Below are 56599 nucleotides of genomic sequence, written 5' to 3'. Positions count from 1 at the left end.
GCCAGCAGCTTGGGCCACATGTCGCCCACGAATCCCTTGTGGTAGCACTGCCGGAACGCGGCAAAGATGAGCGAGAGCGCTTCCGGTGTATGGGCCAGAAGCTCCACCCGGCTTTCGACAGCGGGCATGTCCGCCTCCTAGAATATGTTCAGGTGCTTGTAGGCGCGCGCCGTGGCCACCCGGCCGCGCGGCGTGCGCTTGATGAATCCGCGCTGGATGAGGAACGGCTCGTAGATTTCCTCGATGGTCCGCACTTCCTCGGAGCAGGCCACGGCAATGGTCTTCACGCCCACGGGGCCGCCACCGTAGTGGTGGATGATGACCTCCAGGATCTTGCGATCCATCTGGTCCAGGCCGTGCTCGTCCACGTCCATGCGTCCCAGGGCCTGGGATGCCGCCTCGGCGTCCACCAGGCCGTTGCCGTGCACGCTGGCGAAGTCCCGCACCCGGCGCAGCAGCCGGTTGGCGATGCGCGGCGTTCCCCGCGCCCGGCGGCCGATCTCCAGCGCGCCGTCGTCCGTGATGTTGATGCCCAGAATGGCGGCCGCGCGCTTGACGATGCGCGCCAGATCGTCCGGCGCGTAGAACTCCAGCCGCAGGATAACGCCGAAGCGGTCGCGCAGCGGCGAGGTGAGCAGGCCGAGCCGAGTGGTTGCGCCCACCAGGGTGAAGGGCTCCAGATCTATCTTCACGGTGCGTGCGGCCGGCCCCTGCCCGATGACCAGGTCGAGCTTGAAGTCCTCCATGGCCGGGTAGAGAATCTCTTCGACAGCCGCCGGCATGCGGTGGATCTCATCCACGAACAGGATGTCCCGCGCGCCCAGGTTGGAGAGGATGGCCGCAAGATCGCCGCCGCGCTCCAGCACCGGGCCGGAGGTGGGCACGATATTCACGCCCAGCTCCGAGGCCATGATCTGCGCCAGGGTGGTCTTGCCCAGGCCCGGGTTGCCATAGAACAGCGCATGGTCCATGGCCTGGCAGCGATCCCTGGCCGCCTGCAGATAGACGGAGAGGTTCGAGCGCAGGTCATCCTGGCCGATGAAATCGTCCAATCGTTGCGGCCGGATGGTCTCGTCGCCCGGCGCCTTGCCGGGCATTTGTTCTGGAGGCATGCGCTCTGTCATGAAAAAATCCGGTGCGTCATCGCTGAGCGTTGAAAAAGACCTTGTATCATAGGCTGTTCAGAAATCATGCTGCCAAGGCGCACAAAACGTTCAAGGCCGATGCGTACATAGCAATACGTGAGGGTTTGAATTTTTTGAAGCAACACAACCGGCATAGAGGTGTGGGCAGCCTGTTATCGCTTGGCGGCCAGCCGCTTGAGCGCCGCACGCAATGCCTCGGCCACGTCCAGGTCGGCGTCATCCGCCAGAGCCTGCTCCACGGCCGGGCGCGCTTCCTCTTCGGAATACCCCAGGTTCACCAGTCCTGTCACCGCATCGCGCAGCACGCTTCCGGCCGGACCGGCCGCCGGCAGGCCGCCCACCGTGTCCTTGAGCTTATACTTGAGCTCCAGAAAGATGTGCTGGCCGGTCTTTTTGCCGATGCCCGGCACCTTGGTGAGCGCGGCCACATCCTCGTCCGCCACGACGCGCCGCAGGTCGTCCGGCGAGTACATGGAGAGGATGGCCAGGCCGGTCTTGGGGCCCAGCTTGGAGATGGAGATGAGCATGGCGAAGAGCTTGCGCGACTCCCAGTCCTCGAAGCCGTACAGCTCGATGGCGTCCTCGCGCACGATTGTCTGTACATACACTGTGAGCTGCTCGCCACGCACGGGCAGGCGCGCAAGCAGCGGCACGGGTGCGTAAAGCTCATACCCCACCCCGCCCTCGGTAACGAGGACCAGGGAGCTCTCGCCGACTTCCAGGAGACGTCCTTCCAGATACGCTATCATGGCTATGGGGTCCGGGCGGCCTGTTGCGGCCCGCTGTTTGGAAAATCGTGATCGTCCGCGGCCGCGCCTGGGGCTCACCGCATGCCGCCTGCCGCTTCGGTAAGTCTGGCCAGCCGCCGGGAGTTGAGATGGCACACGGCCATGGCCAGGGCGTCGGTCACGTCCGCTGGCCAGCTCTCGCACTCCTGCCGGGCTTTGGTGCCCAGCACCTGCGCAACCATGTAGGCCACCTGGTTTTTGTCCGCGCGGCCCGTGCCCACAATGCTCTTCTTGACGGCCATGGGGTTGTAGCCGCGCACCTCCAGACCGTGCACGGCGCAGGCCGCCATGGCCGCGCCGCGCGCCTGGCCAAGCTTGAGCGCCGAGGTGACGTTCTTGTAGGTGAAGACCTCCTCCATGGCCACCTCGTGGGGTCCGTACTGCTCGATGACCTTGGCGATACCCTTGTAGATCTCGCCCAGCCGCTTGGCCATGGTAGCCTTGGCCGGAGGACGGATAGCCCCGGCCGCCACCAGCACGGCCTGGCCGGAAACCTCGCGCACCACGCCGTAGCCGGTGCAGCGGGTTCCGGGATCTATGCCCAGGACAATGACTTCAGCCATGGTGTGTTACCCCAGCACGCTGCTGTAAAGAACCGTATCCGGCACGCTGTTCAAAAACCGCGCTGGCGCGACGCGCGGAAAGCTCACGACCGACGCATCCATAGAAGCACGCGAGGGGTTGGACCTTTCGAAGCAACGCAGCCGGCGTAGGATTCCGGGCAGCCTGCTAGCCCTCCAGCTCGGCCATCACTTCGTCAGGGATGTCGAAGTTGCCGTGCACGTTCTGCACGTCATCCAGCTCGTCCAGAACCTCGATGAGCTTCATCAGCTTGCGGCCGTTGTCCGCGTCCACCTCGATGGTGTTCTGCGGCACCATGGAGGTTTCGGCCTCCTCGGCCGTGAGCCCGGCTGCCTCGAAAGCCTCGCGCAGGGTCTCGAAGTCCTCGGGCGCGCTGTGCACGGTCCAGGCGTCGCCGTCATCCACCACATCCTCGGCCCCGGCCTCCAGCCCGATCTCCATGAGCTGCTCTTCCTCGGCCTGGTCCTTGGGGAAGGTGAACACGCCCTTGCGATCGAACATCCAGCTCACGCTGCCGTTCTCGCCCAGGTTCCCGCCGTGCTTGGTAAAGGCGTGGCGCACCTCGGAGACCGTGCGGTTGCGGTTGTCCGTAGCGCACTCCACGAGCAGAGCCACGCCGCCCGGACCATAGCCCTCGTACGTGACCTCTTCGTAGTTCTCGCCCTCTATCTCGCCGGTGCCCTTCTTGATCGCGTTCTCGATCTTGTCCTTGGGCAGGTTCACCTGCTTGGCCGCGGCAATAGCCGCGCGCAGCCGGGGGTTCATGTCAGCATCGCCGCCGCCGGCGCGCGCCGCAATGATGATCTCCTTGGCCGCCTTGGTGAACTGCTTGCCCTTCTTGGCGTCCTGGCGCCCCTTGCGGTGCATGATGTTGTGCCATTTACTGTGTCCAGCCATACGTATCCTCCTGATGCGGTCTCAAATTCCGGACCGGACGCGGCCTATGCGTCCTGGCCACCTTTGAAGCCGAGACCCACGTAGAAAATCTCTTTGCTTTCGCTGCGAGAACTTTTTGGTTTGAATGTTTTCACGGACCGGAAATGCTGCATGAGCTCGTGGCGGTAGGCGTCCGCATCCGGCCCCATGAAAATCTTGACCACGAAATTGCCGCCATTTATCAGGCAATTGTGGGCGAGCGCAAGGGCCTCTTCCACCAGATTCATGGAGCGCGCCTGGTCCGTGAACTTGTTGCCCGTGGTCTTGGGCGCCATGTCGCTCAGCACGATGTCAAAGGGCGCATACTCCTTGAGAGCGCCCAGGAACCCGGCCCTGGGCTCGAACACGTCGTCCACGAAGAAGCGCACCTGCTCCGGAAACTTCGTCTCGGTCTCCTGCAAGTCCACGCCCACGACGACGCCCTTGCTCCCCACGCGCTCGGCGGCGTACAGTGTCCACGAGCCAGGGGCCGCGCCGAGGTCCAGCGCCTTCATGCCCGGCTTGAGCAGGGAGAAGCGCTTGTCCATCTCCTTGAGCTTGTACACGGAGCGCGCCGGATAGCTTTCCTGCTTGGCGCGCTTGAAGTAATGGTCGCGATATTTTTTCATAAAGCGGCCAACCGTACCCCAAAGCCGTGCAAGAGCCAAGATGGCGGGGCGCACGACGCCGCGCGCAGACACTTCCAGGAATCGCAAGCACATAGACCATGCCCCAACGACCAGCACGGTTCACCATCCGCGACGAATCCGGTCGCACGCGCACCCTCTCCGGCCATCCGGGGCAGTTCGTCTTCATCCCGCCGCCGTCCGCCGGACCGGGCGGAGCCACGCCGGGCGTCATCCTGGGCCTGGGCCCGTCCCCGGCCACGGCCATCGGCATCCTCAAGCACAATCTGCACGGCGCCGCCCCCATCCGCTACGTGGAGGCCCCGGCTTTCCAGGAGCAGATGGACGCGCGCTGGTCGCGCGGGATTCCGCTGGGCACTTCCGCCCTGCCTTGGCCGCGGGACACGCCGGACGCGCCAATTCCGGACGAGGTAAAGGAGCTGCTGCGCAGCGCCGCACTCCTTATATATAAGAGCGGGCTCAGGCTGTTCCCTTCGTTCTGGGCCCCGGTGCTCGCCGCGGTGCGGCTGGCGCGGGCCGGGCTGCCCATGGATGCGGCCGCAGCCTCCAATGCGCCGTCATCCGCACGGTCTACGAACACTGCCTGCCGCGTACTCATTCCCGGCACGCCGCACGACCTGCTGCGCCAGGAGCTAACCCACGGCTTCACGGCCGCCGGTTGCGAGGTCGCGCAGCACGACATCCCCGCCGGCAGCGAGCCCTCGACCACCGCCGCCCTGCTTTCATCTCGTCGGCCCGACCTCTTTTTCAGCGTCAACTTCCGCGGTCTCGATCCCCTGGGCGAGACGTTCCACCTGCTGCGCCGCGCCGGAACGCGCACCGCCGTGTGGTTCGTGGACAACCCCTTCCACCAGCTCTCGGGCATGGACGCGCCTTTCTGGCAGGAGATCCCGCTGTTCGTGACCGACGCCTCCTTCATCGAGCCCTTGCGCCGACATGGCGCGCGCGAGGTGCACCACCTGCCCCTGGCCGCAAGCCCCGGCATGTGCAACGCCGCTGACTTCAAACCATCCGCCCTGCCCATACCAACGGCCACGCTGGCCCAGGAGACGGTCTTTGTGGGCCGCTCCTCCTTCCCGGAGAAACGCAACTTTTTTGCTGGAATACAGATTCCACCAGACATTGCGACCAAAGCCCGCGCCATGCTCGCCAGTGGCGAACGGCCGGACTTCTTCTGGTGGGCCGAGCGGTTGGGGATAGACACCTTCTGGCCGGGCAAGGCGGTTCGCGCCGCCGGTCTGGGCGCCGAGGAATCGTCCCTGGCCCTGCGCATCGCAGCCGTGACCGCCGCGGCAGAGCACGGGCCCACGCGCGTGTTCGGCGACGAGGCCTGGCGCGGGCTCCTGCCCGAATCTTCGCAGCTCTCGCTCTCCCAACCGGTGGATTACTACGGTCCGCTGGCCGGCATCTACGCCGCCGCGCGCTGCGTGCTCGGTGCCACCAGCCTGCTCCTGCCGGCCGGGCTGACCCAACGCCACTTCGATGTCTGGGCCGCCGGCGGCCTGCTGCTCACCGACGCCACCCCCGGCCTCGACATCTTCCCGCGCGAGCTTACCACACCCGTCACTTACGCCTCGCCCGCCGACATCCCGACGGCGCTAGCCCGGCTGGAACGCGAGCCCGCCACCACACGCGCACTCCGCGACGCCTGGCGCGCGCTTATTCTGGAATCACACACGTATGCGCATCGCGCGCGGAGCGTGCTGGAACTAATTGGATTAACATATTAATATAGCTCCAGCAGCCCGGTGGATTGGTACAGAGGGGCGCTGCCCCTCAGACACTCCGCAAGGAGCCAGTGGCCCCTTGACCCATCTCTGGGTCCAGGGAGCAATGCTCCCTGGTGGGAGCCCGAGGGTGAAACCCTCGGACCAAACAGAAGTAAAACTCTCTTGCCCTTTGTCACGAGACTCGCTAAGGTTCTTGCTTCCCGTGGGGACGTAGCTCAGCTGGGAGAGCGCTGCCTTCGCAAGGCAGAAGTCGGGAGTTCAAGTCTCCTCGTCTCCACCATATGGAATTTCAAGCCCTTACGAGCATGACTCGTGAGGGCTTTTTTTCATTGAGTACCGAGGTAGCTTCGAGAAATAATGCTCTTCTCGCTCGGCTGCCCTAGCATCTTCATAATCTGTACACAAAAACTGCCCACCTATTGACGTTCGATCGCCCTGTGTGTATTTTATACACATGGATAGCAGGGAAGTCATACAACGGCTGAGAGATGCAGGCTTTGAGCATGTATCCACCAAAGGCAGCCATAAAAAGTTCCGCCGGGGCGATAAAATGGTGATCGTCCCTGATCCGAAAAAGGATATTCCGGCCGGCACCCTGCGCAGTATTTACCGTCAGGCCGACCTACCCTGGCCCCCTTGATAAGGGTTCGGCACGGGCCGTCTAGACATAAGTCCTCGGCAAATACTTAACGAGGGCAGAACAGACAAGGGACCCGTATGCATTATCCGATCATTGTTGTTCCGGAGCCGGAGCAGCAGGCGTACACCGCCGTTGCTCCCGACATCGGCGAAGTCGCGTCGTTCGGAGATTCCATCGAAGAAGCCTTGGCAAACCTGCAAGAGGCTGTGGAACTCTACCTGGAAGACGCAGAAGAAGCACCCCAGCCATCCAAACTGGAGGCCGTGCTGGAGCACGAAGAAGTGCGAGAACACGGCGGCGTGGTGGCATTCGCAGATCTTGATCTCTCATTCCTGGACCGCAAACCGGTTAGGCTCAACGTGAGTCTCCCCAGCGGATTGGTTAAGAAGATCGACGAGGCAGCCCGCAAACGCGGCATGACTCGTTCCGGCTATCTGGCTTGGGCCGCAGATCAAGCGATGGCGAGGAGACAGGCAGAATGCTGATTAATTTTCTCTGACCAGGGACCTTGTCCCGAAGTCACATTTCCTGTTCCCAGACATAATAAAGGCGCCTTCGCATCATGCGAAGGCGCCTTTATTATGTCTGGCGAGCCGCCGTTAAAAACAGGCGGCCAGTATCGATAGCCTTTATTTTCCCAGCAGCTTGTTCCAATCCTTGGTAAACTTCTCCATGCCCTGCGTGGTCAGGGGATGGGTCAAGTCGAAGCTCGTCCAGTCCGCCTCCAGGTCCAGGTCCTCGTACGGCAGCGGCTTCAGGCCGTGGGGATCGTAGGCGTATGCCTCGCCAGGCAGAGGCGAGCCCTTCTTGGCCCACTCGTCCAGGGTCTCCAGCTTGGCCGTGATAATGTCCGAGCCCAGGTGCAGCGCCTCCATGAGGTGGGCGTCGTGGCGCACGCTGGCCGTGAGCACCATCACGTGGCCGTCGCCCTTCTTGTACAGCTTCAGGAGGTTGGCGATAAAGCTCATGCCGTCTTCGCCGCGGTCATCCAGCCGCCCCACAAAGGGCGAGATGAAGACCTGACCGCGCTTAGCCCCGCGCGTGGCGCTATACACCGCCGCGGCCTGCTTCAGGCTGAAGCACAGGGTCATGTTGACGCGCATGCCTTCCTTCACGGCCTGCTCGGCGGCGCGGATGCCTTCTTTCGAGGAGGGCAGCTTGATGTGCGCGTTGGGAATCCAGCTATTCATCGTCCGGCCCTGCTCCAGCATCTCCTCGGCCGTGGTGTTCTCGTCCGCGTAGACCTCAATGGACACGGAACCGTCCGGAATCAAGCTGGAAATCTCCTGCACGATGCCTTTGTAGAACTCCAGCAGCTCAGGCTCGGTAAAGGTCTCGCCGCGGTCCATTTTCTCCTGGGCGCGGGGGTTCTTGGAGACAAAGCTGGGGTTGGTGGTCTGTCCGTCCAGAAACCCCAGGGACTTGATGATGGCGCGGGTCTCGTCCGGGTCGCCGCCGTCGATGAATATCTTGGTATTCAGTTCCTTGCGTGGCATGTCCTCTCTCCTTTCATTGAGTGAACGCGCAATGCGCTGCTCAGCCGGCTATGCGCATGACAACTTCGATGATGGCTTCCTTGTCGATGCCCTCGAAGGCCATGAGCTCGGCTGGCTTCCCGCTTCTCGGCTTCTTATGTACGGCCAAAACATGAACCGGGCAAGGATCGGCAGCGATTGCAGCCATTACTGCCTCGCCGATGCCGCCGGACGCGGAGTGGTCCTCCACGGTGATGATGCTGCCGGTTTCCCGCGCAGCGATGGTTAATGTCCCGGCATCTATGGGCTTTACGGAGTAGAGGTCGATGACGCGCACGCTGACGCCGCGCTCGGCCAGTACATCCGCCGCGGCCAGGGCCTCGTGCAGGGTAATGCCGGCCGCCACGATGGTCGTCTTGTCGTCATTGCTCTGCCGCAGCACCTTGCTGCCGCCCAGGGGGAACTGCTCGTCGTTGGCGTAGAGCACCGGCGTTTTGGCGCGGGTGGTGCGCAGATAGCTGATGCCCTCGTACTTGAGGGCCTCTTCCACCAGCCGCTCGGCCGATACGGCGTCCGAGGGATAGAGTACGGCGGAGTCCAGGATGGTGCGGAAGTAGGCAATGTCCTCCAGCGCCATCTGGGAGGGGCCGTCCTGGCCGATGGATACGCCGGCGTGGGAGCCGGCAAAAAGCAGCTTGGCGTCGGAGTAGCGCGACATGCGCACCTGGTCGTAGGCGCGCTCCATGAACGCGGCGAACGTGGAGACGCACGGCGTGCGGCCACGCAGCTGGAGCCCCAGCGCCGCGCCCACCATGTTCTGCTCGGCGATGTACATCTCGAAGAAGCGGTCCTCCGCCACCTTCTTGATGTATTCGGCTCTGGTGGAGTTGGAGACCTCGGCGTCCAGGGCCACGAGGTTGGGCATTGCCGGGGCCAGACGCTGCAGCGCGTTGCCGTAGCCCGAACGCGTGGCCACCTCCTCGCCCTTTTCGTAGTGGAGAGGCTTGGCCTCGCCGTCTTCGCGTTTGGGTGGATGAAGCGCCTCGGGCTCGGCCAGCTCCAGGGTGAAGGGGTCGGGCACGCCGCCCATCTCGGCCACGGCCTTTTCGAACTCATCCCAGGGCAGCGGCTTGCCGTGCCAACCGTTCTTGTTCGCCACGTCCGAGACGCCGGCGCCCTTGGTGGTGTGGGCCACGATCATCAGCGGACGGTCCCGGATGGCGAGAATGGTCTCGTACGCCGCAGCGACCTGCTCCACGTCCTGGCCGTCCTCCACAGGCACGGCCTGCCAGCCAAAGGACTCCACGCGATCCACATAGGCGTCGATGTCCCAGCCGTACATGGTCTCCCCGCGCTGGCCCAGCCGGTTCACATCGATGATGCCCACGAGGTTGTGCAGCCCGTAGTGCGCGGCAAGCTGGATGGCCTCCCACTGGGAGCCCTCGGCCATCTCGCTGTCGCCCAGCAGCACAAAAGTGCGATACGGCAGCGCATCCAGGTACTTGCCGTTTATGGCCATGCCCACGCCGATGGAAAGCCCCTGCCCCAGGGAGCCAGTGGCGGCCTCGGTGTAGCGGAAGCGCCGGGTAGGATGGCCCTCCAGCGGGCTGTCGAACTGGCGGTAGGTCTGCATCTCCTTCCAGTCCAGGCCGCCGGCCGCCGCCCACGTGGCGTAAAAGAGCGGCGAGGCGTGGCCCTTGGAGAAGATGAGCCGGTCGTTATTGGGGAAGGACGGGTCCTGCAGGCGGTAGCGGAAGAACGGCTCGCCGGTTCCGCTGCGGCCGAAGAGCAGCGCGACCATGAGCTCCACGCCCGAAAGCGAGGACGTGGGATGGCCCGAGCCGGCCTTGGTTGTCGAGGACAGGATATGATAACGCATCAACGTTGCGAGTTTTTTCTGTGTGGCGATGTCTGCCATGTCTGACTACTCCTCGAAAATCTATGATGTTGACGTGGTAACGTCTGCAAAGAAGCCTGGATGCAGCTCGCACGCCTCGTTTGGCCCCCAGCTTCCGGCCTTGTAGCGGTGCAGGTGGCGTTCCATGGTGCCGCAATCATCGCACATCTCCAGGATGGGAGTGAGGAAGCCCCAGGTGAGCTCCACGCCGTCCTGCCGCCAGAAGAGCATCTGGTCGCCCATGATGCAATCGAGCAGGACCTTCTCGTACGCCTCCAGCTCCGGCCCGACGCCGGACTCCTTGAAGCCGTAGTGCATGTACACCGGCGAGAGGCACAGCAGCGGCGCGGGCTGCTTGGCCATGAAGTACATGTGGATGACCTCGTCCGGGTAGATGCCCAGGAACAGCTTGTTCTGCTCGATGCTCTGCTCCACCACGCCGCGCAGCATGGAGTGGGGGATCTCCTTGAACTGCACAACGATACGCGAGACCTTATCCGCCAGGCGCTTGCCCGAGGTGATGTAGAAGGGCACGCCCTGCCAGCGCCAGTTGTCCAGATAGGCGCGCAGCATGGCGAACGTGGGCGTGTTGGAATCTTCCGGAACGTTCTTCTCCTTGCGGTATGCGGGCACCTTCTCGCCGTGCACCGTGCCGGACATGTACTGGCCCAGCACTAGGTCCTTGAACTCCCGCTCCACGTCAAAAGGCCGCAGGCTGCGGTACACCCGGGTCTTCTCGTCGCGTACGCGGTCGGCATGGAAGCTCGACGGCGGGCTCATGGCCGAGAGCGCCAGGAGCTGCATCATGTGGTTCTGGAACATGTCGCGCAGCACGCCGGCTGTGTCGTAGTACCCGGCGCGGTGGCCCACGCCCAGGCTCTCCGCCGCAATGATGGAGACGTAGTCGATGTAGTTGCGGTTCCAAAGCGGCTCGAAGATCGCGTTGGCGAAACGCAACATCAGGATGTTCTGCACGGTCTCCTTGGCCAGATAGTGGTCGATGCGGAAGATCTGGCTCTCGGAGAAGCTGCGGTGCAGGGCTGCGTCCAGCTCCCGAGCGCTGGGCAGGTCGTGGCCGAACGGTTTTTCCACGACAATGCGCGGCCAGCCGCTCTCCTGGCCTGGAGCGGCCAGACCGGCGTCGCCCAGGTGGTTGGCGATGGTGGTGTAGAGCTCAGGCGGCACGGCCAGGTAGAAGAGCCGATTGCCCTGCGTCTCACCATTTGCCTTTTCGTTCTTGTCGATCTCCTGCAACCGTTTTTCCAGCGACTTGTAGCCGTCGAGCTCGTCGTACTCCAGCGTGTGGTAGTACAGACGCGAGGCGAGCTTGTGCCAGAGGCCATGGTCGAAGTTGGGCGCGAACTCCTCCAGGGCCTCGCGCATCTTGTCGCGGAACGCGTCGTCACCGTACTCGGTACGGCCAACGCCCATGATCACGAAGCCGTCCGGCATGTCCTCGCTGGCGTACAGCTTGTACAGCGCCGGAAAAAGCTTGCGCGAAGTCAGGTCGCCCGTGGCGCCGAAGATGACGATGGCGCACGGCTCCAGCTTCGGCATCGTACTGCACTCGAAGGTCCCGGAACGATCCGCGGCCAGCAGCTCCTTCGGATCTTTTGAATCACCCATGCTGTCCGCTCCTCAATCTTTATGTTTCATGGCGTGGCCGCCAAACTGGTTGCGCTGCGCCGCGAGGATGCGGTCGGCAAAGCTGGACTCGTCGCGGGAGCGGAAGCGCTCCATGAGCGCCAGCGCAATGACCGGCGCCGGCGTGGCTGTATCCACGGCCTGCTGCACGGTCCAGCGTCCCTCACCGGAGTCGTCCACCCACGCCGCGATGTCCTTGAGGCCCGGGTCTTCTTTGAACGCCCTGCCCGTCAGCTCCAGCAGCCAGGAGCGGATGACGCTGCCGTGGTTCCACATCTCGCAGATCTCGGCGTAGTCCAGCTCCTCGCGGAAGTCCGATTTTTCCAGGATGTTGAACCCTTCGGCATAGGCCTGCATGATCGCGTACTCGATGCCGTTGTGGACCATCTTCACGAAGTGGCCGGAGCCCGGCTTGGCCCCGCAGTAATAGTAGCCCTTGTCCGGAGCCATCGTCTTGATGGCCGGCTCCACGTGCTCGAACGCCTTGCGCGGGCCGCCGAGCATCATGCAGAACCCTTCCTCCAGACCCCACACCCCGCCGGAAACGCCCGCGTCCAGGTAGTGCACGCCTTTTTCCGCGGCCTTGTCGTGTCTGGGCTTGTCGTCGTGGAAGTTGGAGTTGCCGCCGTCGACGAGGATGTCGCCTTCCTGGAGCAGGCCGAGGAACTGGTCCACATGCTGATCCACTACCCCGCCTGCCGGTAGCATGAGCCACACGGTGCGCGGCGGTTTCAGATGCTCCACCACCTCCTCCAGACTGCGGGCGGCGAATCCGCCCTCCTCTATTGCCAGAGCCTCGGTCTTCTCGAATGTGCGGTTATACGCCACCACGTCGTGGCCATTGCGCAGCAGCCGGGCGGCCATGTTGCGTCCCATTCTGCCGAGGCCGATCATCGCTATCTGCATGGTGCATCCATCCTTAGTATAGGTGATACGGACATTACTTCTCAATTCTTCATCCATACCATATTTATCTCCGAATTCCACCTGTTGCACCCAGAATCGCCGCATTCTGCCCGGAAACGGAGCGGCAATGTGCCGTTGCAGCGGCGGAAACGCCGTAAGGACGCCATCCGACCCCATTTTCGCTTAATGGCTCCATAAAATTTGACGATTTTGCTCTGGAATAGAATCGCGAGGCGCATTCCGGAGCGACACCGCGCCGAATGCAGCTGGAACGCCTGCACATGCTTTATGATTTGAGTATGTTGTGGTACAGACATTGTACTGTGTGTGGATTCACCCCTGTCGCGGCCGGCCATGGCCGCTTCCACCCCACGTATCGGAGGTTCCGCCATGCCTGCTTCAAAAACAATGACGATCGTGTTCCTGGCAGCCTGTCTGGCCGTGTTCATCGCCCTTCCGATCTTGGCTGCGGATAACGAACTGCCGCAGGTTGCCTCCACCTCCCCTGCCAACGGCGCGCAGAATGTGGCGCCCGGCAAAACCGAGCTCCGCGTGACCTTCAGCAAGCCCATGCGCGACCAGAGCTGGTCGTGGGCGTACGAGGACCAGGCCACATTCCCGCAGATAACCGCGCAACCCCACTACGAAGACGGCGGCGTCACCTGCGTTCTCCCCGTACTGCTGGAGCCGGGCAAAAGCTATGTGATCTGGCTGAACACGGCGAATCTCCACAACTTTACGGATGAAGCCGGCAACGCGCTGCCGCCGTACCGCTGGGAGTTCCACACCGGGAAGTAGAAAGGGATTGCCGGGAAGGATACCCGCGGCGCGGCCCGGCGATTCCAGCCGGAGACGCCGTGGAAGAGGCCGCTACCGCGCGTTTTCCGCCGGCAGGGTGATGACGAAGGTCGCGCCGCCTACCGTTCCGGGCTTCAGCTCGATCGCACCCTTGTGCGCGGTCAACAGCGCCCGCACAATGCTTAGGCCCAGTCCGGTGCCGCCGTTCTTGCGGTTGGTGGTGAAGAACGGCGTGAAGACCTTGTCCACGTTGGCCGGGGAGACGCCCTCCCCGTTGTCCGCAATGATGAGCTCCACCACCGGCCCCTTGCGCCGCGCCTTGTAGCGCACGCAGTCCGCGCCGTGCTGCTGGCTGTTGTCCACAAGCGCGACGATGATGGTCTCCAGCACGTCCGGCGCAATGCGCGCGCGAACGCCGCCCTCAGCGGCCACCTCTATTTCCATGTCGGAGTCCTTGAAGCTCTCGCGAATCCGCAGCCCCATAGCGGCGATGTCCGCCGACTCGTTGGAAGGCTCGAACACATCGGCGCGGGCAAGCTCCAAAAGCCGCGACACCAGCCGCTGCAAGCGGTCCGTATCCTTGGTCATGTTGACCAGGAATCGCTCGCGCTGGGCCTCGGTCATGTCGCCCAGATGGGTCTGCAGCAGCTCCACCGAGCCCTGGATCGCTGTGAGCGGCGTCTTGAACTCGTGGGACACGTGCATGGCGAAGTCGCGGATGTACTGCGTGCGGTACTCGATGTCCTCGGCCATGGACTGGAAGGCGTCAGCGAGCTGCTCCACCTCCTGGGCCATGAACCGCCCGCGCGGGAAGCGCTCGACCTTCTCCCCCCTGGCCAGGGACCGCGCCTTGCCGATGAGCGCGCCCACCGGCCGGGTGATGGTGTACGAGGTGAGCAGACCGAGCAGAACGGCCACGGTCAGCAAGCCCAGGCCCAGCAGCAGGACCATGGTGCGCTTCTCGTACAACGCCTTGAGGATGCTGCGTGGCGTACGCGAAAGATAGACCGCGCCCACGATGCGCTCCTGGAAAAAGATGGGCATGGACACGAAGACCCGAATGTTGGAGCCGCGGCTGATGGAGGTGAGCGGCGGCCGCGGCGTGTCGTCCCGGCGCTCGCGGATGATGCTGTACGCCTCCCCTCTCAGCGCGTGGCCGATCTCCCGGATGCGCGCCAGGGAGTTGCCCTGCTCATACCCCGTGCTCGCCACGATCAGGCCCTGGTAGTCCACCACGCGGATGCCAGCCAGGGTGGTGCGCTGCACGTCTTTCAGCACAGGCAGGATGGCGCCGCTGACGTCCAGAACCAGCGGATCGGGCACGGCATCCACTGTCTCGGCCTTGGCCCTGGGCTCGTAGATCCAGTCCTCGAACAGATCGATGGTCGCCGGAATGGGATGGTACGGCTCGTCCTTTTCCTCCTCCATCTTCTCCTGCACTTTGGCAGGCGCGGGTATGCCCAGCCAGACCTCGTCACTCCCGGCAATCTCGTACAGCCGCTGCCTGTACATGGCGGCGATGAACGCGCCCTGCACCAGCAGCTCGGACTCGGTCTGGCGTACCAGCTCGTTCTCGTAAATACGCAGAAAGTAGATGGAGCCCAGAGGCAGGATGAGCACGAGCAGGTTCACCACCAGCAGGATGGTGCGCAGCCGGGGCCGCCTTTTCCCGTGCTCCCTCACCGGCACGTTCCCAGCTTGTAGCCCACGCCGTGCACGGTCTCGATGACGTGACCGCCGCCCAGAGCCGCGAACTTGGCGCGTACGCCGCGCACGTGGCTGTCTATGGTGCGGTCGCTCACGGCCACGCCCTGGTCGTACACCCGGTCCATGAGCTCGTCGCGGGTGAACGCCTTGGTGGGATGGCGCAGCATGGCCTGCAGCAGCGAGAACTCCATGGCCGTCAGCGGTACGTCCTCGCCGTCCCACGTGGCCACGTGGCTCTGGACATCCAGCGCAACCAGGCCGCGGCCCAGCGGTTTCCCGGACACACTCTCCACCGGAGAACCGCCCTTCTTCAGCCGGCGGAGGATGGCGTTGACTCTGGCCACCAGCTCCCGCGGGCTGAACGGCTTGACCACATAGTCGTCCCCGCCGATCTCCAGCCCGATAACCCGGTCGATCTCGTCGTCGCGCGATGTAAGAAACACGATGGGCGTGTCCGCATGCTTCCGCAGCTGCCGGCAGACCTCCAACCCGTCCATCTCCGGCATCAGGATGTCCAGAATCACCAGATCCGGCCCGGCGCTCCTGAACTGCTCCAACGCCTCGGCTCCGTCCCCGGCCTCGGCCACGCGCATGCCGGTCTGCTCCAGAGCAAAACGGATCACATCGCGGATATGGGCGTCGTCGTCGACCACGAGTATCGTATGCATGCGATTTCCATAGAAGAGGTGCGCTGTTATTGCAACATTCCGGGCTGTAAAGGACGCTTCTGACTTCCGGGGGACGCTGTCCCCCAGGCCCCCTGCCGGGGACCAATGGTCCCCGGACCCCAATATTTGGGTCCAGGGAGCTAAGCTCCCTGGCGGGTGCCCGAGGGCAGAGCCCTCGGAGCTCTGCGCTGTGTGCGGGGGACAGCACGAACACTACCCCAACAGTATGCCGAACATGAAAAGCACGATGAGCAACTGGAAGAATGACCGGAAAAATACGTGCTTAATGGCCATTGACCCTATCAAAGCTGCACATAAGATCGGTTCCAACAACCGTGCTGGCAACTGCAAAGAACCATCCAGGACCTTTATAAAAGGTATGAGCATCAATGAAACGAGACACTTCCATCCACACTCTACATAACCTTCACGCATTACGACCTGCGTTGCCCCCACCATAAGCCCTGCGAAAAAAGATGATATGACTGCGTAGATAATACTTGTCGTACATATGGAAACGAACCATCGCCAGTATTGTGCCTTCACAGGGTTTCTCCAGGATCGTTGCAGCTGCCCGACTGTGATCCAGAAGATTCACCAGCCGGGCAGTAGCTCTATTGTTCAACCATTCCTACGCCTTCTGCCCCAAAATTTCCTGCGCAGCACGCCCAGGCCGCCAAGGGCGCCCAGGAGCAGCATGCCCAGCGTGGTCGCTGGTTCCGGCGCGATGCCGCCGCCCGGTGCGTTGGGATAGGCCGTGCTTTTCACGCCTTTGACCATGGGCAGGGGCACGTTCTTGTCCACGGCTGTGCCCTGCGTGTTGTAGCGTTTTTCCGTGACGGCCACGAAGGAGGTCCAGCGCGTCATGAGCGAGTACTTGAGCCCGAGCTCGATGACCCGGTCTTTGTAGGTGCCCTGGTACACATTGTCCGACGCGAGGCCGGCCGGCGTGTTATAGAGCCGCATGTTGTCGCGGATAAGGGACCGCGCCCAGATGAGCGGGATGGCCGCGCGTTCCGGGCCGGTGTCTTCCTTGGGGAACTCGCCGTTCACGGTCAGGGTGGCCTTGCGGCCGTTCACCAGACCGGACACGGTGATGTCGCGTGGTCCCGGATTGGCGTAGCGGCCCTGGATGCGCACGGATTGCCCGGCAAAGAGGTCCGGCACTACGGGCGGGGTCACGTCGGCCACCTGAAGTCCGCCCCAATCCACATGGATGTCCGTGAGCACCGGCGAATCCAGCTTGGCGGCCAGGTCGGCGGCGACCTTGGCAAAGTTCTCCGTGGGGTCGAGCACGCGCACGAAGCCGCGGCCGATATGGGTCATCTCCGAGAGCAGGTAGCGGTTCACCGACGTGCCCACGCCGAAGGCGTAGAGCCTGGCCCGGCCCAGCCGCCGCTGGAGCAGCCGCAGCACCTCGGCCTCGTTGCCGATGTAACCGTCCGTGAGGAATACGACGATGCGCAGGGTGTTCGGGGCCTGGGGCGTATCCAGGGCGCAGTTGATGCCCGTTCTGACCTCGGTGCCGCCGCTGGCCGCGAGCGTATCCACGAAGTTCCTGGCGCGGTTGAGATTCCCGGAGTCCGCGCGCAAGGGCTGGTTCGCGAACTGGGACGCGGAGTTGCTGAAGCGCACGATACGGAAGTAGTCATTGGGCCGTAAGGTCTGCAGTGCGCTCCGCATGAACGCCTTGCTCGCCTGCATGGGCAGCCCGTTCATGGAGCCCGAGGTATCCAGCACAAAGACCAGCTCCCGCGACGCGATCTCCTCTATGGCTGGCGTCTTGGGCGCTTCCAGCAGCAGGCTGAACATTCCGTCTTCACCCTGCTTGTATGTGAGCAGGCCGGCCTGCACGTGCTGCCCATCCAGACCGTAGCGCAGGATGAAGTCCCGGTTGTCGATGGTCGAGCCAGTGGCGAGCTGCGCCGTGCATCGCTCGTCACTCGGGGTGTCGACGTACAGCGTGTGCGTGGGGCTGTAGAAAGTGGAGATGGGCATGCCGCCGTCCAGGGTCACGCGGATGCTCACGCGGTCGAAGTCGATGGTGTCCGGGATGGGGTCGATGCCGGCGACCTCGGGGTACGCGGGCAGCGTATCCAGCTGCCACTGCCCGGCCGAGGATTCCGCCGAACCCCCTGCGCCAACCTCCTCCTGCGCGACCCCGGTCACGTCCACCATGGACGGCGGCGGCCCCATGTGCTCCGCCGGCTGATAGCGCGGCCCCACCACCAGCGGGGCGACCAGCTCGTACTCACCGTCCACCTTGAGTACAGGCTGCACGTACTCCATGCGCACGGTGATGGGCAGCCCGGGCATGAGGTTGGCCAGGTTCTGGGTGAACATGTTCGGCCGGTGCTGCACGAGCAACGCGGCGGACTTGCCCTCTGCCTTGGCCTTCTCGAACTGTTCCTTGGCCTCGCGCTTCTCGTGTATCGTCGCGCGCACGATCTCGTTGCCCACCTCCATGGTCATGGCGTGCACGGCCGCGTCCTTGTTCAGCGGGAAGAGGTACGTGGCGTTCATGGGGATGGTCGTGGGGTTGGCGAACTTCTGCACCACCTCCACATTGGCCATGTCGCCCTGGATATTGATGCGGATGTCCGTATGCAGGGATGGAAACTGTATGACGCGATTATTGACGACCGCTTCGATGCTTCCGGCAAGCTGCGGCTCCCGCAACTCTGTCTCCGCTGCCTCGCTTCTGCCCGTGAATGCCAGCAATACAAATCCAACAGCAGCCATCATCAGTATGAAGAACATCTTGCTGCACATACATCTCCCTCCTTCATTCAAAAGTTGTGCTTTGCAGCAACAGTGATCGTTGATTGATGCATCGGAATATCCAGTGCGGTCATCAGCGCCCGGTCCCAGGCATGCGCCTGCCGCGGGTCCATGTCCCAAGGCACCATCCGCTGCACGGCCAGCCAGCTGGAGCCGGGCTCGTGCAGCCAGCGCCACACCGCCTCCGAGACGTTGGTGGCCACCCTGCCGCCGGAAACAAAGCTCACACCCACCCGCCAGGCGAAACCGTCCGTATCCACGGCGCGGTACACGGCTGTGGGGATGGGCCGCTCTTCCACGCCCAGAGGCGTGACGGCGTAGCCCAGGCCGCGCAGGCACTCGTCCGGGTTGTGCAAATGGCGTAGCGGTGCGGAGGTGCGGACCAGCGTGACGGCGTACGGGCCATACTGCTGTTTGGCGGCAAACCCGCCGTACTGGCGGAAGTAGGCTGCTTCCTTGGGAAGCAAGGGGATCGGCCAACCCTGCTCGCCGCGCAGATGCGCAGGCGGCGTCAACGGCGCCGACGGCGCGCTCACGTCCACAGGCCGGTGGGGCAGGAAGAGGATAAATCCGGCGGCCATCAGAAAGCAGACGGCGGCCGCGCGGTAAAGAACGGGATGGAGCGGACGCGCGGCACTGCGCGCCTCGGAAACCGGCTTCGGCCGGACGAAACGCACCCAGGCGAACACGGGCAGGCTCCCCAGCACCAGGCTGGCCAGGCCGATCATGGAGTGCCACGGCTCGGCCATGACATCGACGCCGAAGAACGCATCCGGGAAGGCGATGCCCAGGGACAGCAGCGTGATGCGCACGATGTTGGAAGCCAGCGCTCCAAGCAGAGCAACGACAACGCCCGCGGCTCCCTGCCACACCCGCGGCCGCCGCACGGCCATGAGCACGGCGTAGAAGAGCAGGAGGTTGAGCAGCCCGCGCGCGCCGGAGCACGGCAGGTCCACCAGCACATCCCTGCCGGCAATGAGCACCCGCACTCCCTGCACCGAAACCGCGTCCACAAACGTGTGCAGCAGCGCGCCGACCCCGACCGCAGACACGGACTGCAACCCGTAGCCTACGCAGCGTTGCAGCACGCGCTCCAGCGGCAGCGCAAAGACAAAAGCGCAGGCCAGCCATCCCGGCGAGACCGCGCGCTTGCGCCGCGGCAGGTCCGCCAGCAGGCCCAGGGCGTACACATCCACAGCCAGCGACGCCGCGGCCACGATGTTCACGGCCAGCACCTGTCCAGCGGCGCGGATGACCGAGGTGCACAGAAGCAACGCCAGGGCGAGGCGGCTCGCGTGCATGCTTTCGCTCCCGGTCGCGGCGCGCGGGCTGAACCAGCTCCAGGCGAACAGCGCGCAGGTCAGCCCGGCGGCCAGGTAGCCGTAGGAGCCGTAGGCCGGGTCCGTCCAGGTGCGCGTGAGCCACAGCAGCGGATGCACCGCCAGCACTGCGGCTCCCAGACCGATGCACAGCGAGGGAAGAGACGGCAGTGCGGAGAGAAGGCGGGTTCGTGCGTTCATGGTCACACCATGACGCCGCCCGGTGCACTGCCTATGGACAGGGTGTGGAGCTTTTCCGAGGAATTCGTGCAGATTGTGTGCAGAGAACCGACCGCCGCCGGCGGCGATTCACCTGGAGTGGCGACACATGAGGTTGCAACGCCAAGCGGCTCGGCACGGTCGTGTGCGACCAGCAGGCGGAGAAGTGAGCGGCCGCGGTCACTATCGCATGGGCATCAGAGCCTCTTCGCGCAACCACAGACAGATATTGATATTTTTTCAGCATTCGTATTGTGCACGGTCCGCAAATGTACTATGAGCGACGGGTCTTCTGCGTACGAACATCTGATAAGGAGCCTCCATGACTTCATGCAAAGATTTCGACGCATTACTCAAGCCCGGCGTAACGCTTGGCGAGGCTGAGCCCGGCATTCTGACCGCGCTCGATCCGGACAACGCCGCCAACTCCTACGATGCGCAGGGCGCCCTCGCCTTTTACGACAGCGTGGCCTGCAACCCGTTGTTCAACAGGTTGGTCTGGGGCTACCGCGTCTCCGGTCTCCATGCGTTCTGCAGCGAGCTTCTTGCCTCGGACACGGACGGCTGGTTCCTGGATGCGGGGTGCGGCTCCCTGGCCTTCACGGCGCGCGCCTATCAGGAGAGCGATCGACCCGTGGTGCTCGCGGACCAGTCCCTGACCCTGCTGCGCAAAGCCAAGGAACGACTGGAGCGCGGAAGTACCGGCAACAGCAATATCGTATTTCTGCAGGCGGATGTCATGGACCTGCCATTTCGCGACAGCAGCTTCTCCACAGTCATGTCTATGAACATGCTGCACGTGCTTCCCAAGGCGGAGACCATGATCGACGAAGTCATGTGCGTTGCCGTGCCGGGCGGCTCCATCGGCTTTACCACGCTGCATCGCGCCGGCAGGTGGTCCGACGGCTACATGCGCATGTGGGAGAAAAGGAAAGAGCTCGTCTGCCGCGATGAGTCGCAGCTGCAGGCGATGTTTGCCCAGCACGGTCTGAACGCAACCATCCGCACGCACGGCAACATGGCGTTCATCAACGTCGCATGATGTACAGACCTGTCTGCACATCACATACAGGGATCACTGTCCCCACTGCACACTGACATCCCGGATTAGGTTGGGCATTGCATGGAGAATACTATAGACACGCCGCGCCATAAAGCACGCAGGTGCCGATACGCCATTGCAATATGAAGAAGAAAAAGGATGCGCCTGGGGCGTCAGCTTGTCACGGGAGACATGGTGCAGAAGCGCGGCGCGTCGCCGTTCTCCACCAAATGGATCCAGGCCTCCACGATGCGCGGGTCCCACTGCTTGCCTGCGCCGGCCTGGAGAATCTGCAGCGCTTCCTGTGCCCCGCGGGCCTGCTGATAGGCACGGTTGGAGGTCATGGCCTCGAACCCGTCCGCAACCTGAAGGATTCTGGCCATGTACGGAATGTCCTCGCCGTTCAGGCCGTCGGGATAGCCTGAGCCGTCGTAGCGCTCGTGGTGGTGGTAGACCAGGGGCAGGATGCTGTTCAGGCTTTTCACGCCGGCCAGGATGTCGCGCGCAATGGCCGGGTGCCGGCGCATGATGCGTTGCTCGGCAGAGGTCAACGACTCGGGTTTGTTCAATATTTCGTCCGGGATGCCTATCTTGCCGATATCGTGCAGCAGCGCTGCGGCACCCAGGTCGTTAAGCTGGTCAGGGTCCAGGCCCAGGGCCTCGCCCAGCAGCAGGCAGATGTCCCGCACCACTTCCGAGTGGCCCTTGGTGTACGGGTCCTTGGCCTCCACGGCCTGCACATAGGAGGTGATGAACTCCACATTCATGCGCTGCATGCGGCGGCAGGAGCGATGGTAGCCGGCTGCCGATCCCGCATGCGCCGTGAAGATGCTGAACAGCTGCAAGTCGTTGAGATTGAAGCCGTTGCTGCGGCCATTGCCATTTCCGTTGAGCGGGGCGTTCTGTGTATCGCGCACGATGACGAGCACGCCGTCTTGCTCGTAGAATGCATTGAGCGGCGCGGCCATGGCCGAAACGCCGGAGAGTGCGATCTTTTTCGCCAGCTTGCTGGCCGCTATGTTCATGGGATCGAAGAGCCTGGGCTGCGCCGTGCTGGCCACGGAGTCCGCCGCCTGCTCGAACCACTCCAACGCTTCATTATCCTTGAAGTACTGGCCCAGCACGATAAGCGGTTCCATGCGTTCCTGCCGCGGTGCGAAGTAGGCCAGAGCCGTGGGACGAAAGGTCTTCCTGACGTGGCGCAGGAATCGCTTCAGCAGACTTGGCTCGTCCAGCTCCATGCTCAGCTCGCGTTCCAGCGAGAGGATATGCAACAGACCGCCGACTTCAGAATCGTACTGTTTAAGTCGGCGTTCTTCGAAGACTTTCTCGATCTTGTGTGTGAGGCGGGAAAAATCGAACGGCTTGAGCAGATACTCCGATGCGCCTTGCTGCAGGCACTCCACGGCGTTTTCTATGGTGCCGTATCCGGTAAGCACTATCACCGCGATATCCAGATGGCGTTCACGAATCTCCTTGATGAGATCCAAACCGCCGAGGCGCGGCATCTTGATATCTGACACCACGAGATCTACATGCTCTTGCTCCAGAAGTTGCAGAGCTTCCTCGCCGTTGCTCGCGGTCAGTACCGAATAGCCTTTCTCGTTCAGCCCTTCCCGACAAACCTCCAACAGCGCGGGTTCATCGTCAACGAGAAGAATACGTCTGCTTTGCATGTCGTCCTGTGTCGCTGGCGCGGTTGAAAAAGAGAATGAAGATGAAGTAGTGCAACGGGTGCTGTGGCCCAGACTAGACAGAGGTCCCCAAATCTTTTATAAAAATTTCGCTGTTATTTGCCCTGGAAATTCTTTGTTTTCGTACATCAATCAGCTACCAAAAGTAAAGTGTCAGCACTTCTCAAATATTACGTTTCTACAAAAAGTCATATACTGAACATATGAAACGCACCGGGCACAATGGCGCTGCGGCCAACGCGATGACGCCTCCTGATATCACGTCTTGCATGGATGAGTTGCCCTCGCCGCCGCCTGTGGCCACGCAGGTGCTGAGCCTTGCGCTGGACGAGGACATCGGCGCAAAGGAAGTCGCCCGCTCCATCGAGGCTGACCAGGCCCTTGCCGTGAAGGTGCTCCAGGTCGCCAATGCCCCGGTGTATGGATACCCGGGCCGGGTGTCCACCCTGGAACAGGCCATCGTGGTTCTGGGCCTGCCCACGCTGCAACAAATTTTGTTGTCCATCGTTGTCCGCGAGACCCTGCTGGACCCAGTGGACCTCGACGATCCCGTGCTGGCCAATATCTGGCGGCACAGCCTGGCCTGCGCCGCAGCCGCCGAGCTGCTCGCCCAGCGCGCCCGGCCCGAGCTCGCCCCCCTCGCCTTTACCGCAGCCATCATCCACGACTGCGGCAAGACTCTGCTCTTTGCGGCACAGCCGGAAGAGTATGAGGCTGTGCTGGACCTGGCCCACACCAGACCGGACTCCATCGTCGACCTTGAAATCCGCCACCTGGGCATGGACCACTGCCACGCCGGAGCCGAGCTGCTGACCCGCTGGGGCATGCCCGCCGTGCTTATCGACGCCGCCTCCCTGCACCACCTGCCTGCCGAGGCCATGGACTCCGTGGGCAAGCACGCCGACCTCCTCCGGTTGCTGCGGCTGGCCGACCTGCTTTCGCGGCGGCTCACCGGCGAGCCGGACCTGGACGCCCCCTCCCGCGAGGAGGCCACGCTGCTGGCCGACGACCTGGGCCTGGACGCCGGGGCGCTGGATGCAGTGGGCGAGGCCCTGGAGCAGCGCTTCTCGCAACGCGCGTCCATATTCGACCTGGACCAGGACCCCCGCGAGATGTACCTGCGCCTTTTGCAGCGCGCCAGGAGCAAGCTCAGCGACACGGGCCTCAAGCTCCGCCAGACATCCGCCGCCCTGGACCGCCAGGTGGCGCGGCAACAGGCCTGCCTGCAGGCCGGGCTGGCCATGGCCCGCGCCAAGACCGTGCAGGAAGTCTTCACCTCCGCCATCGAGGCGCTCCGCGACGAGATCGGCGCCGGTACGCGGCGTTGCGGCGTCTTCCGCATAGACGACACCGCCAGCACCCTGGACGGCCGATTTGTGGACGGGGCCGAGACGCACAGAATGTGCTGCCGCATCGACGAGCGCCGTCTGCCCTGCACATCGGCCGCCGATGCTGGCGTGCCGTCTTATTTTCTGGACATCTTCAACAGCTACCCCAGCCGCATTCCGCCCAACGGCGGCGCTCCCGAGGCGTTGGGCCCGGCATTCCACGAGCCCTTTTTCATCATGCCGCTCACCTGCGAGGGCGAGCACTTCGGCGAGATCATCCTGGAGCCGGACAACGCCGAGAGCGAGCTCTTCGGCGGCAACGCGCTGGACGCCTCGGCCCTGGCGCAGCTCGCGTCCCTCACCGCCTTTGCCCTGCGCCGGCTGGACGTGGCCCGCCATCGCGACGAACGGGCGTACCGTCTGGCCCGCGCCCTGCGCACCATCAAGGAGATGCAACTCCAGGCCATCCAGACACAGCGCCTAGCCGCCGTGGGCCAGCTTGCTGCCGGCGCCGCGCACGAGATCAACAACCCCCTGGCCATCATCTACGCCCGCACCCAGCTCCTGGAGCAGAACGAGGGCGACCCCAAACGCAGAAAGAACATCGGCCAGATGAAGGAGCAGATCGAACGGATCACCAGGATTCTGAAGAATCTCATGGAGTTCGCGCGTCCCGACCCGCCCACCTTCCAGACCATGCACGCCAACGGCGTGGTCAACAAGGTAATGGACCTCATCCGCGGCGGCCTGGACAAGACCAGCATCTCGCTGCGGCTGGAGCTCGACCCCGACCTGCCATCCATCCAGGGCGACCCGCGCCAGATCGAGCAGGTGCTGCTCAACCTTCTGCTCAACGCCACCCAGGCCATGGAGAAGACCGGGGGCGAGCTGCTCGTCTCCACATCCTTTGACAGCCTGAGCGGCGATATCGTCATCAGCGTGGCCGACCAGGGCCCCGGCATCCCGCCGGAGCACCGCGACAAACTGTTCGACCCCTTCTTCACCACCAAGGAGGAAGGCAAAGGCACCGGTCTCGGCCTCTCCACGTCGTACGGCATCGTCCAGAGCCACGGCGGATCCATCAACGTGCAGAGCGAGCCGGGCAATGGCGCGACCTTCAGCGTGCGCCTGCCGGTACAGCGCCCCGCCGGCGGGCAGCTCCGCCGCACCGGAACAGCGCCGCTGGAAGACGGCAACGCCGTGCTGGTGGTGGATGACGAAGAGCACATCCGCGAAATCCTGAAGGAATCCCTCGAAGCCGCCGGCTACGTGGTGCACACAGCGGCCAATGGCCGCGACGGCCTGCGCAAGCTCAGGAAAAAGCGTTATCGGCTGCTCCTGCTCGACATCCGCATGCCGGAGAAGAGCGGCTTGTCCCTGCTGGCCGAGATCGGTGACGAGTTGGGCGACACCCCGGTGATCATGCTCACCGGCCTGGCCGGGGCCGAGGAAGTGCGCGAGGCGGAAGCCTTGGGCGCCGCGCTCTGCATCCAGAAACCGTTCGAGATCGAATCGCTGCTCCAGGCCGTGAAGGAAATCCTGGATACCGCCGAGAAACGGGAATGACCGCGCATGTCGTTTCCATCGCCAGCGGCAAGGGCGGCGTCGGCAAGACCAATGTGGCCGTGAACCTGGCCCTGGCCCTGGGCGCGTCCGGCAAGCGGGTGTGCCTGCTCGACGCGGACCTCGGCCTTTCCAACGTTGATATCCTGCTCGGCATCGATCCCCAGCGCACCCTGGACGACGTGCTCTTCGAGGGCGTGGGCGTGGAGGAATGCCTGCTGCCAATCCGGCCCAATGTCTACCTGTTGCCCGGCAGCTCCGGCGTCGCGCGCCTCGCCTCGCTGGACAAGAGCCGCCGCGCCGCCCTGGTAGATGAGTTCAAGAAGCTCACAAACTTCGACTACCTGCTGGTGGACAACTCGCCGGGCATCAGCGCCTCGGTCATCTCCCTGTGCCTCTCCTCCCGCCAGCTTGTGGTGGTGGTCACGCCGGAGGCGGCCTCCATCACGGACGCCTACGCGCTCATCAAGGTACTCAAACAGAACGGCCTGTGGTGGAAACCGCTGCTGCTCATCAACCGCGCCCGCTCCACCCGCCATGCCGTGGCCGTGTTCGCCAGGCTACGCGAGACGGCCAATAAGCGGCTGGACCTGGATTGCCTGCCCCTGGGCTGGCTGCCGGAGGACCCGGCCGTGGGCCGCGCCTCGCTGATGCGCTCCCCGGTGCTGGAGACAGAGCCGGACGCGCCCTTCTGCCGGCTGGTGCGCGATGCGGCCAAGCGGCTCGTGGCCCACACGGAGCGCAAGGCCTCCGACGCCGGGCCCGAGGTCTTTCTGGAGCAATCCATCACCCGGCTGCAATCCACCCTGCCCCCGGCAGAATCGCAGGGGCAATACCGGGCGGACCTGCAGCCGCGCGCCATCCAGGCGCTGGCCAAGATGGACACGGCCCTTGCCATGATTGAGGATCTGTTCCCGCAAACAGGCATGGAGGCGCACACGGCCCTGCAGGCGCTGGAGCCTGCGCGCGCCGTACTGGCCGACCTGGCCCGCAGCCGTCAGAACGGTGCGACCAACGCCGCCGGCCCGACCTCCAACCCCGGCCCCAGGCTTCGCGCCATGGTGCTGTGTCAGGACCCTGAGCTGCGCGACCTGCTCTCCGACCTCATGACCGAGGCCGGGCTGATACCGGTGGACGGCCTGGAGACCGATCCCGGCACATCCGGCAAGGAGCTGGCGCTGGTGGTGCTGTCATTGGATCGCCTGCCCGAGGCCGTCTACCTGCCATGGATCTCCGGACCTGGTCAGGTCCCCGTGCTGCTGCTGGAAGGATACGGCGAGGCCTCACGCCTGGCCGAGACCGAGCTGGACGAGCACGTGACCATGCTCAAGAAGCCCTTTGCCATCGCCGACTTCGTAACCGCGATACGGCGGCTGGCCACCTCGTCCAAGCCTTCCTGAAGACGGGTTCTGGTCTTCTCCTCCCCTGCTCTCGTAAAAGGTCCAACAACCACGCTCTAGTCGGCCTACTTCGCACCGGTGTCTGTGGCCCGGCTCTCCCCCAACAGAAAAGGCGGCCAGGGACATTCCGCCCGGCCGCCTTTTTCTGTTGCACCGCTGATGCGTCCTTCGTCGGCTAAAACGTTCCTGTCAGTTTATAGATACCGAACTCCTTGTGGCCCAGGCTTTCGGCCTTGGGCATGGAACCGTTGCAGACCTCGATCATCATCTCGAAGAGCTCCTCGCCGATCTCGGCCACTGTCGCGCCTTCGGAGATGATCCGGCCGGCGTTGATGTCGATGTTGTCGGGCATCTTCTCGAAGGTCTCGGGGTTGCCGGTGATCTTGATGACCGGCGCGATGGGACAGCCCGTGGGCGTGCCGCGGCCCGTGGAGAAGATGACGAGCTGCGCGCCGCCCGCCACCATGCCGGTGATGGAGTCGATGTCCTGGCCCGGCGTATCCATGAAGTACAGGCCGTGGGCGTCCGGCACTTCCTCGGCGTAATCCAGCGCGCCGGTAAAGGGGCTGGTGCCGGCTTTGTACATACAGCCCAGGGATTTCTCCTCGATGGTGGAGAGCCCGCCCGCCTTGTTGCCCGGCGTGGGCTGGCCGCTGCGCAGATCCTCGCCCATGGAGATGGCGCGGTCCTCCACGGCCTTGACCAGCCGCAGGAACTTCTCGCGTTGCAGCGGATCGGCAAAGCGGGCGGCCAGAAGGTGCTCCGCGCCGATGACCTCGGTGGTCTCGCTGAGGATGCTGCTGCCGCCGTTGTCCACGAGCTTGGTGGAGGCGTAGCCGATGGTCGGATTGGAGGCGAGGCCGCTGGTGGGGTCGGAGCCGCCGCACTCCAGGCCCATGATGAGCTCGCTGATGTCGCACTCCTCGCGCACCTGGGTGGAGAGCTTGCGCGCCATGGACGCGGCCAGCTCCACGCCGCGGGAGATGGTCTTGAGGGTGCCGCCGGTTTCCTGAATGACGACATGCTCCACCGGCTTGCCGGTCTCGGCCACCTCGGCGGCGGCTGCCTCGGCCTGGATGCCGTCGCAGCCCAGACCGACCACGAGCACCGCGCCCACGTTGGCGTTTCTACCGAAACCCACGATGGTCTTCTGGGTCAGGAGCAGGTCGGAGCTGATCTGACAACAGCCGTGCTGGTTGGGGATGGAGACCGCGCCCGGCACCTGGGCCGCGATGCGCGCGGCGGTGTCTGCGGCGCAGACCGAGGTGGGCATCACCAGCAAGTGGTTGCGGATGCCGTAGCGGCCGTTCTCTCTGCGAAATGCCTTGATCTTCATGCCTGGCCTCCTCTAGTGCTGCTTGTCGCCGCGGCCGCGGGTGCTTTCGATGTTGTGGACATGGACATGGTCGCCGACGTGGATGTCCTCTGTGGCGTCGCCGATGACCTCGCCGTACTTGTAGCAGAGGCCGCCCGCCTTGATCTCCGCGATGGCCATCTTGTGGAACACGGGGATGTCCGCCGCGGCCGTGATGGTCCGGCCCTCCACTTCCACGCTCTCACCCTTGGCTACCGGGCGCAGACAGGTGACCATGTTGTCCTTCTCGTTGACGTGCAGAATCGGGTTCATACCTGTTTCTCCTGGTTCTTCGTGTGCATGGTTTCTCCCTGGGATGGCTGTTGTCATGCCGCCTCGACAGGCTCGTCCATCGTTGAAATATCGAGATGTTCTGATGCCTTTCGCTTCTCTCTTTTATCGAGCCACGAGACGAGGATTGGGCAGAGGATGGCCGTGACCATGATCGACGCCGCAACCTGGGCCGTGGCGATGGCCGCCGCTCCTCGAAGGCTCTGGTCGGCCACGACGAGGGCGGCGGGGGTCGCCGCCGAGTTGCCCGCCGTGGTGCCTATGGCGGCGCCTACTTGCGGATGTTTAGCGCGGACAAGTTTCATGGCGAAGTAGCCGCCGAAGCCGGTGATGATGGTGCATGCGACGCCCAGGAGGATGCCAGGGGCTCCTGCCTCGATGAGCTGGCGCAGGTTCAGGGCGCTGCCGAGCGGAAAGGCGAAGAAAGGGATGGAAATGGACACGGCAGGCTTCAGCCAGTCTCGCAGCTCGGTGTCCAGGTTGCCGAGAACGCAGCCGATGATGATGGGCAAGATGGTGCCAAGCAGAATCAGGAGAGGAATGTTGGCCAAACCAGTAAGGCCGAAGGCCAACATGGTGAAAAACGGGCCGTCGTTGGTGGAGAGAACGGAGAGCGCGCCTACATCTGTGGAGTCGCCGAACTCTCCGGCCAGCGCGGCGTACAGGCCGCTGTTGGAGTTGGTCATGCCGGCCACTATGGCCATAGGCACAACGCCAAGCACCCCGGCCGGGCCGAAGAAATAGTTCACCAGCACACCCAGCACTGCGCCAATAACTACCTTGGTGATGGTAAGTGAGAGTCCTTTGACCAATGGCATGCCGGCTTGCTTCACGCTGATCTGTGCGCCAGTACAGAACATGAAAAAAGCGAGTATGGGCATGGCGCCGTCTCTCCAGAGAAACGTGGTGAAACTTCCAATGTCCAGGATGTCAGGACAAAACGTGTTGACCAAAACACCCAACAGCAGGGGAACAATCATGAGCCCCCCGGGAATCTTCTGGACAGTATGCAGAATTCTCATGCAACAATCTCCTGTTGTAAGTTTGACGGAGATTGAGCAATCCATATGCCAAGAAATTTAATTAATAAAAACAATACACTATATACATACAAATTCCAGATGTCGCAAAATAAAACCAAATCCGTTTCATTTTAAAACATCAGTTTCGTTTTGCGACATGCCGTCCTCGCGCAACCGTCTCCACAGGGTTGACCGGCTGATGTTCAAGACGAGGCTGGCCTGTTTGACGCTGCCGTTCGTGCGCCGCAACACTTCGCGGATATAGCTGTTCTCAAAAGATTTGAGATCTGGGAGTGGGCCGGTTGCCGCCAGGTTTTTTGCTCCCAGGGGCAGTAGGTCTGTACGATCTGGCGTGGCATGGCTTGCGGGGAATGGCTCGTCTGCCAGCACCTTTTTGAAGGATCCGAGAATGACTGAGCGCTCCATGAGGCCTTTCAACTCACGTACGTTGCCCTCGAAACGCCGCGAGAGCAGCGCGCTTTGAACGTCAGGCGTGATGGCGAGAGGACGTTTGTGAAAACGTTCCGAATACTGGCGCAGAAAATGTTCTGCGAGCTTGAGGATGGTTCCTGGACCGCGTTCTTCCAGTGAAGGCACGCGCAGCGTCAGGATGTTGATGCGGAAGTAGAGATCGCGCCGGAAGCGCTCTTCGGCCACCATCTGTTCCAGCGGCTTGTTGGTGGCGCAAATAATGCGGACATCGACCGGAATCATCTTATCGCCGCCGAGCCGCATGACCTGCTTTTCCTGAAGAGCGCGTAAAAGCCTGGCCTGCAGCTCAAGGGGGATTTCGCCTATTTCGTCCAGAAGAACAGTGCCGCGATGGGCCATTTCGAAAATGCCTGCACGGCCCTTGCGGCTGGCTCCGGTAAACGAGCCCTCCACATGGCCGAAGAATTCCGCCTCCATAAGCGAAGCCGGGATAGCCGCACAGTTGATGGCGACAAAAGGTCCGCGGCTGCGCGGACTACTGTTGTGCAGCCCTTGGCAGAAAAGCTCCTTGCCGGTTCCGGATTCGCCAACGACCAGCACCGGCGTATCATATTGGGCATAATGCAGGGCGTCGTCTATGCAGCGTTGCATGACACCGCCGTCATGGATGATGTCGTCAAAGGTATGCTTGGCGGAAAATCCACGTTCCGCGAGGGTTCGGCGGACCTTCTGCTCCAGGTCTTGCATTTCGGTCACGTCCTGGAATGTGGCGATCGCCCCGGATGTCTTGCCGTCGATAACGACAGGCGCCCTGTTGATGGCGACCTTGTTCGGTCCTACATCCAGCACCTGTGCAAATTGCGAGCGGGTATCATTGAGAAGCTCCGGGAGCTTACATGTCTTGACCACCTCGGAGATGGAACGCCCCAGAGCCTTTTCCTTGCTGATTCCGAAAATCCTTTCCGCCGAGCGGTTGAAGATCACCACAACCCCATCTCCATCGATAGCGATGATTCCATCATGCACGAAGTCGGTTATGGAGATGATCCTCTGTGCCCGTCGTCGTTCGGCCCGAGCTACTTTGAGCATCCTGCGCGCTTCCATGATGGCCATGAGCACGGAGTCCTTTTGGGATGATATTTCAATCCCGGTGCGGCCGAGTTCTTCGGAAACAAGCTTTACGTTGGCGTCCCCGATGAAGATTTGGATGCCCATACGCTTGTACTTTTGGATGGCCTGCGGAATATCCTCCGTCCGGTTCAGAACCACTTTCACAATTTTTAAAGGCAGCAGTTTTTGGAGTATGTCAAAGCCTTCGATTACATTGCTATAGCCCACAACTCCCACTGCGTCGTACTTGTCGGTCATGGGCGAGAGACTTTCGATGATGTCGTAGGCGTTGACTTTTATCTCGACGACGGGGATGTCCAGTTCGTCGTGGATCATCCGATACGTGCCACCGCGGGATACGATGACGGCAGCGTCCTGTTGCACGCATTGGCGCGCCCTGAGCAGGCCTTCGCCCATACTGCCGAGCAAGACGTCCACATCGGTGAACCCATTTTCCCTGACTATTTGCAGCGCCTTGTCATAAATGTCTTGAAGTGGAGCTATGACGACGATTTTTTTCATACGAAAAAGTACCTTGTGTCGCAGGAAGAAGTGATTCAACCCACCGTAGCGGCGTTAGCAGGGTATGATTCTCGGCAACCTCGTCGCATTTTGCAACCTGCATGTTGTGTGCACTCGCTTCCGCAACGCTCGGACTTTCAATGCCCTCGGGCCCTTCCGAGGGGCGGTCTCGTATGCCCGGGAAAGGTTGTTGGGTGATTTTCCAGGGCAAAAGACAGATATTCACCCCCCAAAAAGAAGGAAAGCCCTCGCCAAAACGGGAACCGCGGGCGAAGGGAGGGATGGCGAGGCGGAGGATTTATTGTCTTCGCGCCTGGTTGACCTGCACACACCACGGTGCTACGTTTTTTAAAAAAGTCACACAACGTTATCGTACCGTTCTCACATGGATTGTATCGTCAACCTTTCCGCCATCCTGGACCAACACCATACACCTTGGATGACGCGCAGCACTTCATACCGTGCGGATGCTTAGATGTTCGTCTGTGCTACTCTCTGTCCATGAACCCGCCCCACGTTGAAGCGCCCTTCCCTGCAACGCGAGACGCCTCCATCAGCCTTGTTCGGGACCACCTGGTCCCAATCGGATACCGGCACGATTCGTCATCAACCAACGCAAGCTGTAAACCTCTAGAGCGAGCTGCTTTATGAAGATCACCGACGTTCAGGCAATTCCCTTGAACATCCCGCAAAAAATGAAGTTTGCTTCCCCGACCAAAGGATTCAACACGGAAAGCGACGGCCATGTCCTGGTCAGGATCATCACCGACGAAGGCATTGTCGGCCTTGGCGAGGCTTGGCGCCTGACGCCCCGCGCTGTCGCTACATTCATCCTGGAGGCGCTGAAGCCCCGGCTCATCGGTGCGGACCCCAGGCAGATCGAAGTCCTGTGGCGGAAAATGTACCTGGACACCTTCCGCTACGGCCGCAAGGGCATGGTTTTGAATGCGATCAGCGGCGTCGAGATCGCCTTGTGGGATATTCTCGGCAAGGCATGTGGAGCGCCCGTGTACCAGCTCCTCGGCGGTCCCTGCTGGCAACAGATTCGGGCATATGCGAGCCTGCCGCCATACGAAAATCCCGAGGATGCGGCTGCGGACGCCGCGGACAGGGCGTCGGAAGGCTACCATCTGGTCAAGCTGCACCAGCGCGACCTCGAATCCGTGGTTCAGACCCGAAAAGCCATCGGCCCGGATGTGCAACTGGCCCTGGACGTCAACGGCTGCTGGACCCCGCGCGAGGCCGTGGCCATGGCCCGCCGCCTGGAAGAGTCCGACGTGCGCTGGCTCGAAGAGCCGGTCAGCCCGATGGACGACTACGACGGACTGCGCTTTGTCCGGGAGCACAGCAACATCCCCATTGCAGCGGGCGAAAACGAGTACACCCATTTCGGGTTCAAGAGCATTATCGAGAAAGAGGCGGCGGATCTGCTGCAACCGGACATCATCAAGGCCGGCGGCTTGCTGCCGAGCCGGAAGGTTCTGGGCATGGCCGAGGCCTGGAACCTGCAGCTGATTACCCATTCCTTCTATTATGGACCCGGCGTGGCTGCGACCGCGCACTTCGTCATGGCCAACCCCCTCAGCGACGAGATGGAGATCAACGTCACGCCGCTGGAGAACGATTTCATCAGCCCGAGCCTGCGGCCTGTAGCGGGCAAGATCACCCTGTCGGATAAACCCGGACTGGGAATCGAGATCGACGACGATGTGGTCGAGCACTACCGGATAGACAAGTAACGACATACCTATGCGCTGCATGGCGCCGCGGCTGGCGTCATGCAGCGCACACTCCACCCGTACGGAAACTGCTGCCGGGCCTGGATCAGCTCCGGCTTTTGGGATGGCTGGGATGCGGCCGTCATTTTGGCGTGCGCTGTACTTGATTGCGTATGATGATGGGGATATATCGTGCTTTCGTCGCAAAGCCTTGCCGTGTACAGGCTGCCGGCTCCGGGCCTCTTGCATGCAAGGACGCCTGCCGCCCGCATGCTGCGACGAAACAAGGACCGGCCTGTTCCCACATTATAGTCGCACCCGACGCGAGGTGTCCCATGATTCGACTGCTTCTCATGCTCTGTGTTGTTCTGCATTGCGCCCCCACCGTGGCCTGGGGATACGATCAGGCCCCGCAGAACTTCAGAGCTGCCGACATGCTGCCCGCCGAGATGCTCAAGGGTCCGCAGTTCAGTGTGGACCCCACCGTCCGCAACGACGGCTACATGAACGTCTACACCCTGCACAGCGCGTACGGCGACTTCACCGTTGTCTCCACGAACCTGCTCAAGCAGCGCATCTGCGAGCTGGCGGCCATCGAGGCCATCGACAAGATCGATCTCTCCAAGGAGTTCGGAGACTCCGTGGTGGAAGGCGGCCAGAAAATGATCGAGGGCGCGAAGAAGATCGTCACCCGCCCGGACGAGGTGGTCACCGGCGTGTTCTCGGGCATTGCCACGGCTTTTGAACGGGCCGAGGAAAACCTGGTTGAGAGCAACCGCAGCCAGACCGAGGACGGCGCCGCCAAGAACCTGATCGGCTTTTCCAAGGCCAAGCGCGAGTACGCCGTGGAGCTGGGCGTCGACCCATACAGCACCAACCAGGCTCTGCAGGAGCGGCTGGAAAAGCTCTCCTGGGCCGGCTACACTGGTGGGCTGACCTTCGGCCTGGCCACGGCGGTTGTGCCTGGAGCCGCAGGAATCGCCGTGACGAGCGTCCGGTATGGCGAGCTGATCCAGGAGATCGACCTGACAAAGGCCCCGGCGGACCTGCGCCGTGAGAACCGCGAAAAGCTCCTGGCCATGGGCGTGGGGGAAAGCGCGGCCCGTGTGTTCATCAACAACACGTTTTTCTCTCCCAGCGGCCAGAGCTTCCTGGTCGCCGCCCTGGACAAGAGCCGCGGCGTGGCCGACCGCCAGGCCTTCGTGGAGTTCGCAGCCACGACCGACTCCATGGACCTGGCCTACTTCCGCCAACGCATGGCGGCCATGTATTACACGTACCACGCGGAGCACGGCCTGGCCGGGTTCTTCGCCGTGGACCGCTTCATCGCGGCCCGGACCAAGGCCGGAGAGATGCTCGTATGCTTCCCCCTGGACTACGGCATGTGGACCAGCGCCACGGCCACGGTCATGCGCTACTTCGACACCATCGCCGCCGACAAGGGCATGAGGCGGAAAATCCTCATGGTCGATGGCAGGCTGAGCCCCGCGGCCAGGAAGGAGCTCTCGGCCATGGGCTGGACAGTGCGTGAAGGGAGCTAGCGTATTTCAGGTCCGGGCAGGAAAACGGGTCACGCCAACGACTTCTCCACCTCGCCGGGCACCAGCAACTCGATGCGGTCGCCGGCAAAGCGGGTGCGGCCGTACTCGATGGGCCGGCCGTCGGTATCCACGTTGACGTACTCGATGACGAGCATGGGGTAGCCGGGCGACAGGCCCAGCTCCCGTGCTTCCTCGGCATCGGCACCGCAGGTGGAGATGCGGCTCTCCAGGCGAATGCACTCGTGCACGCCGATCTTCTGGTAAGATTGCGCCATGGACCGGGTCTCCTGATACGCTTCCATGATCCCGGCCATGTCTTCGGCAGGAAAGTACTGCGAGTTGATGTACAGCCGCTTGCCCAGGCTCTCGCCGCAGGCCTCGATATGGATAACGGGCGCGAACGGCGGGATGCGCAGGCGCGCGGCCACCACCCCGGTGGCGGGCACGACGCCTCCATGCAGAAAGTGATTCTGACCGTTGCGGTGGTGATGTACGGCGGGGCGCTGGCCGGGTTGCGACCTGAGCGAACGGACGGCGGTCTTGGTCTCATCCTGGATGACGGAGCCGCGGCCACGCTTCGTGCAGACCACGCCTTCGTCCTGAAGAGACTTGAGGGCCCGGCGTATGGTGTGGCGCGCAACGCGAAAACGCCGGGACAAAGAGCTCTCCGAGGGGAGGCTCTCGCCCGGACGATACACGCCGCCCTTGATCTCCTTGAGAAGGATGCCATGGACCTGCCGCCACAGCGGCAGACCGCTCTCCCGTTCGACTCCCATGGTGGCCCCCTGCTTCTTTCATAGTACCTGGATTCGCGGCGTCCTGGTGGCGGAAACGTGACGACCCTGTGAAGATACCGCGTATTTTTCAGGGGTGCCGGACACGATGCTCAGGAACCTGTCCCCTGCCCGCATGGACAGGACACTCCAAATCGCCTGTCAGTCCAGGATGATGACACCATCCACTCCATCGAAGCTGTGCGGCGGCCGTGTTACGCCGCCCCCTGCCCCCATGCGCAAAAAAAGCGCCGGTTCCGAGGAGCCGGCGCCTTGATTGCGCAATTGCGTAACTGTGTGCTTGCGTACTGTCGAAGTGCGGGATGCGCGTCGCGCCTACAGGATCTGGCTCAGGAAGAGCTTGGTGCGCTCGTTCTCCGGGTTGACGAAGAAGTGCTCCGGCGTGCCCACCTCCACAATGGCGCCGTGGTCCATGAACATGACGCGGTCGGCCACCTCGCGGGCAAAGCCCATCTCGTGGGTCACCACCACCATGGTCATGCCTTCCTTGCCCAGAGTCTTCATGACGTCCAGAACCTCGCCGATCATCTCCGGGTCCAGGGCCGAGGTGGGCTCGTCAAAGAGCATCACCTTGGGGTCCATGCACAGGGCGCGGGCAATGGCCACGCGCTGCTGTTGTCCGCCGGAGAGCTGGTCCGGGTAGACCTGGGATTTCTGGTGGATGCCCACCTTTTCCAGCAGGCCCATGGCCTTCTTTTCCGCTTCCTTCCTGCCGCGTTTGCGCACCACCTGCTGCGCGATGGTCAGGTTCTCCAGCACACTCATGTGCGGAAAGAGGTTGAAGGACTGGAAGACCATGCCTACGTCGGCGCGGACCTTGTTGATGTTGGTCTTGGAGTCGAGAATATCGACGCCTTCGATGAGGATCTGCCCCTCGTCGGCGTACTCCAGCCTGTTCAGGCAGCGCAGGAAGGTGGATTTGCCCGATCCGGAAGGACCGATGACCACGACCACCTCGCCGGCCTCCACCGTGGTGGAAACGTCCTTGAGCGCGTGGACCTTTTCCGGCGTGTAGAAGTATTTGTTGATGTTTTTGACTTCAATCATCAGGACACCATTTTCCTCTCCATCCACTGCAGCAGCATGGACAGGGCGAACGTGAGCACAAGGTAGAGAATCGCGCAGACGATCCAGAGTTCGAAGGGCATCAGGCTTGTGGTGATGACCTCGCGCGTTGCCTTGGTCAGCTCGCGGATGGCGATGAGACCGAGCAGGGATGAATCCTTGACCAGGCTGATGAACTGGCCGGCAAGGGGCGGCAGGATGCGTTTGAAGGCCTGCGGCAGCACCACGTAGCGCATGCACTGCGCGGCGTTCATGCCCAGGGAGCGGGCCGCCTCCACCTGGCCGCGGTGGATGGACTGGATGCCGGCGCGCACGATCTCTGCGATGTAGGCTCCGGCGAACGTGGCCAGGGAGGCCACGCCGAACCACAACGGCGGGATCTGCGGCAACCCGGTCGGGGCCAGAAGCTGGTTCACCAGGGTGCCGAACACGAAGTACCAGATGAAGATCTGCACCAGCAGCGGCGAGCCGCGTATGAGCTCGATGTACGTGATGGACGCCCACTTCAGGGCCGGATTCTCCGAAAGCCGCGCCAGTCCGGCGAACAGGCCGATGATAATGCCGGCGATGATGCCCAGGAACGAGACCTTGAGCGTTGTCAGCAGACCAATGATCAGAATGCCGGGTTTGCCCACCTTGTAGGAGCCGAGGACATCGCCGGGAAATACGAGATCCCCCCTGCCCATCCGCAACTTGGCCTTGGGCGGGAGCTCGTAATCTTCGGTGAAGCCCTGGCCGGACACGGTGACGATAGTCTTGCCGTCTGCCTGCTCGATCTGGGAGATGCTTCCGGCGTCGGCCGAGGTGATCTCCACGTTGTCCTGGTAGTAGAAATACCGCGGCACCCTGTACCAGCGCCAGTTGTAGTCCACCTGCTTCGTGGCGTAGTAGATCCCGCCCAGCAGGACGAATACCATCACGAAGAAGAAGGACTTCCAAAAGAGGTAATAGCCGCGGGTTCGCCGTACGCTAATTCCCGATAAGGGTTTCATGAGTCGTGTCGTCCCCGATTGGAGCCATGCGCCGCAGCAAAGGGCGCGTCTTGAACAAAAAGTGAGCGGGGCCGCCTTTCGGCTGCCCCGCCCTGTATTTTCACGCTACTGCTGTACTTCTTTGATCCAGTCGGTGGACTTGATCCACTTGTTGTAGATCATGTCGTAACGGCCGTCGTTCTTGAGCTGAAGGAGGAAGTTGTTCAGCCAGTTCATGAAGTCCGGGTCGCCTTTGTTGATGGCCCAGGCCAGAGGCTCGTAGGTGAAGGGCTTGTCCAGGAGGATGAGGCCGCCGGAGGCGCCCTGCTGGGCCATGAAAACCACGCAGTACGGCAGGTCGTAGACAAACGCCTGGGCCTTGCCGTTGAGCACTTCGAGGGCCGCTTCCTGCTCGGTCTCAAAGGACTTGTAGGTGCACTTGGGGATCATCCGCTTGACGGACTGCTCGCCGGTGGTGCCCAGCTTGGAGGTCACGATGTACTTGGGATCGTTGAGATCGCGGTAGGACTTGACCTCGTCCTTCACGGAGGGGCTGAGAATGATGGTCTGGCCGACGATGATGTAGGGGTCGGCGAAGTTGATCTTGAGGTTGCGCTCCTGGGTCACGGTCATGCCGCTCATGATGATGTCGAACTTGTTGGTGAGCAGCGCGGGGATGATGCCGTCCCAGGCGGTGTTCACAGGCTCGAACTCCACGCCCATGGCCTTGGCCATTTCTTTGGCCATGTCGATATCGAAGCCCACGAACTCGCCCTTGGTGTCGGTCATCTCGAACGGCATGTAGCCGGACTCGAAACCGACGCGGAGCTTGCCGGCCTGCAGGATGCTCTCAATGGTGGACTTTTTGGCCAGATCGATGTCGGCCGCGAACGCCGTGGATGCTACCAGCAGGAACGCCACGGTCAGTGCGAGAATGCGTTTCATATCCCCTCCAGATAAGAATTGTTGTGATGCGTCGCCGCGTGTCTTCAACTCCGGCCGAACCGCTGCCGGAGCTGGGTCCTAATACGATTTTCCCTCGGTCAGCAGCTCCTTGATGACCATCTGCCGCTTGCAGATGGGGCACATGGGGACTTCTTCCTGAGGGATATACACAATCTCGGTCTTGCCGCACTTGGGACACATCACCTCGGCGGCTTCCGAACGTTCTCTCTTTTCGCGCTTCTTCTCGGCCATTCTGGCCTCCTTCTTCTGCATGGGAAAAAGTGGTGATTCATTAGCCGGAAAACACAAGATTGACAAGTTTGTTACGTGCTAAGAGGTTGTGTGTCCAGCACCACCTTTCCCTTGTCCGGCGCGGTTCGGAGCGGTATTACAGCCACATTTTCCTACCGCCTTACTCCGTTTTTGTTTCATAACTGTGCCTGTATTCACGACAACTTCTCCGCAAAAGTCCAGGACGCCGCCGGCCGCACCCTGCCCCACGGGCGTGACGATGCGAACACAGCCTTGCGCAATGTGCCCACCCGTAACGTGTTTGTCGTATAGCTCAGGGGATCGCGCGCCGAGGATCGTCATCGCCGCCCCATACGCGCCTGAGGGGTGGTTTGATGGCTATGCAATGGAGGCTGCCGCCCAAAGCGGTCAGCATGACGCAAGCTACGGGGCTGAAGAAGAGGCCGCTGCCCTCGCCCATGGGCTCTATGGCAAGCAAGACGACCTTGGGAACCCCGATGCCTGCCGCGGCCTGCCTGAACCTGCCACAACACCGGGCACATAGGGGGACCGCCCGCTCTCTATCGGCGCTTCTGGTGTGGATTTGTCGGACGCTTCAAACCAGCCGGGTATGGATAGCGGATAGAAATTGAGCCTGTGCAACAACATCATTGTGTTGGTAGTAAATTTCGCCATATTTTTTTGTTGCCATTCTGCAGCGTTTCAGTAGAATCCATCAAGTTTTACAAATTTGCATCCTCACCCCTTCTCGTATTGTGTCCGCGCGATTCCGCCCGCTTCTTTTTCATCTGCGGGCCATATTCCCCAACAGCATGACGAGGTTGCACATGCCGTATCGAAAAACCGCACCTTCCGGGTCGGCGGAGCCCCAGGAAAAAAGCGTCCACGACGAGCCCGAACCCTCTGCCGCAGCCCACGGGATGCACCACAACGGCATCGCCAGGCCGACCAGCGACGGCGCAGCCAGGCCAAGGGACGCACAAAGCAGCGAGCACTACGCCGGCCGGGACCGGCGGCTCTTCCCACGATACGGGCTCCAGCGCGACGCCGTGGCGCAGTTCTGCAACCGCAACAGGAGCCGCAGCCGGTACCTCTCCTGCTCCATCCACGATCTTTCCTTCAGCGGCGTGCAGGTGCTTTTTTCGCGGGAGCTCGGCGCCATGCTGCTGGAGGACGACATCGACAAGGACTTCGAGGTGCTCTTCTCCCTGCCGGAAAAGAACCGCTCGGTCTGCCTGCGCTGCCGCCTGGTGCGCATGCGCGTTCGCAAGGACGAGGTTGCCGTGGGAGCCACGTGCGAGCAGAGCCAGCTGGAGCTGCAGCACACCATCCGCCGGACCCGCGTAAAACACTGGTGTGTCCAGCCGGGCGCCCTCTCCCACAAGCCAAGCTGATTGCCGCGCTGATTTGCACGCGCAGGCTTTGAAGCACTCATTGCCACGTCGATTACCGTTGTCGGGCAGCAGTAATCTGTTCGGGCCGTAGTCTAACGATATTCCTCGCAGAACGCCGTCCAGAAAAACCACACCCGGGCTGCGGTTTCGCCCGGCCATCCGGGGACATTCTCCCCCCTGACCCGACAATCTTCAGGCATACGCCGAAACTGGCTACAACGCCTCCGTGCCGCGGTCCCCGGTGCGGATGCGGATCGCCTCCTCCACCGGGTAGATGAAAATCTTTCCATCCCCCACCTGTCCGGTCCTGGCGGCGTTGATGATCGCGTCCACGGCCTGGTCCAGCACGGCGTCGTCCACCACCACCTCTATCTTCACCTTGGACACGAACTCCACATGCTGCTCGGCGCCGCGGTAGTGCTCCTTTCTGCCGCCCTGGCGGCCGAAGCCCTTGGCCTCGGCAACGGTCATGCCCTGGATGCCTAGATCGGCAAGTGCCTGCTTGACATTCTCCATGCGGAACGGACGCATGATTATTTCGATTTTCTTCATTGTCGGCGACCTCGCGGTAGATTGGTTCGGATTGTTCCGGACGGCGGATCGTACGCCATTCCCCGCCTCCGGGCAATCCGCTTGCGCCATCACGAGCGCCGTGGCGGCAATCGCACCCGGGCTGGCGCTTTCATCGCCACCAGTTGGATACTGCCCTGGCTCGCCAAATGTGATCCGAGGGCTTTGCCCTCGGGCTCCCTCCAGGGGAACATTGTTCTCCTGGCCGCTGGAGGCATTTCTTCAATCTTTGCCCTAAGAATTTATCCAGGACTTCGCACGGGCCTTGCGCCGGCCGCCTGTTTGATTACAATGCCGGCTGGATGATCCGCCCGAAACCCTTCTCAGGAGTTTCCCCCATGCCCATGCGCGGCAAACGCCTGGTCCTGCTCGGCGCAGGACACGCCCACCTACCCATCCTCGCCCGGCTGCCCAAGCTCATCGAAGCCGGGGTCCAGGTCACCGTTGTCGGTCCCGCCCCCTTCCACTACTACTCCGGCATGGCCCCCGGCCTGCTGAGCGGCCGCTACGCTCTCAAGGAGGCCCGGTTCCCAATGCGCTGCATCGTCGAGCTGGCCGGCGGCGAGTTTCTGGAAGATACAGTGACCATCATACGCGCCACGCGGCGGGAGCTCGTCCTCGCTTCGGGCGCGACACTGCCCTACGACGTGGCCTCCTTCAACATCGGCAGCGAGATCGTCTCCCTGCCCGGCATGGACGCCGGCCCGGCGGTCTTCAAGGTCAAGCCGATCCAGAATGTGAACAGGCTGCACGACATGGTCGTACGGATGTTTGCGGAGCAGGAAACCGTCCGCGTCGTGGTGGTTGGCGGCGGTCCGGCCGGGGTAGAGATGAGCGGCAACCTCGTCACCCTGGCCCAGCGCAACGATGCTTCAAAGCTGTTGGACCTCACGCTGATCGCCGGCTCCAAGGTGCTGCACAACGCCCCTGCCGCGGCCCGGCGCATTGCCGCCAACGCGCTGCATGCGCACGGCGTAGCCATCATGGAGGGCGAGCGGGCCGAGGAGATCACGGCCGAGGGTGTGCGCACGGACTCCGGCCGGGTTCATCCGGCCAATATCGTGGTGCTGGCTCTGGGCACCAGCGCTCCGTCCGTGTTCAAGGACTCCGGTCTGCCTGTGGGGAGTGACGGCGGGTTGGAGGTGGACGACCACCTGCGTTGCCCGGACTTTCCCGAGCTTCTGGGCGGCGGGGACTGTGTGTGTCCGGGCGGGGAGGTCATTCCCCGCGTGGGGGTGCACGCCGTGCGGGAAGGGCCTCTTCTGGCCGACAACATCGAGACGACCCTGGTGGACAGCGGCGCGCTGAAGACCTTCACCCCACAACAGCGCTTCATGCTGCTCTACAACCTGGGCGACGGCAGCGCCGTCTTCAACAAATGGGGCGTCGCGTTGCGCAGCCGGCTGTTCATGCTGCTCAAGGACTACATCGACCGCGGCTTCATGCGCTCGGCCATGCCGGGCTGGGCCGCAGCGGCCTGCGCGGAGTAAGGCTCAGGTTCACACGCCGCGCATCAAAGCGGCGCGATCCCCTTGCTTGCAGGCAGGACCGCGCCGTACTCCGAAAAGACGACTCTACTTCTTGGTCAGGGTGATCACGAGCTGGGTGTCCGGCTCCTGCTTCACCACCGGCTCGGCGTACTCCGTGGTCGAAAGGTCGGCCACGATGCGCAGCTTGTTGTCGTGCCGGCCGAACCGCACCCGGCTCAACAGCTCGTTCTGCGGCACCTTCACGCCGGGGCTCTTCTGCTCCCACTCGCCGATCAGGTCCACAACCAGCCGCGAGGGCTCGGTCAGGGTGAAGTACTTGTAGCGGCCGATGGGCTTGTCCGCCTTGAAGGTGATGACCACGCCGCCGTCCTTGGCCGTTGCGGACACCAGCCGCAGCGTGTTCTCGTGCTTCAGGTCCTTGGCCTGGATTGGCTTGTAGCCAGGCGCAGGCTGGGACATTTCCTTGGCCGCTTCGGCCAGGCTCCCGTTCGTGCCGGCTTTCGCGGTCTGCTTTGTCTGCTCTACCGGGGCCGGGGTGGTTGCGGTCTCGACGGCCGCCGGGGCCTGCTCCGGAGCCGTCGCTTCGGGCGCAGGAGTCTTGACGGGCATGCGGCCGGTCATGTTGCCGGCGTCGCTGCCGTTCTGCCCGGCCACCAAGGGCGCGGGCTGCTCGCGGAACGGCACTGCCGCGGGTTGCTCGCCGGGAGGAGTCTGCATGCTGGGGGCGGCGGCCTCCTGCTCAGGGGCCTGGGGCTCTTCCTGCTTTGCCTGCATGGGTTGCCGCTCGGTCGCGCCCTGTTCCGGAGCCGCCTGCTCCTGGTTGGCCGGCGGGGCCGTTTCCGTGGCCGGGGCGACAATCTCCGGCTCCATGGCAGGCTCTCTCGTAACAACCTGGCTGACTATGATGAGCGCCATGACTACGAAGATGATCCCGAGCAAGACGTAGGTTATCTTCGGATTCATCAAACTACCTCTCTGTCTGAACGGTGCCGGCGAGTCATCCCCTGCCTGTTACTTGATATTCATGAGCAGCTGGATGAGGTTCTCGTACAAGTTCGTTACATGCTGCGCCATGAGCATCGCATAGTCCTGGATCGAGGAAATCTTCCATGTGGAGTACAGCTCGAAGAGAATCAGGAGAATGAGCACGTAGATGATGCGGTTGTACCGCTTTTTGGTGGTCTGGATGAGGGTCCTGGTCTCTTCGAAAAAGGCCTGGAGCTGATAATCCGTCTCTTCCTTGACCTCGTCTATCTTCCGGGACAGGCTTTCAACGTCCTTGGGTTCCATGATTTGTCCCCTGGGGTGCGTGTTGCGTGCTGGAAAAATCGCGAGCCAGGCTCGCACGGTGCGCACCTTGTATGCTACATCACGGGAACGTTGTCGATGGATGCGGACCCGTGCGTTCTCGCCCAAAATCCGGGGAATATAAGGACCTTGGCGGCGAATCGGACGCCTCCCGCGGCAGCTGTATTTCTAGAAAATTTATAACTAATATTAATTATTGTCAAAAAGTTTTCATTGCAATATTTTTTATACATGCGCATCGACTGCCATACGCACACCAGACGATACTCCAGCTGCTCCTCCCTCGAACCGGAGGAACTCTGCCAGCTCGCCCTGCACCAGAACCTGGACGCCATTGTCATCACCGAGCACCACGTCCAGTGGCAACCGTCCGAGATTTCCGATCTGGCGGGCCAGTTCCCGCAGCTGCGAATCTACGCCGGCATGGAGGTCACCCTACGCGAGGGATATGACGTTGTCATGATAGGCAAGGAGCTGCGCGACGTGGGCAGGCGACTCATCTCCATTGCCGAGCTGACCACCGCCCTGGAGGACCGCCGCGACGAGGTCTTTCTCTTCATCGCCCACCCCTTCCGCTTCTCCAAGCGGTACGGCTCCAGGATTCAGCACGTGCTGGACGCCGTGGACGGCATCGAGATGAACTCCGTGAACATCCTGCGGGCGCAGCACCGCCGCATCGGCAGGCGCTACACCCCGGACGACGATGCCCTGTACCTGCAGGCCAACAGAGGCCGGGACCTTACGCGGCTGTACAACACCGACGCGCACACCCCGAATGCCGTGGGCACGATCATGAACGAGTTCGAAGCGCCGCCGCCCGAAGACGAAACGGCTCTGGCGCGGCTGCTTGCCTCGCACCAGCCGTGCGAGATGCAAGACCCGGAGCTGCTCAAGCTCTGCCTGGACGGCTACTCGTACTGATTGTTCGAAAAGGATGGCGGTGCGCCGACCCGCTCAGGACGTGGCCTGGTAGGCCAGCCCCTGGGGCAGGCTCTTGCCCTGGAGGAACTGCTCCACCCGCTCCCGCTCCGTAGCCGCGATGCGCAGCTCCGCAAGGGGCAGCGCCGCAGCCTTGGCGTACAGAGCCAGGGCGCGATCCAGAAAATCCGTCAGAAAGAAGGCAACGTGGATACGGCCGTTCATGCGCCGGCTGCCGGAGGGCCAGGTGAGCATGAGGTCCAGCTCGCTCTCGCGGTTGCCGGAACCGTCCTTGCGGCTCACCAGGTTGCCGGTGCGGAGCATGGCCTCGTGGGCCTGGCTGGGCGCAACGCGCGCCCACTCCGCTATGTTGCGAATGAAGGCCGGGGCAAGACCCACGGCGTAGACTGGATCGATCTTGAAGGCGAGGGAAAGGCCCGGATGGTTCACGATCTCGGGGGCCTCGATGCATTTGGCGGCAAAGGCTTTCTGCAGCGAATCCACAATCGCGGTGTAGTCGAGCATGCGGAGCGGGCCTCCTGTCAGATCTTGAAGCGGAGCTTTTTCTTCCGCCGGGCCGGGTGCTTGTCGAGATAGTCGAGAAACTGCCTGGATTCCTTGAAGTCCGGATTGATCTGCAGGGATTTTTCCAGATGCTTGCGGGCCATGTCCTTGTCACCCTTCTCGTAATAGAGCCGGGCCATGTTGTGGTAGATGTGCTCGTCATGCGGCGCCAGGGACAGGGCGCGGCGCATGTGCAACAGCGCGAGGTCGAGCATCTGGTTCTTGCGCAGGCCCACCCCGAACTCGTTGAACATGTGCTTGTGCTCGGGCACGTAGTCGCCTTCCTCCACAGCTACGCGGCGGAGAAGCTCGTGGGCCTTGTCCATGTTGCCGCGCTTGAGGTGGCTCATGCCCAGGCCGAAACCGGCGCGGGCGTTGCGCTCCGCCTCGATGGCGCGCATCTGGTCCCGGGTCAGGGGCTGGGGGGTCGGCTCGCCGATGTCCTCCAGCAAAGGCTCCTCGAACCGCTCTTTCCGGGCCGGCTCCTCGCGTTCCTTTCTGCGCGGGGGTTCCTCTGGCTCCATCTTACGCGGGGGCTCTTCCTTACGCGGGGGCCGACGCCTGTCCTCACGGTCGAAGATGGTCCGGCGGTTGTCTTCCGCGCCGCGGTCCGGTTCCGGCTCCGCCTTTGCGGGCTCCTTCTTCTGCAGCTCCCAGAGATGGCGGACGTGCTCCGCGTTGACGTCCACGAAGAAGTCGGGCTCCAGGCGGAACCGCTCCTTGAACTCCATGGCCGTGACCCGGCGCTTGGAGCCGGTGGGAATGAGATTCTGGTTGAGGGACTGGACGAGAAAGGCGTCGTCGCCGGGCTCCGGTTCCCACACGGCCCAGTAGCGCTTGCGGTGGGTGACGCGGCTGGTCATGCCCACGCCGAGGGTGGCCTTCTCCTTTGTGGAGTAGATGCCCTTGAGTGTGCCGGATTCTTTCCCAGCGCCACCGGGCTTGAGGTCGTTGTCATCCACCATAACGTTCCGAGAAGATCCTTGAGTCACAGCGTTGCACATGGTGCGTCCGGCAATGGACGCTACGCGACTTTATCCCGATGCGTCCCTGCCGGCCGGCCGCGGCGATGCGTCTGCCTGACGCTCTCGTCCTATCGGCCGCCCTGCCGGAACCTTTAGCCGAGCCAGCGCTTGCGGCGGCGGTAGTGTTTCACGTCGCGGTAGCTGCGCTTCTCCCCGGCGTGGGACAGGCCCAGGTAGAACTCCTGGACGTCCGGGTTGTTCAGCAGCGCCCTGGATTCGCCCTCCAGAACGATGCGGCCGTTCTCCATGATATAGCCCCTGGAGGCGATGTTCAAGGCCGCCCGTGCGTTTTGCTCCACCAGCAGAATGGAGACCTTCTGCTCGGCGTTGAGCCGGAGGATGATCTCGAAAATCTCCTCCACCAGCAGGGGCGCCAGCCCCAGCGAGGGTTCGTCCAGCAACAGGAGCGTGGGCCGGGCCATGATCGCGCGGCCGATGGCCAGCATCTGCTGCTCGCCGCCGGACATGTAGCCGGCCAGCTGCTTGCGCCGCTCCTTCAGCCTGGGGAAGTAGTGATAGACGGTCTCCAGGCTCTCTGAAAACTCGCCGCGCGGCCGGGTGAACGCGCCGCAGCGCAGATTCTCCTCCACGCTCAGGTCCTCGAACACGCGCCGGCCCTCCATGACCTGGAAAACGCCCTGGCGCACGATCTTTTCCGGGGCCTTGTGGTGGATCTTCGCGCCCTGGAAGACCACGGCGCCTTCGGTCACCTCGCCGTCCTCATTGTGCAGCAGGCCGGAGATGGCCTTGAGCGTGGTGGACTTGCCCGCGCCGTTGGCGCCGAGCAGCGCGGTTATCTCGCCCTCGGCAGCCTGCAGGGACAAGCCTTTGAGCACGAGGACCACGTCGTTGTACACGACCTCGAGGTTTTCCACGGTGAGCAGGGACACTGTTTTCTCAAATCCTTGTGATGCGTTGGTTACAGGCTGCCCAAATTCCCACGCTGGCTGCGTTCCTTCAAATAGTTCAAGCCCACGCGTATTTTTCTATACGCGTCGTCCTTGAACTATTTTTGTGCCTTGCCAGCATGTTTTTTGAGCAGCCTGTCAGAATAATCCTTTTCCGAAAAAAGCCTTTTTCAACAGCCTGTGTTGGCGCGGAGTGGGCGGCGTATACCACCGCCCCACCGCGTATCAACCAGGCTACTTGCCCAGCCATTCCTTCTTGCGCTCCAGGGTCTCGGTGCCCAGGGTGACGAACTTGCCGTCCTCCAGGCGGTACAGCGTGACCGCCATGTTCGGCCGGTGGTCGTCCGGGAAGAAGCTGATGGGCGGGGTAAGGCCCAGGGGATCGAAGTCGCGCAGGCTCTCCAGCGCATCCTTGATGGCCGGACCGGTGATGTCGCCCTGCTCCGCCGCCCGGCGGATGGCCTCGGCCATGACGTACATGGAGGCGAAACCGCGGATGTAGTGAACCATCTTGTGCTGATCGTTGGTGAGCTTCCGGATGAGCGTGTTGCCTTCGGAGTCGTCGTCATAGGTCACGGAGGTCTGCAGGCTGATGTTGCCGGTGGAGGCCTCGGGCGCGAGCTTGAAGATGTTCTCGTCCGCGCCCCAGATATCGGTAAAGAAGGTGGCCTTCATGCCCAGCTTTGCCGCGTCCTTCATGATCACTGCCGTGGAGGGCGTGGTGCCGCCGATCCAGATGAACTCGGGCTCCGCCTTTTGCAGGGCCAGCAGTTGGGTGGTGGCGTCCATGGCCTTGAGGCTCACATTCTCCTCGCCCACGATGTCGAAGCCGAGCTCCTCGGCGTACTCCTTGCCCGCCGCGATGGGAGCGAGGCCGTACGGGTTGTCCGGGTAGATGAAGGCGATTTTGGGCGCGTCGGTTGTGGCCAGGTTTTCTTTGATATACTTAAGCGCGCCGCGCAGCTGCGTGGAGTAGTCCGCAGCCACGAAGAAGTTGTACGGCGCTTTTTCCGGATCGGTGAGGTGCGCGGAGTACGAGGCCGAGATCACCGGGATCTCGTCGCGCGCCACAAAGCTGACCAGCGCCTCGGTATCGCCGGAGCCCCAGCCCTGCAACGCCACCATGCCCTGGCTCTTGAACTTCTTGTAGGCCGAGAGCGCCTGCTGCACATTGTAGGCGTAGTCCACCTGCATGGCGTCGATGGTCACGTCCGGGATGAAGCCGGACTCGTTGATATACTTCACCGCGTCCATCACGCCCTCGCCGTAGGGCACGCCCACCGTGGATGTGGGGCCGGACAGATCGGAGATGACGCCGATCTTGACCACGGTTTCGCCGTGGGCTGTGGCCGCGCCCAGAAACAGTGCGAGGGCCACGAGCGCGGCGGTGAGGATGGCGCGTTGCAAAACGTCCGTCGGTCTGCTGATGGTTGTCGAATGCATGCGTAACCCCCTTTGGTTAAAATCTTTTATGCGCATCAGTGCGCAAAGGGATACAGTTTCCAGTACGCCTTGAAGAGCCGCCAGCGGTGGTTCAGGCCCTCGGGCTCGAAGATCAGAAAGAGCACGAGCACCAGGCCGAACACGCCTTCCTTTGCCGCGAGCAGGTAGCTGCTCACCTCCGGGAAGGCCCCGGACAGCCCGTCCGCCAGATAGCCCAGCGCCTCCGGCAGAATGGTGATGAAGATCGCGCCGAACACCGCGCCCTGCACCGAGCCCAGCCCGCCGATGATGATCATGGCGAGATAGGAGATGGACAGTGTGATGCCGAAGGGCTCCGGCGTGATGTACATGGTGTAGTGGGCCCACAGCGCCCCGGCCACGCCAGCCATGAAGGAGGACAGTGCAAAGGCCACGAGCTTGTAGCGGAAGAGGTCCACGCCCACGATCTCGGCCGAGAGGTGATGGTCGCGGATGGCCACGAAGGCCCGGCCGAAGCGCGTGCGCATCACATTGGATGCCGCCAGCACCGCCAGGACCGCAAAAATCAGCGTAAGGTAGAACATGGAGCGGTCGGTATCGAAGACAAAGCCCAGCACGGATGGGGAGTCCACGGGCATGCCGTTGGAGCCGCCCGTAACCGCCTCCCAGTGCAGAAAGACGTATTCCAGGATGAGCTGCGCAGCCAACGTGGAGATGGCCAGGTAGATGCCCTTGAGCCTGAGCGAGGGGATGCCGAAGCACGCGCCAGCCACGGCGGCCACGATTCCGGCCAGCAGCAGCCCCGGTAAAAACGGCACGCCCTGGAAGCTGAAGTACGCGGCGGCGTATGCGCCCACACCCACAAAAGCGCCGTGGCCCAGGGATATCTGCCCGCACGCGCCGGTGAGGATGTTCAGGGAGACCGCGGCGATGACCGCGATGTTGATGAGGATGAGCACCGAGACGTGGTAGTTGTTCAGGAACCACGGGCTTGCCAGCAGCACCAGGAGGAACGCGGCGAACCGCGTCTTCTGGAAGCCGCCCACCAGAAGCCGTGCCTCCTCTCGGTAGCTCTCGAAAAAGACTCCGCACTTTGTCTGCATGTCACACCCGCTCGATCTCGTGCGTGCCGAACAGGCCGTACGGCCGGACCATCAGGATGACCACCAGCACGATGAACGCCGCGACCTCCTTGAAGCCGCCGAGGTTCAACCACTCCTTGGCCGCGCCGCCCAGCACGTTTTCCAGAACGCCTATCACCACGCCGCCCACGGCCGCGCCCAGCAGGCTGTCCAGCCCGCCCAGAATGACGGCCGGAAAGACCTTGAGCCCCAGGTGGCCAAGCTGGGAGTTGATGCCGTTGATGTTGCCCAGGATGACGCCTCCGATGGAGCTGACCACCGCGGCGATGCACCACGACAGGGCGAAAATGTTCTTGATGCCGATACCCATGGAAGCGGCCGCGGTCTGGTCAAAGGCCGTGGCGCGCATGGCAACGCCGTAGCGCGTGTACTTGAAGAACAGCGAGAACACGCCGAACAGCACCAGGGCCAGCACAAAGGCCGCGATGTACACCGGCGAGACAGGCAGGCCGGCGATGAACACCGGCTGCTGCGGCAACACCTGCGGGTAGACGCGAATCTGCGTGCCCCAGAAGAGCTGCACCAGCGACTTGAGCACGGTGGAGAGGCCTACGGTGATCATGATTACGCTGATGATGGGCTCGCCCACCATGGGCCGCAGGATGGCGCGCTCGATAGCCAGGCCGAAGACCACGGAAAAGGCCAGGGTGAGCAGGAAGGCGGCCAGGAACGGGATGTGGAACTGCACCGTGAGCGCGAAGCAGACGTACGCGCCCACCATGACCAGCTCGCCCTGGGCGAAGTTCACCACCTTGGTGGCCTTGTAGATAATGACGAACCCCAGGGCCACCAGGGAGTAGATGGAGCCGACCACGAGGCCGTTGATGATCAGTTGGAGATAGTATTCCACTGCGGTCTCCCCAGACTGCCGGTTGTCGGTTGCCGGATGGTCCCCTGCCGTTGCCGGCGCGGGCGGAGATGCGCCTGCCGGTTGCGCCGATTGCGTAGGGGCAAAGAGCACGCCTCAGCGCTTCGTGGCGGGCAGGTCCTCATCGCCCCTCCCATGCGGTCCTTCCGCACGGGTTATGTTCTGTCCCGAGATATATGCGTCGCGACCGGCGGCCGCGGCGTTGTTTGCACGACTGATGTTGCGGCAGCCTGAGGCTGCCAGTCGTTTCCGGCTGGCCCGGCGGCCCTAGCGACCCTTGATCAGCCCCCAGCCGGCCAGGGCGAGCCCGCCCAGCGTCACGGCCAGCCCCGTGCTCTTGAACAGCCACAGGGCCTGCGCCTCCGGCGGCAGCTGGCCCACGGCGCCGAAAAAGCTCACCAGCTCCAGCGCCGCGGCCTTGGCGGCGTAGCGCTGCAGGTACACCTCGGCCATCTGCCAGCCGATGAGCCCTACGGCGGCCGCCGTGAGCCCCCAGCGCACGTATCGCGTCTTTTTGCGTCCTTTCTTTGCCATGCCTTTTTTCACCATGCTCCGAGTGCGGCTACAGGTGGCCTTTGCGGCCCTTGAGCACGAAAGCCACCGCCGCGATGACCAGGCCCACGATGCCGATGACCAGGCCCGAGTCCTTGAAGAACAGGGCCGCCCGCGCCTCGATGGGCAGCTCCTGCTGTACGTTGAAGATGCCCATCACCGCGTCGCCTATCACGACGCCTGGATGGGTTTCGATATAGTTCTGGCCCCACCACATGCCGCCGAATCCCACGACGGCCACGATGATGCCGAGAATGAAAAGCCTGGTGCGGTTCATGGCGTCTCTCTCCTATACGTCCTGTAATCGGATTGCGCCGCGCATCTCGCGGAGGCTTCCATCCTGATACTGGATCTGCACCTCCAGGTTCACCTCGCCGGCCGTGGTGTACAGCTCCTCCACAAGGCCCTTGTAACGCTCCCAGACGGTGCTGCGCCGCACCTTGCGCGTGCGGGTCAGCTCGCCGTCGTCCGCGTCCAGCTCCTTGTAGAGCAAAGCGAATCGCCTGATGCGCGTCGGTTCCGGGAGCGTCTCGTTGATCTCCCGTATTTCCTCGCGGATCAGCTTGTATACCACATCCTTGGCCGAAAGGTCCTGATATGTTGTGTAGGTGACGAGCCTGGACTCGGCCCAGCGACCAACGATGTCCGCGTCGATGCAGACGATGGCCGCCACAAAGTCGCGGTCCCGGCCCAGAACCACGGCCTCCTTCACGTACGGCGAGAACTTGAGCTTGTTCTCCAGAAACTGCGGGGAGAACTGCGTGCCGCCGGCCAGCCGCATCACGTCTTTGAGCCGGTCGATGACCACGAGGCGGTTCGCATCGTCGAAGTAGCCGGCGTCGCCGGAGTGCAGCCAGCCCTCGTTGATGGTTTCGGCCGTGGCCTCCTCGTTGCGGTAGTAGCCCAGGAACACGGCCGGGCTGCGCGAGAGGATCTCGCCGTCCTCGGCTATGCGTATCTCGGTCTCCGCAATGGGCGCGCCCACGGAATCGAAATCGATGCTGCCGTCCCGATGGATGCAGGAGATGCCCGCAATCTCGGTCTGGCCGTAGATCTGCTTGAGGTTCACGCCCAGGGCGTGGAAGAAGCGGAAGGTGTCCGGCCCCAGGGCGGCGCCGCCAGTGGAGGCCGAGCGCACGCGCGAGAACCCCAGCCTGTCCTTGAGCGGGTTGAAGAGCAGGCGCGTGGCCAGGAAGTACTGCAGCCTGAGCCCGGCCGAGGGCTCCCGGCCCTGGAAGCGCGTATCCGCCATCCTCAGGCCCACCGGGAAGAGCTTCTCATAGAGAAAGCGCTTGAACCGTGTGGTCTCCATGATCTTCACCCGCACCGAGGCGGCCATATTCTCCCACACGCGCGGCGGCGAGAAGATGAGGTGCGGTCCGATCTCCCGGATGTCGTTCTGCACGGTGTCCGGCTCCTCCGGGAAGTTCACGGCAAAGCCAAAGAGCAGGGCCGAGGCCACGGCCATCATCTGCTCGCCCATCCAGGCCAGGGGAAGAAAGGAGACGAACTCGTCGGATTCGTGCTTGGAATCGGCCAGGCCCAGGTTGTGCGCCATGGCCAGCAGATTCTTGTGCGAGAGCACGGCCAGCTTGGGCCGGCCCGTGGTGCCGGAGGTGGTGGCGATGAGGCAGGCGTCGTCCGGCGCAATCGCCGCGATGCGCTCGTCCAGCTCGCCCAGCAGGGCCTCGTCCGCCCTGCCCTGGCGGCCGCTCTCGCGGATGGCCTCGAAAGGCTGCAGCCCGGCCGTCTGGTAGGAAGCCAGCCCCTTGGGATCGTGGTAGACCACGTGCTGCAACGCCGGAACGCTCTCGCGGATCTCCAGCATCTTGTCCACCTGCTCCTGGTCCTCGGCCACCACCAGCCGCGCTTCCGAGAGCTCAAAGATGTAGGCGACCTCGTCGGCCGGCGCGTCCTGATACAGGCCCAGGGCAATGCCGCCCAGGCACTGGATGGCCAGCTCGGCGATGAGCCACTCCGGCCGGTTGTCGCCGATGAGGATGACGATGTCCCCGCGGCCCAGGCCCAGCACTTCCAAACCAGCGGCGAATTCCGCCACGGCCAGGGCGTACTCGCGCCAGCTCCGCTTCTGCCACACGCCCCACTCCTTCTCGCGCATGGCCGTGCGGTTGGCGCGCGAGCGCGCGTTCCCGGCCAGCAGCGCCGGCAGCGTGGTGGCATAGTTCGTCGCGTAGCCTGTCGCGTTCTCCACCGTCCGGCTCCTCACCGCCCCAGAAACGTGGCGTCCTCGCTGCCCAGATAGGCCGCGACCACGTCCGGATTCTGCTGCACCTCGTCCGGCCGCCCCTCGGCCAGTACGCTGCCGAAGTCCAGCACCACCACCGAGTCCGAGATGTCCATAACCACGCCCATGTCGTGCTCCACCAGCAGCACCGTGGCGCCCCACTCCTCGTTGATGTCCAGGATGTAGCGCGCCATGTCCTCGGTCTCCTCCAGGTTCATGCCGGCCATGGGCTCGTCCAGCAGGATCAGGCGCGGCTCCGCGGCCAGGGCGCGGCCAAGCTCCACCCGTTTCTGCACGCCGTAGGGCAGCCGGCCCGCGGGCTGGTGCCGGTACGGCGAGAGGCCCAGAAAGTCGATGACCTCCTCCACCCGGCGGCGGTGGACGTCCTCGCGCTTTCTGGCTTTGCCCCAGTAGAAACAGGAAGCGAGCAGGCCGTAGCCCATGCGGCTGTGGCGGCCCACCATGAGGTTGTCCAGCACGGACAGGCCGCGGAACAACGCGATGTTCTGGAAAGTGCGCGAGAGCCCCAGCGTGGTGCGCCTGGATGGCTTCATGGACAGCAGCGTCCTGCCGTCCAGGCTGATGGCGCCCTCGTCCGGGGTGTACCGGCCGGAGATGCAGTTGAGCATGGAGGTCTTGCCGGCGCCGTTGGGACCGATGAGCGAGCAGATTTCGCCCGCCTGCACGGAAAAGCCGACATTGAGCAGGGCTGCGATGCCCCGGAATGTGAGCGTAACGCCGCGGACCTCCAGCATGGTCATAAGTGGGACCATTCCTCCTCAAAATCTTCAGGACCGACGATTCTGTATCCCCGTTCCACAATGGCCTTTTCTATGGGCGTGGGGTCGTCCGTCTGCACGCGGAAGACCACCATGCGGCGATCCTTGTGGTGGAAAGTGCCTGTCGCGATGATGGAGATGCCCATATCGGCGATAATGCCGGAGACCTCGTGGATAACGCCGGTGCGGTCCACCACCTCGAAGGCGATGCGCGAGCCGCCCTGGTTCAGGCCCATCTCCTCCACCAGCACCTCCAGCATGACGCTGCGGTTGATGAAGCCGAGCAGCCGCTTGTTCTTGCCCACCACGGCCAGGCCGGTGAGGTCCTCGTCGTTCATGCGCCTGGCCGCTTCCTCGATGGTGGCGTCCGGACCCACCGTGGGCACGTCCTTCTTCAGGATCTTCTCGGCCTTGAGCTTGGACAGCAGGTAGTTGATCTCGTGCTTGGACAGGCTCGTGGCCACGCTGGGCAGCGCCTCGCTCACATCTTCCTTGCGAATGTATCCGACCAGCTGCTCGCCTTCGACCACGAGCAGCATCCATAATCTGTTTTCGACCATGAGCGACTGCGCCTCGGTGACGAGGGTCTCCTTGGTCACGGTGACGAACTTGCCGCGCGGCAGCATCTTGAGTCCAACGTACATGTACGTTCTCCTTGGAAAATCGAACTCCGGTTGTCGCATCCGGAGCGAACGCGCACACGGCGTATCGCTCCAACTAAGCCCTTCCCCCAGCCCATGCCGCAAATATTCCGTGAACGGTCGATTGCACGCCGTCAACGGTGCGGCATCTTTGAACGCTCATGACCTTAATCACAGCGTTCCGTCAAGTTTCCCAGCGCAATGGTTCCTGGACGAGCGGCGCGATTTTCTTTACCCCATTCTGCATGCATGAAATGTCCATCGTTCAGTCGCTTTTCGATATCGTCAGACAAGAGCTCGAAAAGCACGGCAAGACCCGGCTTATCAGCGTGCATGTCAAACACGGAACCCTTGCCAATGTGGTGCCCGAGGCCATGGATCTGGCCTGGGAGATACTGACCAAGGATGGCGAGTTCGACGGCGCCGTGCTTACCCTCGAAGAGGTCCCCCTGCTGCTGGAATGCAGCAGTTGCAAGCACCAGTTTACGCCCGAGTCCAGCCAGTTCCTGCTCGCGCCGTGTCCGCAATGCGGGGAGGATCTGGGCCACAAGGTCATCGCCGGCAAGGAGCTCTACCTCGACAGACTCGAGGCGGAATAGGAATCCCAAATTCTGCAAGGAGAGGTCATGGAAATTCCCGTGGTCCGCAACATCCTGGAGGCGAACTCCGCCACAGCCGAAGAGCTTCGGGCGCTGTTCACCAAAAAGAACATCCTGGTCCTCAATCTCATCAGCTCGCCGGGCGCCGGCAAGACCACCCTGCTGGAGCACACCCTGGCCGACCTGGGCGCGAAGTACAAAATGGCCGTTGTCGAAGGCGATCTGATGACGGACAACGACGCCCGCCGCGTGGCCGCCACCGGGGCCCAGGCCGTGCAGATCAACACCGAGGGCGGCTGCCACCTGGACGCCGCCATGGTCTCCAACGCCCTGGTCTCCCTGGACCTGGATAACGTGGACATCCTGTTTATCGAGAACGTGGGCAACCTCGTCTGCCCGGTGGAGTTCGACGTGGGCGAGGACGCCAAGATCGCCCTGCTCTCCGTCACCGAGGGCGACGACAAGCCCGAGAAGTATCCCCTGCTCTTCGAGCTCTCCAAGGCCATGGTCCTCAACAAGATTGACCTCTTGCCCTACGTGGACTTCGATCCGGACCGCGCCGAGGCCTTTGCCCGCAGCCTGAACAAGGGTCTGGCTTCCTTCCGCGTCTCCTGCCGCGCCAGCGAGGGCCTGGAAGGCTGGTACGGCTGGATCGAAAACGCGCTGAAAGAGAAGCGCTCCGCCGCGGCCTGATAGCCGCCGACGCTTGGGAGGTGGACCAATGGGCCTGCCCACCGGGGTCCCCTGCGAGGAGGTCATGGACTCCATTGCCGACGGCGTGTTCACCGTCGACCTTGAATGGAACGTGACCTTCTTCAACCGCGCCGCCGAGAACATCACCGGCATCCCGCGCGCAGAAGCCGTGGGCCGCAAGTGCTGGGAGGTATTCCACTCCAGCCTGTGCGACGGCTCCTGCGCGCTGGAGCAGTGCATGGACGAGGACGTGCGGCTCTCCGGCAAGTCCATCTTCATCATCCGGCCCGACGGCGAGAAGACGCCCATCTCCATCTCGGCCGCGCCCCTGCGCAACGCTGACGGCGCTCTGGTGGGCGGGGTGGAGACCTTCCGCGACCTCACCGAGATCGTCCGCCTGCGCCGCGAGCTGGCCGACCGCTACGTGTTCGAGGACATCGTGGGCAAGTCGTCGGCGCTCACGCGGCTCTTCGACATCATGCCGCAGATCGCGGCCAGCAACGCCACCGTGCTCATCACCGGCGAGTCCGGCACGGGCAAGGAGCTCTTTGCCCGCGCCCTGCACTCCTTGTCGGA

Annotated in this window: 53 protein-coding genes and 1 tRNA gene (2 of these 54 running past the window's edge); 16 read left to right on the top strand and 38 right to left on the bottom strand. The window is 62.9% G+C overall.

The window, feature by feature from the left end; all coding sequences use genetic code 11:
* The 6 genes from thyX to E8L03_RS20820 all read right to left on the bottom strand — a co-directional run.
* A protein-coding gene (thyX, locus tag E8L03_RS20845; RefSeq protein ID WP_144305015.1) for an FAD-dependent thymidylate synthase crosses the window boundary here: on the bottom strand, positions 1 to 128 show its beginning. It extends 601 nt beyond the left edge of the window; only the first 128 of its 729 coding nucleotides appear in the window; its start codon is at positions 126 to 128; its stop codon lies beyond the left edge, outside the window.
* A gap of 9 nt (positions 129 to 137) precedes the next feature.
* A complete protein-coding gene (ruvB, locus tag E8L03_RS20840; RefSeq protein ID WP_144305034.1) occupies positions 138 to 1097 on the bottom strand; it encodes a Holliday junction branch migration DNA helicase RuvB in 960 nt (319 codons plus the stop codon).
* Between the two features lie 200 nt (positions 1098 to 1297).
* The gene (gene ruvA / locus E8L03_RS20835; RefSeq protein WP_171268403.1) at positions 1298 to 1894 is read right to left on the bottom strand and encodes a Holliday junction branch migration protein RuvA; all 597 of its coding nucleotides are present in this window, start codon (positions 1892 to 1894) and stop codon (positions 1298 to 1300) included.
* A gap of 74 nt (positions 1895 to 1968) precedes the next feature.
* Complete coding sequence (gene ruvC / locus E8L03_RS20830; protein WP_144305017.1) at positions 1969 to 2496, bottom strand: crossover junction endodeoxyribonuclease RuvC; 528 nt, start codon at positions 2494 to 2496, stop codon at positions 1969 to 1971.
* Positions 2497 to 2662: 166 nt separating this feature from the next.
* Entirely contained in the window at positions 2663 to 3412 is a 750-nt protein-coding gene (locus tag E8L03_RS20825) for a YebC/PmpR family DNA-binding transcriptional regulator (protein ID WP_144305018.1), read from the bottom strand.
* 44 nt (positions 3413 to 3456) lie between these two features.
* On the bottom strand, positions 3457 to 4059 hold the full coding sequence (locus E8L03_RS20820) for an RlmE family RNA methyltransferase (protein WP_144305019.1): 603 nt from the start codon (positions 4057 to 4059) through the stop codon (positions 3457 to 3459).
* A 98-nt stretch (positions 4060 to 4157) separates the two neighbouring features.
* Between E8L03_RS20820 and E8L03_RS20815 the strand changes: the two genes are divergently transcribed.
* From E8L03_RS20815 to E8L03_RS20800, 4 genes are all read left to right on the top strand, one after another.
* Entirely contained in the window at positions 4158 to 5807 is a 1650-nt protein-coding gene (locus E8L03_RS20815; RefSeq protein WP_171268402.1) for a glycosyltransferase family protein, read from the top strand.
* A gap of 204 nt (positions 5808 to 6011) precedes the next feature.
* A tRNA-Ala gene (locus E8L03_RS20810) sits at positions 6012 to 6087 on the top strand.
* A 174-nt stretch (positions 6088 to 6261) separates the two neighbouring features.
* Positions 6262 to 6447, top strand: coding sequence for a type II toxin-antitoxin system HicA family toxin (locus tag E8L03_RS20805; RefSeq protein ID WP_171268401.1), 186 nt, complete (start codon positions 6262 to 6264; stop codon positions 6445 to 6447).
* Positions 6448 to 6524: 77 nt separating this feature from the next.
* Positions 6525 to 6932 carry a type II toxin-antitoxin system HicB family antitoxin gene (locus E8L03_RS20800; RefSeq protein ID WP_171268400.1) on the top strand — a complete coding sequence of 136 codons (408 nt, stop codon included), beginning with the start codon at positions 6525 to 6527 and terminating at the stop codon, positions 6930 to 6932.
* Between the two features lie 144 nt (positions 6933 to 7076).
* Here E8L03_RS20800 and E8L03_RS20795 read toward each other — a convergent pair whose 3' ends face one another.
* The 4 genes from E8L03_RS20795 to gnd are packed head-to-tail and all read right to left on the bottom strand — an operon-like array spanning position 7077 to position 12369.
* Positions 7077 to 7943, bottom strand: a complete 867-nt coding sequence (locus tag E8L03_RS20795) for a transaldolase family protein (protein ID WP_171268399.1) — start codon at positions 7941 to 7943, stop codon at positions 7077 to 7079.
* Positions 7944 to 7983: 40 nt separating this feature from the next.
* Positions 7984 to 9840 (bottom strand): transketolase, encoded by a 1857-nt coding sequence (locus tag E8L03_RS20790; protein ID WP_171268398.1) that lies wholly within the window; start codon positions 9838 to 9840, stop codon positions 7984 to 7986.
* Between the two features lie 21 nt (positions 9841 to 9861).
* A complete protein-coding gene (zwf, locus tag E8L03_RS20785) occupies positions 9862 to 11445 on the bottom strand; it encodes a glucose-6-phosphate dehydrogenase (RefSeq protein ID WP_144307010.1) in 1584 nt (527 codons plus the stop codon).
* Positions 11446 to 11457: 12 nt separating this feature from the next.
* Positions 11458 to 12369 (bottom strand): phosphogluconate dehydrogenase (NAD(+)-dependent, decarboxylating), encoded by a 912-nt coding sequence (gnd, locus tag E8L03_RS20780; RefSeq protein WP_144307011.1) that lies wholly within the window; start codon positions 12367 to 12369, stop codon positions 11458 to 11460.
* 390 nt (positions 12370 to 12759) lie between these two features.
* Here gnd and E8L03_RS20775 point away from each other — a divergent pair, with 390 nt between their 5' ends.
* The gene (locus tag E8L03_RS20775) at positions 12760 to 13167 is read left to right on the top strand and encodes an Ig-like domain-containing domain (protein ID WP_171268397.1); all 408 of its coding nucleotides are present in this window, start codon (positions 12760 to 12762) and stop codon (positions 13165 to 13167) included.
* 72 nt (positions 13168 to 13239) lie between these two features.
* On the opposite strand, the gene E8L03_RS20770 is transcribed toward E8L03_RS20775, so the two are convergent.
* The 4 genes from E8L03_RS20770 to xrtT form a co-directional block, all read right to left on the bottom strand.
* Positions 13240 to 14850: a sensor histidine kinase gene (locus tag E8L03_RS20770; protein ID WP_171268396.1), complete on the bottom strand. Its 1611-nt coding sequence runs from the start codon at positions 14848 to 14850 to the stop codon at positions 13240 to 13242.
* On the bottom strand, positions 14847 to 15542 hold the full coding sequence (locus E8L03_RS20765; RefSeq protein WP_171268395.1) for a response regulator transcription factor: 696 nt from the start codon (positions 15540 to 15542) through the stop codon (positions 14847 to 14849). The genes E8L03_RS20770 and E8L03_RS20765 overlap by 4 nt, the downstream gene beginning before the upstream one ends.
* Before the next feature lie 621 nt (positions 15543 to 16163).
* Positions 16164 to 18314 (bottom strand): VIT and vWA domain-containing protein, encoded by a 2151-nt coding sequence (locus E8L03_RS20760; RefSeq protein WP_171268394.1) that lies wholly within the window; start codon positions 18312 to 18314, stop codon positions 16164 to 16166.
* 17 nt (positions 18315 to 18331) lie between these two features.
* A complete protein-coding gene (gene xrtT / locus E8L03_RS20755; protein ID WP_171268393.1) occupies positions 18332 to 19843 on the bottom strand; it encodes an exosortase T in 1512 nt (503 codons plus the stop codon).
* A 340-nt stretch (positions 19844 to 20183) separates the two neighbouring features.
* Here xrtT and E8L03_RS20750 point away from each other — a divergent pair, with 340 nt between their 5' ends.
* Positions 20184 to 20903, top strand: coding sequence for a class I SAM-dependent methyltransferase (locus E8L03_RS20750; RefSeq protein WP_171268392.1), 720 nt, complete (start codon positions 20184 to 20186; stop codon positions 20901 to 20903).
* A gap of 173 nt (positions 20904 to 21076) precedes the next feature.
* On the opposite strand, the gene E8L03_RS20745 is transcribed toward E8L03_RS20750, so the two are convergent.
* Positions 21077 to 22579 (bottom strand): HD domain-containing phosphohydrolase, encoded by a 1503-nt coding sequence (locus E8L03_RS20745; protein WP_171268391.1) that lies wholly within the window; start codon positions 22577 to 22579, stop codon positions 21077 to 21079.
* Between the two features lie 287 nt (positions 22580 to 22866).
* Here E8L03_RS20745 and E8L03_RS20740 point away from each other — a divergent pair, with 287 nt between their 5' ends.
* A complete protein-coding gene (locus E8L03_RS20740) occupies positions 22867 to 25491 on the top strand; it encodes an HDOD domain-containing protein (protein ID WP_171268390.1) in 2625 nt (874 codons plus the stop codon).
* Entirely contained in the window at positions 25488 to 26888 is a 1401-nt protein-coding gene (locus E8L03_RS20735; protein WP_144307020.1) for a MinD/ParA family protein, read from the top strand. The genes E8L03_RS20740 and E8L03_RS20735 overlap by 4 nt, the downstream gene beginning before the upstream one ends.
* Before the next feature lie 175 nt (positions 26889 to 27063).
* On the opposite strand, the gene E8L03_RS20730 is transcribed toward E8L03_RS20735, so the two are convergent.
* The 4 genes from E8L03_RS20730 to E8L03_RS20715 all read right to left on the bottom strand — a co-directional run bounded on the left by E8L03_RS20730 (position 27064) and on the right by E8L03_RS20715 (position 31619).
* The gene (locus tag E8L03_RS20730; protein ID WP_171268389.1) at positions 27064 to 28224 is read right to left on the bottom strand and encodes a UxaA family hydrolase; all 1161 of its coding nucleotides are present in this window, start codon (positions 28222 to 28224) and stop codon (positions 27064 to 27066) included.
* A 12-nt stretch (positions 28225 to 28236) separates the two neighbouring features.
* Positions 28237 to 28515, bottom strand: coding sequence for a UxaA family hydrolase (locus tag E8L03_RS20725; protein ID WP_144307022.1), 279 nt, complete (start codon positions 28513 to 28515; stop codon positions 28237 to 28239).
* Positions 28516 to 28568: 53 nt separating this feature from the next.
* Entirely contained in the window at positions 28569 to 29513 is a 945-nt protein-coding gene (locus E8L03_RS20720; RefSeq protein ID WP_244963607.1) for a 2-keto-3-deoxygluconate permease, read from the bottom strand.
* A 168-nt stretch (positions 29514 to 29681) separates the two neighbouring features.
* Positions 29682 to 31619 (bottom strand): sigma 54-interacting transcriptional regulator, encoded by a 1938-nt coding sequence (locus E8L03_RS20715; protein WP_171268387.1) that lies wholly within the window; start codon positions 31617 to 31619, stop codon positions 29682 to 29684.
* A gap of 647 nt (positions 31620 to 32266) precedes the next feature.
* Here E8L03_RS20715 and E8L03_RS20710 point away from each other — a divergent pair.
* Together E8L03_RS20710 and E8L03_RS20705 are read left to right on the top strand one after the other, a co-directional pair.
* Positions 32267 to 33358: a mandelate racemase/muconate lactonizing enzyme family protein gene (locus E8L03_RS20710; RefSeq protein ID WP_171268386.1), complete on the top strand. Its 1092-nt coding sequence runs from the start codon at positions 32267 to 32269 to the stop codon at positions 33356 to 33358.
* A 314-nt stretch (positions 33359 to 33672) separates the two neighbouring features.
* Positions 33673 to 34878 carry a hypothetical protein gene (locus E8L03_RS20705; RefSeq protein ID WP_171268385.1) on the top strand — a complete coding sequence of 402 codons (1206 nt, stop codon included), beginning with the start codon at positions 33673 to 33675 and terminating at the stop codon, positions 34876 to 34878.
* A 29-nt stretch (positions 34879 to 34907) separates the two neighbouring features.
* On the opposite strand, the gene phnF is transcribed toward E8L03_RS20705, so the two are convergent.
* From phnF to E8L03_RS20680, 5 genes are all read right to left on the bottom strand, one after another.
* Positions 34908 to 35654 (bottom strand): phosphonate metabolism transcriptional regulator PhnF, encoded by a 747-nt coding sequence (phnF, locus tag E8L03_RS20700; RefSeq protein ID WP_171268384.1) that lies wholly within the window; start codon positions 35652 to 35654, stop codon positions 34908 to 34910.
* A gap of 333 nt (positions 35655 to 35987) precedes the next feature.
* Complete coding sequence (locus E8L03_RS20695) at positions 35988 to 36719, bottom strand: amino acid ABC transporter ATP-binding protein (protein WP_144307028.1); 732 nt, start codon at positions 36717 to 36719, stop codon at positions 35988 to 35990.
* Positions 36719 to 37729: an amino acid ABC transporter permease gene (locus tag E8L03_RS20690; RefSeq protein ID WP_144307029.1), complete on the bottom strand. Its 1011-nt coding sequence runs from the start codon at positions 37727 to 37729 to the stop codon at positions 36719 to 36721. Before E8L03_RS20690 ends, E8L03_RS20695 begins: the two co-directional genes overlap by 1 nt.
* A gap of 105 nt (positions 37730 to 37834) precedes the next feature.
* On the bottom strand, positions 37835 to 38653 hold the full coding sequence (locus tag E8L03_RS20685) for a transporter substrate-binding domain-containing protein (RefSeq protein ID WP_144307030.1): 819 nt from the start codon (positions 38651 to 38653) through the stop codon (positions 37835 to 37837).
* A 78-nt stretch (positions 38654 to 38731) separates the two neighbouring features.
* Complete coding sequence (locus E8L03_RS20680; protein ID WP_167512631.1) at positions 38732 to 38905, bottom strand: hypothetical protein; 174 nt, start codon at positions 38903 to 38905, stop codon at positions 38732 to 38734.
* A gap of 827 nt (positions 38906 to 39732) precedes the next feature.
* Between E8L03_RS20680 and E8L03_RS20675 the strand changes: the two genes are divergently transcribed.
* Positions 39733 to 40299 (top strand): PilZ domain-containing protein, encoded by a 567-nt coding sequence (locus E8L03_RS20675; protein ID WP_167512632.1) that lies wholly within the window; start codon positions 39733 to 39735, stop codon positions 40297 to 40299.
* Positions 40300 to 40512: 213 nt separating this feature from the next.
* Here the strand turns inward: E8L03_RS20675 and E8L03_RS20670 are convergent, their stop codons facing one another.
* Positions 40513 to 40851, bottom strand: a complete 339-nt coding sequence (locus E8L03_RS20670; protein WP_171268383.1) for a P-II family nitrogen regulator — start codon at positions 40849 to 40851, stop codon at positions 40513 to 40515.
* Between the two features lie 362 nt (positions 40852 to 41213).
* Between E8L03_RS20670 and E8L03_RS20665 the strand changes: the two genes are divergently transcribed.
* Positions 41214 to 42359 (top strand): NAD(P)/FAD-dependent oxidoreductase, encoded by a 1146-nt coding sequence (locus E8L03_RS20665; RefSeq protein WP_216367920.1) that lies wholly within the window; start codon positions 41214 to 41216, stop codon positions 42357 to 42359.
* Positions 42360 to 42443: 84 nt separating this feature from the next.
* Here the strand turns inward: E8L03_RS20665 and E8L03_RS20660 are convergent, their stop codons facing one another.
* Both E8L03_RS20660 and E8L03_RS20655 read right to left on the bottom strand, forming a co-directional pair.
* Complete coding sequence (locus E8L03_RS20660) at positions 42444 to 43322, bottom strand: AMIN domain-containing protein (protein ID WP_171268381.1); 879 nt, start codon at positions 43320 to 43322, stop codon at positions 42444 to 42446.
* 48 nt (positions 43323 to 43370) lie between these two features.
* Positions 43371 to 43649, bottom strand: a complete 279-nt coding sequence (locus tag E8L03_RS20655) for a hypothetical protein (protein WP_144307035.1) — start codon at positions 43647 to 43649, stop codon at positions 43371 to 43373.
* 249 nt (positions 43650 to 43898) lie between these two features.
* Here E8L03_RS20655 and E8L03_RS20650 point away from each other — a divergent pair, with 249 nt between their 5' ends.
* The gene (locus tag E8L03_RS20650; RefSeq protein WP_171268380.1) at positions 43899 to 44588 is read left to right on the top strand and encodes a PHP domain-containing protein; all 690 of its coding nucleotides are present in this window, start codon (positions 43899 to 43901) and stop codon (positions 44586 to 44588) included.
* 33 nt (positions 44589 to 44621) lie between these two features.
* Here E8L03_RS20650 and E8L03_RS20645 read toward each other — a convergent pair whose 3' ends face one another.
* The 11 genes from E8L03_RS20645 to E8L03_RS20595 all read right to left on the bottom strand — a co-directional run bounded on the left by E8L03_RS20645 (position 44622) and on the right by E8L03_RS20595 (position 54734).
* Entirely contained in the window at positions 44622 to 45110 is a 489-nt protein-coding gene (locus E8L03_RS20645) for a hypothetical protein (RefSeq protein WP_171268379.1), read from the bottom strand.
* 17 nt (positions 45111 to 45127) lie between these two features.
* Positions 45128 to 46111 (bottom strand): tetratricopeptide repeat protein, encoded by a 984-nt coding sequence (locus E8L03_RS20640; RefSeq protein WP_171268378.1) that lies wholly within the window; start codon positions 46109 to 46111, stop codon positions 45128 to 45130.
* A 155-nt stretch (positions 46112 to 46266) separates the two neighbouring features.
* Positions 46267 to 47064, bottom strand: coding sequence for an ABC transporter ATP-binding protein (locus tag E8L03_RS20635; protein WP_171268377.1), 798 nt, complete (start codon positions 47062 to 47064; stop codon positions 46267 to 46269).
* A 252-nt stretch (positions 47065 to 47316) separates the two neighbouring features.
* Positions 47317 to 48525 carry an ABC transporter substrate-binding protein gene (locus tag E8L03_RS20630; RefSeq protein WP_171268376.1) on the bottom strand — a complete coding sequence of 403 codons (1209 nt, stop codon included), beginning with the start codon at positions 48523 to 48525 and terminating at the stop codon, positions 47317 to 47319.
* Between the two features lie 35 nt (positions 48526 to 48560).
* The gene (locus E8L03_RS20625) at positions 48561 to 49607 is read right to left on the bottom strand and encodes a branched-chain amino acid ABC transporter permease (RefSeq protein ID WP_171268375.1); all 1047 of its coding nucleotides are present in this window, start codon (positions 49605 to 49607) and stop codon (positions 48561 to 48563) included.
* Position 49608: 1 nt separating this feature from the next.
* Positions 49609 to 50496: a branched-chain amino acid ABC transporter permease gene (locus tag E8L03_RS20620; RefSeq protein WP_144306640.1), complete on the bottom strand. Its 888-nt coding sequence runs from the start codon at positions 50494 to 50496 to the stop codon at positions 49609 to 49611.
* A gap of 285 nt (positions 50497 to 50781) precedes the next feature.
* A complete protein-coding gene (locus tag E8L03_RS20615) occupies positions 50782 to 51048 on the bottom strand; it encodes a hypothetical protein (protein ID WP_144306641.1) in 267 nt (88 codons plus the stop codon).
* Positions 51049 to 51076: 28 nt separating this feature from the next.
* Positions 51077 to 51343: a hypothetical protein gene (locus E8L03_RS20610; protein ID WP_144306642.1), complete on the bottom strand. Its 267-nt coding sequence runs from the start codon at positions 51341 to 51343 to the stop codon at positions 51077 to 51079.
* A 12-nt stretch (positions 51344 to 51355) separates the two neighbouring features.
* Positions 51356 to 53278 (bottom strand): AMP-binding protein, encoded by a 1923-nt coding sequence (locus E8L03_RS20605; protein WP_235896710.1) that lies wholly within the window; start codon positions 53276 to 53278, stop codon positions 51356 to 51358.
* Between the two features lie 11 nt (positions 53279 to 53289).
* Positions 53290 to 54084, bottom strand: coding sequence for an ABC transporter ATP-binding protein (locus E8L03_RS20600; RefSeq protein ID WP_412973812.1), 795 nt, complete (start codon positions 54082 to 54084; stop codon positions 53290 to 53292).
* Positions 54069 to 54734 (bottom strand): CBS domain-containing protein, encoded by a 666-nt coding sequence (locus E8L03_RS20595; protein ID WP_144306643.1) that lies wholly within the window; start codon positions 54732 to 54734, stop codon positions 54069 to 54071. Before E8L03_RS20595 ends, E8L03_RS20600 begins: the two co-directional genes overlap by 16 nt.
* Before the next feature lie 242 nt (positions 54735 to 54976).
* On the opposite strand from E8L03_RS20595, the gene E8L03_RS20590 reads away from it, so the two are divergent.
* The 3 genes in view from E8L03_RS20590 to E8L03_RS20580 are tightly spaced (at most 28 nt apart) and all read left to right on the top strand, a layout consistent with a single transcriptional unit that may run on beyond the window.
* Positions 54977 to 55330, top strand: coding sequence for a hydrogenase maturation nickel metallochaperone HypA/HybF (locus E8L03_RS20590; protein WP_144306644.1), 354 nt, complete (start codon positions 54977 to 54979; stop codon positions 55328 to 55330).
* A gap of 27 nt (positions 55331 to 55357) precedes the next feature.
* Positions 55358 to 56023, top strand: a complete 666-nt coding sequence (hypB, locus tag E8L03_RS20585; RefSeq protein WP_144306645.1) for a hydrogenase nickel incorporation protein HypB — start codon at positions 55358 to 55360, stop codon at positions 56021 to 56023.
* 28 nt (positions 56024 to 56051) lie between these two features.
* Positions 56052 to 56599 carry the beginning of a sigma-54 interaction domain-containing protein gene (locus E8L03_RS20580; RefSeq protein ID WP_144306646.1) on the top strand. The gene runs 841 nt beyond the window's last position, so the window shows 548 of its 1389 coding nt (coding positions 1–548); its start codon is at positions 56052 to 56054; its stop codon lies off the right edge, out of view.

This window comes from Oceanidesulfovibrio marinus (assembly GCF_013085545.1).
In the GTDB taxonomy this organism is placed as follows: Bacteria; Desulfobacterota; Desulfovibrionia; order Desulfovibrionales; family Desulfovibrionaceae; genus Oceanidesulfovibrio; species Oceanidesulfovibrio marinus.
Note: the sequence above shows the minus strand (reverse complement) of the source record. Positions and strands in the feature narration are given on the sequence as shown.

Bases quoted from the DNA above. Each gene is read 5' to 3' on its own strand.
- ruvB (WP_144305034.1), bottom strand. From the start codon at position 1,097: ATGCCCGGCAAGGCGCCGGGCGACGAGACCATCCGGCCGCAACGATTG.
- ruvA (WP_171268403.1), bottom strand. From the start codon at position 1,894: ATGATAGCGTATCTGGAAGGACGTCTCCTGGAAGTCGGCGAGAGCTCC.
- ruvC (WP_144305017.1), bottom strand. From the start codon at position 2,496: ATGGCTGAAGTCATTGTCCTGGGCATAGATCCCGGAACCCGCTGCACC.
- E8L03_RS20825 (WP_144305018.1), bottom strand. From the start codon at position 3,412: ATGGCTGGACACAGTAAATGGCACAACATCATGCACCGCAAGGGGCGC.
- E8L03_RS20820 (WP_144305019.1), bottom strand. From the start codon at position 4,059: ATGAAAAAATATCGCGACCATTACTTCAAGCGCGCCAAGCAGGAAAGC.
- E8L03_RS20815 (WP_171268402.1), top strand. From the start codon at position 4,158: ATGCCCCAACGACCAGCACGGTTCACCATCCGCGACGAATCCGGTCGC.
- E8L03_RS20805 (WP_171268401.1), top strand. From the start codon at position 6,262: ATGGATAGCAGGGAAGTCATACAACGGCTGAGAGATGCAGGCTTTGAG.
- E8L03_RS20800 (WP_171268400.1), top strand. From the start codon at position 6,525: ATGCATTATCCGATCATTGTTGTTCCGGAGCCGGAGCAGCAGGCGTAC.
- E8L03_RS20795 (WP_171268399.1), bottom strand. From the start codon at position 7,943: ATGCCACGCAAGGAACTGAATACCAAGATATTCATCGACGGCGGCGAC.
- E8L03_RS20790 (WP_171268398.1), bottom strand. From the start codon at position 9,840: ATGGCAGACATCGCCACACAGAAAAAACTCGCAACGTTGATGCGTTAT.
- zwf (WP_144307010.1), bottom strand. From the start codon at position 11,445: ATGGGTGATTCAAAAGATCCGAAGGAGCTGCTGGCCGCGGATCGTTCC.
- gnd (WP_144307011.1), bottom strand. From the start codon at position 12,369: ATGCAGATAGCGATGATCGGCCTCGGCAGAATGGGACGCAACATGGCC.
- E8L03_RS20775 (WP_171268397.1), top strand. From the start codon at position 12,760: ATGCCTGCTTCAAAAACAATGACGATCGTGTTCCTGGCAGCCTGTCTG.
- E8L03_RS20765 (WP_171268395.1), bottom strand. From the start codon at position 15,542: ATGCATACGATACTCGTGGTCGACGACGACGCCCATATCCGCGATGTG.
- E8L03_RS20760 (WP_171268394.1), bottom strand. From the start codon at position 18,314: ATGTGCAGCAAGATGTTCTTCATACTGATGATGGCTGCTGTTGGATTT.
- xrtT (WP_171268393.1), bottom strand. From the start codon at position 19,843: ATGAACGCACGAACCCGCCTTCTCTCCGCACTGCCGTCTCTTCCCTCG.
- E8L03_RS20750 (WP_171268392.1), top strand. From the start codon at position 20,184: ATGACTTCATGCAAAGATTTCGACGCATTACTCAAGCCCGGCGTAACG.
- E8L03_RS20745 (WP_171268391.1), bottom strand. From the start codon at position 22,579: ATGCAAAGCAGACGTATTCTTCTCGTTGACGATGAACCCGCGCTGTTG.
- E8L03_RS20740 (WP_171268390.1), top strand. From the start codon at position 22,867: ATGGATGAGTTGCCCTCGCCGCCGCCTGTGGCCACGCAGGTGCTGAGC.
- E8L03_RS20735 (WP_144307020.1), top strand. From the start codon at position 25,488: ATGACCGCGCATGTCGTTTCCATCGCCAGCGGCAAGGGCGGCGTCGGC.
- E8L03_RS20730 (WP_171268389.1), bottom strand. From the start codon at position 28,224: ATGAAGATCAAGGCATTTCGCAGAGAGAACGGCCGCTACGGCATCCGC.
- E8L03_RS20725 (WP_144307022.1), bottom strand. From the start codon at position 28,515: ATGAACCCGATTCTGCACGTCAACGAGAAGGACAACATGGTCACCTGT.
- E8L03_RS20720 (WP_244963607.1), bottom strand. From the start codon at position 29,513: ATGATTGTTCCCCTGCTGTTGGGTGTTTTGGTCAACACGTTTTGTCCT.
- E8L03_RS20715 (WP_171268387.1), bottom strand. From the start codon at position 31,619: ATGAAAAAAATCGTCGTCATAGCTCCACTTCAAGACATTTATGACAAG.
- E8L03_RS20710 (WP_171268386.1), top strand. From the start codon at position 32,267: ATGAAGATCACCGACGTTCAGGCAATTCCCTTGAACATCCCGCAAAAA.
- E8L03_RS20705 (WP_171268385.1), top strand. From the start codon at position 33,673: ATGATTCGACTGCTTCTCATGCTCTGTGTTGTTCTGCATTGCGCCCCC.
- phnF (WP_171268384.1), bottom strand. From the start codon at position 35,654: ATGGGAGTCGAACGGGAGAGCGGTCTGCCGCTGTGGCGGCAGGTCCAT.
- E8L03_RS20695 (WP_144307028.1), bottom strand. From the start codon at position 36,719: ATGATTGAAGTCAAAAACATCAACAAATACTTCTACACGCCGGAAAAG.
- E8L03_RS20690 (WP_144307029.1), bottom strand. From the start codon at position 37,729: ATGAAACCCTTATCGGGAATTAGCGTACGGCGAACCCGCGGCTATTAC.
- E8L03_RS20685 (WP_144307030.1), bottom strand. From the start codon at position 38,653: ATGAAACGCATTCTCGCACTGACCGTGGCGTTCCTGCTGGTAGCATCC.
- E8L03_RS20680 (WP_167512631.1), bottom strand. From the start codon at position 38,905: ATGGCCGAGAAGAAGCGCGAAAAGAGAGAACGTTCGGAAGCCGCCGAG.
- E8L03_RS20675 (WP_167512632.1), top strand. From the start codon at position 39,733: ATGCCGTATCGAAAAACCGCACCTTCCGGGTCGGCGGAGCCCCAGGAA.
- E8L03_RS20670 (WP_171268383.1), bottom strand. From the start codon at position 40,851: ATGAAGAAAATCGAAATAATCATGCGTCCGTTCCGCATGGAGAATGTC.
- E8L03_RS20665 (WP_216367920.1), top strand. From the start codon at position 41,214: ATGCGCGGCAAACGCCTGGTCCTGCTCGGCGCAGGACACGCCCACCTA.
- E8L03_RS20660 (WP_171268381.1), bottom strand. From the start codon at position 43,322: ATGAATCCGAAGATAACCTACGTCTTGCTCGGGATCATCTTCGTAGTC.
- E8L03_RS20655 (WP_144307035.1), bottom strand. From the start codon at position 43,649: ATGGAACCCAAGGACGTTGAAAGCCTGTCCCGGAAGATAGACGAGGTC.
- E8L03_RS20650 (WP_171268380.1), top strand. From the start codon at position 43,899: ATGCGCATCGACTGCCATACGCACACCAGACGATACTCCAGCTGCTCC.
- E8L03_RS20645 (WP_171268379.1), bottom strand. From the start codon at position 45,110: ATGCTCGACTACACCGCGATTGTGGATTCGCTGCAGAAAGCCTTTGCC.
- E8L03_RS20630 (WP_171268376.1), bottom strand. From the start codon at position 48,525: ATGCATTCGACAACCATCAGCAGACCGACGGACGTTTTGCAACGCGCC.
- E8L03_RS20625 (WP_171268375.1), bottom strand. From the start codon at position 49,607: ATGCAGACAAAGTGCGGAGTCTTTTTCGAGAGCTACCGAGAGGAGGCA.
- E8L03_RS20615 (WP_144306641.1), bottom strand. From the start codon at position 51,048: ATGGCAAAGAAAGGACGCAAAAAGACGCGATACGTGCGCTGGGGGCTC.
- E8L03_RS20610 (WP_144306642.1), bottom strand. From the start codon at position 51,343: ATGAACCGCACCAGGCTTTTCATTCTCGGCATCATCGTGGCCGTCGTG.
- E8L03_RS20600 (WP_412973812.1), bottom strand. From the start codon at position 54,084: ATGGTCCCACTTATGACCATGCTGGAGGTCCGCGGCGTTACGCTCACA.
- E8L03_RS20595 (WP_144306643.1), bottom strand. From the start codon at position 54,734: ATGTACGTTGGACTCAAGATGCTGCCGCGCGGCAAGTTCGTCACCGTG.
- E8L03_RS20590 (WP_144306644.1), top strand. From the start codon at position 54,977: ATGCATGAAATGTCCATCGTTCAGTCGCTTTTCGATATCGTCAGACAA.
- hypB (WP_144306645.1), top strand. From the start codon at position 55,358: ATGGAAATTCCCGTGGTCCGCAACATCCTGGAGGCGAACTCCGCCACA.